The sequence below is a fragment of the Paracoccus seriniphilus genome (genome assembly GCF_028553745.1).
GTDB classification, from domain to species: Bacteria; Pseudomonadota; Alphaproteobacteria; order Rhodobacterales; family Rhodobacteraceae; genus Paracoccus; species Paracoccus seriniphilus.
Genome location: NZ_CP067129.1, coordinates 2,053,180 through 2,110,035, shown reverse-complemented (window position 1 = coordinate 2,110,035; position 56,856 = coordinate 2,053,180). Strand labels below are relative to the sequence as shown.

Here is a 56,856-nt window from a genome sequence, read left to right as displayed (position 1 = left end):
ACGAATCCGATGGCTCCCGCAACGGCGGTGGCGGGGCCGACGATCAGCGCGACCCCGATGACCAGCCGCAGGCGCAGCGCGGCGGGTGAGACTCCCATCGCCGCCGCCGCAGATTCCCCCAGTGTCAGCGCGTCCAGCGCGCGCCGGGTCGTCCAGATCAGCACAGCGCCCAGCATCATTGGCGGCAGCGCAAGCCAGACATGAACCATCGAGCGATCGGCAAGCGATCCCATCAGCCAGAACACGATTTCATTGGCGGCATAGGGATTGGGGGAAAGGTTCAGCACCAATGCCGTGCCAGAACCTGCCAGCGCGGAAATCGCCACCCCGGCCAGGATCAGCGTTACCGAGCCGCCCTGCGGACCTGCCAGCATGAACAGCAGCGCGATGCCGATGGCCGCGCCGATCAGCGCGGATACAGGCAGGGCAAGGGGCGAGGCCAGAGAAAGCCCGGATTGAATCGCCAGAACGGCCCCCAGCGCTGCCATGCCGGAAACGCCGATCAGCCCCGGCTCGGCCAACGGGTTGCGCAGATAGCCCTGCATTGCAGCACCGGTCAGACCAAGACCCGCGCCAATGGCGCAGCCCAGAACCGCGCGCGGCAGGCGGATCTCACGCATGACTATCGGAACCGGACCGTCACCGCCGTTGAACAGCGCGGCCAATCCCTGCCAGGCACCGATGCCTGCCGGGCCGGTCAGCAGCGACAGCGCAAAAAGAAGTGCGGCAATCGCGGTCAGGGACAGAACCAGCGCTTTCATTCAAGACTCTCGATGGCGCGCAGGATAAAGGGCGTGCCGCAGATCCAGTCCTGATCGGTGACCTTTTGTGCCGCGGGGGCAATGCGGGCCAGCGCCGGGTGGTCCAGAATGGCTTCGCTGCGCGATTGTCCGGGCCATTTCGCTCCGGTGATCAGCCGGTCGGGCCGCGACATGACCAGCATCTCCATCGGCAGGCTGCCGGTATGGCGGATCCCCATTTCCGCGGCGATATTGCGAAAGCCGGCCTGTGCCAGAATGGTGCCGGCCAGCGTATCCGGCCCCGAGGTCACGCCATTGGCATAATAGAGCGCCGCCCGGCCCCGATCCCTGCCGGATGCCAGCCGCGCCAGCCCCTGATCGAATTGCGCCAGCAGATCACGTGCCTGCGCATCCTGTCCCAACAATGCACCGACATGGGTGATCTCGTTGCGAATCGCGGCGATGCTTTCGGCAGGGGGCAGAACCTCGACCTGCAGGCCAAGCCGGCGCAGCATTGCGACCGTCGGCCCCGAGGCAAACTGACCCGCCAGCACCAGATCGGGGCGCATCAGATAGATTTCCTCGGCGCGGCCATAATTGATCGGATAGGCAGCAGCTTGGGCCGCCATGGGCGACATGCGCGGATCCTGCGCCAGATCACTGACCGAGATCAGTTGCCCCGGCGCCGCCAACATCATGGCGATCTGATCCGTGCACAGGTTCATCGACACCACACGCCGCGGGGCAGCATGGCCCGGCAGCGCTGCCGCCATCAGCCAGGCTGACACCAGCGCGACAAGGGTTCTAGAAAGACGCACGGATGCCCACATAGGCCGCTCGATCCGAGGTGCCATAGCCATCATTCAACTGGTATTGCTCGTCAAAGATATTCTCGAGCCGCAGATAGGCCTCGACATCGCGGGGCAGGGATTGGCGCAGGATCAGGTCCACGGTCGTGAAGTCATCCAGGTCATCGGGACGGTCCGCGACATGCTGCAGCTGGATCCCTGCCGTCGTGTCGGTCGAGAATGTGGTCTCGAAACCCAGATTCAGGACATGCCGGGGAACCTTGGCCCATTCCGAAGTCGGGCCGCTGTCGGTATAGGTATAGGCTGCCGTCAGCCTGTGGTTGCCAAAGCTGTGACGCGCATCAAGCTCCAGCCCCGAACGCCGCGCCTTGCCATCGACCTGGGCATAGCAGCCCGGCATGGCATAGGGACCGGATGCGGCAGCGCAGGAGATGCTGTCGGGATCCCAGCCGATCAGGTCATCCGCTTCCATCCAGAAGGCGGTGGCGCGCAGATGGCTGTCGTTGCCCCAAAGCTTTTCGACCCCGATTTCCGCCGTGCGGCTTTCCTCGCGCTGGAGGTCGTCGTCTCCATAGGCACTGTAGAGTTCATAGAGCGACGGTGCGCGGAACCCGTTGCCAAAGGCCGCGCGGAACAGCAGGTCGTCGCTGGCACGATAGACGGCTGCCACCCGCCCCGAAGTGAAACCGCCGAACTGGGCATGCTCATCGCGGCGCAGCGATGCGTTGAGATCGATGCTGTCACCCACGGGCATGGCGATTTCGCCAAAGACACCTGATAGCCGAGCGTCGCCATTGCCCTCGGCCTTTTCCTTTTCCGTGTCGGCACCAAAGATCACCCGCGTGCCATTGCTGCCCAGATCGGTCGCCCCATGCCAGGACAGTTTGGTGCGCGTGCCCTTGAAGGGAGATTCATAGCCGTTCGTCCAGCTGCTGCGGTCCAGTTGATAGCGCGTCAGGGCGATTTCGTGATCGATCGATCCGGTCGAGAACTCGGCGAAGGCGCGCAGGCCATAGGATTCCTTGTCGGTATAGTCGTCCCCCGGCGTGCCATAGGTGTCTCCGAAATAATAGTTTCCGGTGGCGAAATCGTAAAAGCCATCATCGAAATCGGCACGGCTCTCTTCCCAGAAACCGTTCACGCCGATGGTCACGCCTGACTGCAGGTGATGTGCGGCGTAGAATGTCAACCGCGTGGCTTCATAGCCGTCATTTTCGGTATTGCCGTCGTTCTCATCGCTGGCGGAGTAGCCGTCGGTAATGATCCGGCTGGCCTGGAATGCCAGATCGGTGTCGTCGCGGCGCAGGGTCACGCCATAGCTGGCCTGCAGGCTGCGATAGCTGCCGGCCTCGATGGCGAATTCCTGATGCAGCCCATCCTGGGTGGGACGCAGGGATTGCAGGCTGAGCACTCCGGCCATGGCCCGCGACCCATAGAGCGCGGATTGCGCGCCGCGCAGCAATTCCGCCCGGTCTATGCTGCTGCCGGTCAGGCCGCCAATGTCGAAATAGGGCTGCCCGGCAGCGGCGTCGGAAACGTCGATGCCATCGATCAGCACGGGCAGATACTGGCTGGGCGCACCGCGCAACTGGATCGAACCCGTGGTGCCCAGGGGGCCGGATTGACGCCAGTTGACCCCGGGCAGGCGCGACAATGTCTCTGCGATCGGCTGCCCGACCTGATCCTGCAGGTCCTCACGTTGAAGGATCGAAACCGAACTGCCCGAATGCGAAAGTTCGGTCGCTTCGCGGTTGGCGGTCAGAGTGATGGTCGGCAGGACCGTGTTGTCCTGCGCCAGTGCGGGAGAGGCAAATGCTGCGACCGAAGTCGCGAGAATGGAAAGGCGTTTCACGTCGTGGTCCCTTTCAGGCGCCCAAAGCGGGCGGTCTGCGGTCTGTCCGGCGGCGGTGCCGGACGGCGGTTACCACCACATCGGAACATCCGTTTCGTGCATGCCCCACGCATGCACTCAGGGTGATAGGGCTTCGGCAGGTCTCCTGACTTCACGGGTCACTGGTCGGCCGGGCCTTCCCATCCGTATCTGGCGGACAGTGGCATGTTCCGGCCTCGCTCACCGCTGACAGTTGCGGGGGCAGTCGCGGAATTTCACCGCATTCCCTTTTCACCGGGAAATCCCGGAACCGAGGCAGGGCGGAGCTAGACCAGCGTCCGGATTCGCGCAAGGACAATTGCCCCACCGCCAGAAGAAGGGCAGGGCATCTGTGTCATGAAAGCGACGCCACCCAGCCGGGCACCGTCTCCGAGGCCGGGCCGCGGATATGGTGGTCGAAATCGCGCGAGGTGGCACTGTTCTGCAGGTTCAGCTCGATGCAATTGGCCCCCATGCGCCCGGCATGCTGGGCAAATCCGGCCGCAGGATAGACATTGCCAGAGGTGCCGATGGCGGCGAAAAGATCGCAATCCTCCAGCGCCGCCCAGATCCGCTCCATATGATAGGGCATTTCTCCGAACCAGACGATATCCGGCCGTGCCGCAAGCGCCGCGCAGGACGGGCATGGCGTTTGCGGGGACATTTCCGCCGGGGCAGGCCAGCGATGCCCGCAACTGGCGCAAAGCGCGGTGCTCAGGGAACCATGCATATGGATGACATCCGGGCTTCCCGCGCGTTCATGCAGGTCATCGACATTCTGGGTGATCAGCGTCAGATCATGTCGTCCTGCCAGTTCCGCCAGCGCGCGATGGGCCGCGTTGGGCTGTGCCGCTGCCGCGCCCTTGCGGCGGTCGTTATAGAACCGGTGAACCAGATCGGGGTCGCGGACAAAGCCTTCGGGGCTGGCCACATCCTCGATGCGATGCTCTTCCCACAGCCCGTCGCTGGCGCGAAATGTCGCCAATCCGCTTTCGGCTGATATGCCGGCACCTGTCAGAACGGTAATGCGCAAGGGATCAACGGCAATAGGCTTCGGCCGACGAGGCAAAGCGCTTGTAGCGCGCCCAGAAGGCATTGTCCGCGTTCGATTTCGACATGCGCACGACCTGCGCCTGATGGGGGTCCCTGAAGAAGGCCGCGGCGCGGCGCTGATCCGAGCGCGACAGGGTCTTGTTCGCGACACGCTGAATGCAACTGCACAGATGTCTGTTTCCTTGTGCGCGGTCGGAACGCACGCAGGCGCTGTCGATGGGGCCGGCCATGGCCAGCGGTGCCGTCAGAACGATGGCGGCCGCCGCAATCACGATACGGTTCAGCATGGGGCTGTCTCCTCGGTTTCCTGGTCTTGTCCTCAGGTGAGGGTGCGCCGGTTGACCCGGTCTGGATTCCCTTCTTAGGAGGCAAAGGTAGCAAAATCGGCGATGCCGCTCAATCTTCCAGATGATTTCCCGGTCCGGACTGTGGCGGTCGCGCGGCGTGGAAGCGGCAAGAGAGAGGCGGCCCGGCGATGCGTGCAAAGGGCATTTCACCGCTGGCAGATGGCGCGTGGCGCGGAAAAACGTGCCATTTCAGGGGCCGGGCAGGCCTCTCCGGCGCGGTCGAGCACCGGGTTTGACAAAGCGGCAGAGCCGTGATTTCGCTGCCTGACTGCGACAACGCGCCGCGAGAGGTCATGATGTTCGACGCCATAGGTCTGGATGCAGATGATACCCTTTGGGAAAACGAGACCTTCTTCCGCAGCACGGAAGCGGCTTTCGCGGATATGCTGGCGGACCATGCGGAACGTGATGCGGTGACCGAACGGCTGGTCGAGACCGAAAAGCGCAACCTGTCGCGCTATGGTTTCGGCATCAAGGGCTTCATGTTGTCGATGGTCCAGACGGCGGTCGAACTGACCGAGGGGCGCGTGGATGGCCATACCATCGGCAGAATCCTGGAGATGGGGCGGGATATGCTGGCCCATCCCGTGCATCTGCTGGAGGGGGTCGAGGATGCCCTGGCCGCATTGGAGAATCGCCGTCTGTTCCTGATCACCAAGGGCGACCTGATGGATCAGGAGCGCAAGATCGCAGCCTCGGGTCTGGCGGAACGATTCGCCGCGATAGAGATTCTGGCCGACAAGACGCCGGGCCAATATGCGCGGGTTCTGAAACGGCACGGCGTTGCGCCCGAACGTTTCCTGATGGCGGGAAACTCGATGAAAAGCGATGTGCTTCCGCCGGTCGAGCTTGGCGGAATCGGGGTGTTCATTCCCCATGACATGACCTGGTCAGTGGAACATGCCGAGCCCGAAAGGCATCCCCGCCTGCACGAGTTGGCAAGGATCACGGAGCTTCCGGGGCTGATCGAGATGCTGGAGTGCAGGACATGACCCCCAATGCGCGGGCTGCCCTGCTGATGACATTGAGCATGGCCAGCTTCTCTTGCGAAGATACCCTGTTGAAATTGCTGTCACGCGACATTCCGACCGGGCAACTGCTGCTGCTGGTCGGCCTGGCGGGCATGTTGCTGTTTGGCCTGTGGCTGGCCTTCAGTCCCGAAGGGCTGGAATGGCGTTTTCTCTATGTGCCCAAGGTCCTGTTGCGCAATCTGGCCGAGGCGGTGGCCGGGATCGCATTTCTGACCGCGCTGTCGATCGGCGATCTCAGCATTGCCTCGGCGATTCTTCAGGCATCGCCACTGCTGATGACCCTGGGGGCGGCGCTGTTCCTGAAAGAACCGGTGGGCTGGCGGCGCTGGTCCTCGATCATTATCGGCTTTGTCGGGGTGCTGCTGATCGTCAGGCCGGGCTCGGATGCCTTTCAGCCGGCCTCGATCCTGGCGGTGATTGCGGTCATTGCGCTGGCCGCGCGCGATCTGCTGACGCGCCAGCTGCCGGCAAATATCGGTTCGGGCTTTCTGACAGCCTCGGCATTCGGGTCGATGGCGGTGGCCGGTCTGTTTCTGATGCTGGTTGCGCAACAGAGGCCGGTCATGCCTTCGGGAGGCGAGATTGCGACCATGACGGCCTCGCTGGCGTTCGGCTTGGGGGGCTATGTCACCATGGTCATCGCGATCCGGGTGGGGGAGATCGGTGCGATTGCTCCGTTTCGCTATTCACGGCTGGTTTTCGCGATAGCCTTGGCGATGATCGTCTTTCGCGAACGCCCGGATGCGCTGACCTTGACCGGAGCCGCGATCATCGCTGTCGCCGGTGGCTATGCCATGTGGCGCGAAACCCGGTTGCGCCAGACCGGCGCAAGCGAATCGGCGTCCGGCATGGCCCGGCCCGGCTAGAAGGGGGCGAAGGCAGGGTTTGCGCGCTTTGCCGGCCCGGGTCCGGGGGCAGCCGCGCCGCCCCAACGAAGGGCCGGCGCGGCTCCGAGGCAATGCCTCGGGCAAGAAGCGGCACCCGAGGCGCGAAAGCCTCTTTTCGTGGCGTCCCGGGCCTTGTATAGCCGCCCAATGACCGAGCTGTCCCATATACGCAATTTCTCGATCGTGGCGCATATCGACCACGGAAAATCCACGCTGGCTGATCGGCTGATTCAGCTGACGGGCACTGTCGCTGAACGCGACATGAAGGCCCAGATGCTGGACGCCATGGATATCGAGCGCGAGCGTGGCATCACCATCAAGGCCAACACCGTTCGCATCGTCTATCCGGCAAAGGATGGCGAGACCTATGTGCTCAATCTGATCGACACGCCGGGCCATGTCGATTTCGCCTATGAGGTCAGCCGCTCGATGCGCGCGGTCGAGGGATCATTGCTGGTGGTTGACGCCACGCAGGGGGTCGAAGCGCAGACCCTGGCGAATGTCTATCAGGCCATTGATGCCGATCACGAGATCGTCCCGGTCCTGAACAAGATCGACTTGCCGGCCGCCGAGCCCGACCGCGTCAAGGAACAGATCGAAGACGTGATCGGGATCGACGCTTCGGAGGCAGTTCCGATCAGCGCCAAGACCGGCATCGGCATTCCCGATGTGCTGGAGGCCATCGTTACGCGTCTGCCCGCTCCGACCGGGGATCGTGATGCGCCGTTGAAGGCGATGCTGGTCGACAGCTGGTATGATCCCTATCTTGGCGTCGTGGTCATGATCCGCGTCATGGATGGGATGATCCGCAAGGGCGATCAGGTCAAGATGATGCAGACCGGCGCGACCTACCGTCTGGACAAGCTGGCCGTGCTGACCCCGGCGATGAAGGATATTCCCGAACTTGGACCGGGCGAGATCGGCGTGTTCACCGCCTCGATCAAGCAGGTGCGCGATACGCGGGTCGGCGATACGATCACGCATGAGAAAAAGCCCTGTGCGACGCCACTTGCGGGCTTCAAGCCCGCGCAGCCGGTGGTGTTCTGCGGGTTGTTCCCGGTTGATGCCAATGATTTCGAGGCGCTGCGCGACGCGATTGAAAAGCTGGCGCTGAACGATGCCAGTTTCAGCTACGAGATGGAAACCTCGGCGGCGCTTGGCTTCGGTTTCCGCTGCGGCTTTCTCGGATTGCTGCACCTTGAGGTGATCCGCGACCGGCTGGAACGCGAATATGATCTGGATCTGATCACCACCGCCCCTTCGGTGGTGTTCAAGCTGCATATGCGTGATGGCGAGGTGCGCGAGTTGCACAATCCCGCAGATATGCCCGATCCGACGCTGATCGACCATATCACCGAGCCGCGCATCAAGGCCACGATCATGGTGCCCGACGAATATCTGGGCGATGTGCTGAAGCTGTGTCAGGACCGGCGCGGCATCCAGATGGATCTGACCTATGCGGGCAGCCGCGCGATGGCGGTCTATGACCTGCCGCTGGCCGAAGTCGTTTTCGATTTCTATGACCGGCTGAAATCGGTGACCAAGGGTTATGCCAGCTTTGACTATCAGATCAGCGAATACCGCGAGGATCATCTGGTCAAGATGTCGATCCTGGTGAACGACGAACCTGTGGATGCGCTGTCGATCATGGTGCATCGCGACCGCGCCGAGTCGCGTGGCCGCGTCATGGTCGAAAAGCTGAAAGAGCTGATCCCGCGGCATATGTTCAAGATTCCGATCCAGGCTGCCATCGGCAGCCGCGTCATCGCACGCGAGACGCTGTCGGCCATGCGCAAGGATGTGACCGCCAAATGCTATGGCGGCGACGCAACGCGCAAGAAGAAGCTGTTGGAAAAGCAGAAGGCCGGCAAGAAGAAGATGCGCCAGTTCGGCAAGGTCGAAATCCCTCAGGCGGCCTTCATTCAGGCGCTGAAGATGGACAACTGACCACGCTTTCCAAGCGCGCCGGACCTTTCGGGATTCGGCGCGACATGGTAAGCGATGAAGCCAGAGATCTGTCAGCGATCCGCGAATTTCGCGGCGGCACCCTGCCAAATCGGGGTGCAGGGTGGCGCTGCAGGCGTGAAATTTGGTTCAAATCAGTGCAGATCTTTGTAAAATGCAGGATCAAGATGGCCCAAGCGGCGTTGCCCAGCCTCGTGAATCGTGGCAATAAGCGCGCAAAGCAGGTCGAGCAGAGGTTTCCGACATGACCGATTTCGCCGCGCGCCGCACCATGATGGTGGATACTCAGGTTCGTCCGAACGATGTAACAAAGTTTCCGATTATCGAAGCTATGCTGACGATTCCGCGCGAGGATTTTGTCCCCGCATCCCGTCGTGCCGTCGCCTATTCCGGAGAAAATCTGCCCTTGAGCGACAAGCGTGTCATGCTCGAGGCGCGCACTCTGGCCAAGATGCTGGATGCGCTGGATATCGAGCCGGATCACCTAGTCCTGGATATCGCTTGTGGCCTTGGCTATTCGGCCGCGGTGATCGCGCGCATGGCGGAAGCCGTCGTCGCCATTGAGGATGACGAGGACATGGCCGCCGAGGCACAGACGCGACTGGCCGATGCCGGCGTCTATAATGTCGCAGTTCTTGCCGGAGCCCTTGCCGAAGGCAATGCCAAGCAGGGCCCCTATGATGCCATTCTCATCGAGGGCGGCGTCGAAGAGGTTCCCGCTGCGATCATTGACCAATTGAAAGAGGGTGGCAAGATCGCTGCCCTGTTCGTGGAGGGGTCACTGGGCGTTGTCCGTATCGGACACCGCCTGAACGGACGCGTCAACTGGCGCTACGCATTCCATGCGCATGCTCCCTTGCTGCAAGGTTTCGAGCGCGAAAGAGGATTCTGCCTGTGAGCAAATTATCCAAGATCCGCGCTGTCGTGATCGCGGCCGGGATATCGGTCGTGACGATCGGGCAGGCCAGTGCCGAGACGTTGGCCGATACTCTGGTCGCGGCCTATCGCAACTCTGCGCTGATCGAACAGAATCGTGCTGTCCTGCGCGCGGCGGATGAAGATGTCGCCAGCGCCGTGGCACAATTGCGGCCGGTGGTGCAGTGGATCGCCGGCCACACGGTCTCGCGTAAGGAAGGCGCAACCACTCTGCGCACCACGTCGCTGGGTCTCAGCGCGGAAATGGTCCTGTATGACTGGGGGCGTTCGCAACTGGCCATCGACGGTGCGAAAGAGCAGGTCCTGGCGACGCGGCAGGCACTTGTCGCCATCGAACAGGATGTGTTGCTGACCGCCGCGCAGGCCTTTTTCGGGGTCCGCGAAGCGACCGAGCAGGTCGCGCTGCAACAGAATTCGGTTAAACTGGTCAGCCAGGAGCGTCAGGCAGCGCTTGACCGTTTCGAGGTTGGCGAGATCACCGTGACCGATGTTGCGCTGGCCGATGCCCAGTTGGCCGAGGGGCAGGCCTCTCTGGCGGCTGCGCAGGGTGACCTGGAGGTTGCGCGCGAAACCTATCTGGCTGCAGTGGGCAAGAAGGCCGGTACGCTTTCGGCACCGCCGCCCTTGCCCAAACTGCCAAAGAATCTGGATGCAGCGCGCGCCATCGCTCAGAAGAATCATCCCTCGATCCTTCAGGCACAACGGACCGCGGCTGCGGCCGAACTGGCCGTGGCGGCAGCAGCGGCGGAACGCAATCCGTCATTGTCGGGGTCGCTGAGCGCGGAAATCGTCGGCATGAACAACCCCGAGAACGGCGGCTATGATCAGCCCATCGATGGTTCGGTCGGGTTGAGCCTGAGCCAGACGATTTACTCGGGCGGCAGTCTCTCTGCCGCGCATCGCAAGGCGATGGCACAGCGCGATCAGGCCCGTGCATCGCTGCTGAATGTTGCGCGTCAGGTCAGCCAGCAGGTGGGCACCGCATGGTCGAATATCTCGGTTGCACGCGCACAGATCGGCGCGATCGATCAGCAGATATCGGCTGCACAGCAGGCCTATGACGGTGTGCGTGAAGAGGCCTCACTGGGCGCACGCACGACTCTGGACGTGCTGGATGCCGAACAGTCGCTGCTGGAGGCCCGCGCCGACAAGATCACGGCGGAAGCCAATCTGCAGTTAGCACATTATCAACTATTGGCTGCTATGGGTTTGTTGACGGTAGAACACCTGAAACTGGGGATTCCGACCTATGACCCATCGCAATACTACAATGCCGTGCGCAACGCGCCGCGCACCAGCAAGCAGGGCGAGAGCCTTGACCGCGTTCTGCGTGCAATCGGCAAGGGCAACTGAAGCCTTCCAAAACCGGGGGGCGGCATGAAAGATTCACATGGATCGCAGGATGCCGCCCGCCTGACCGAAGATATCAGCGATGTGCTTGGCACGATACGAAAGCTGATAGCCGCAGATGAAGCCGCCGGTCGTTCTCCCCGCTGGGAGAGGCAGGCCGCAGCAGACAGTCATCAGGAAACGGAAACCGACCCTGCCGAAGATCTGGCGCAACGCTATGGCGGTGAGGCAGGTCTGGCACGTCGGCTGGCCGGGGCCCGCAATGCCTCTGACTGGACCATTTCACCACCACAGCCTCGGCGCCAAGGGAAACCGGCCGACGATATCGCCCCGTCAGATCCGGATTCGACTTCCCGGCAGGAAATGCGAAGGGAACCGCCCTGGTTGAGGCCGATCGACCAGTCGGTTGCCATGCGACACAGGGTCGAGCCCGTCTTGCGACACGGGGCAACGTCCGCACAGGCTGCGGCCGCCTCGGAAGCAGGATGCCGCGTGGAACCCATCATCAGGTCGCCGCAACACGATGCGCAGCGCGAGGTTGAGCGGCCTGAGAACCGTGCGCCGCAGGATCCGTCGGAACGCAAGCGTCCGCTGCAGTTGGACCAGACCCGCCGCGTGGTTCGCGATGTGCAGGACGTCTCGATCCGTTGGCGCGACTTTGCCCGCCCGGATGACGGGCCCGGCGAGGCAGAAGCGGCAGAGAATGTCGTTCACCTGACGCACCAGACCGTGCAGGTTGCACCTGAAGACGACGATGCAAGCTTTGCCGAGGCGTTTGAATGGAAAGCGAGTCTGACAGGGCAGATCAGCCCCCGGGAAGTTGACTGCCAGGACCTGCCTGAAAGTCGTGCAGATGTGCCGTCAGATCGCTCTCCCATGGGAGTTTCTGCGAAGGAGGACGAGCGGATTCGCGAGATCCTGCGTGAAATGATCCGCGAAGAGATGCATGGGGATCTGGGGCAGCGCTTTTCGCAAAATCTGCGCGCGGTGATCCGGCGCGAAGTCGCAGCGGCAATCGACGATCAGCTTGATCGGCTCTGAACTGCGAAACATCCGGCGGGCCTGGTCCGGTTGCAGGGGGAACTCGGCAGCTTCGAGATCTCCGCTCCGGTCCTCCCGGTTGCCCCAGAAGACAGACAACCGGGAGGACCGGCGGATCAGTTCAGATAGTCTTCGGGATCAACACTTTCAAAGCCGCGGCGCACTTCGAAATGAACGACGCCCGTCTTGCCGGCTTCTCCGATGTCCTGTCCCGAGGAAACAGATTCTCCCTTGGCCACGTCAAGCGTTTCAAGTCCCGTATAAACGGTCATCAAGCCGCCATCGTGGCGCACGACAACAATGGGAACGCCCGCCGTGTCGCGGGTGATTGCCGCAACGGTGCCGCTGCCGGCAGCCTTGACCGGTGCGCCCGCCGCTGCCGCGATATCGATCCCGTCATTCTTGCCTTTCTCATAGACGCGAATGATGGACCCGCTGACCGGCATCTTGAAACGTCCGTCCGATGATGCGGCCGTGCGGGTCGAGCCCAGATCGGTTGCAGGAGGCTTGGGGCCGGGGGCTGCAGCCGGGGCGGTCTCTTCCTTGGGCAGCGGTTCGGCAGCCGAAGGGGGGCGTGGCGTGGGGCTGCCACTGCCCGGTGCGGTGGTGATTGCGGTGGGATCCTTGGGTTCCTGCCCGGCAACGGGGATCATCAGGCGCTGGCCGATTCGCACATCCATGGAATCCGGCAGGCCGTTCCAACTGGCCAGATCCTGCACGCTGACGCCGTATTTGCGCGAGATCGACCATGCCGTTTCCCCGGCGACGACGACGTGCTGTTTGGGCTGAACCGTGGTCGGCTTGCTTTGCGGTGCCGCGGATTTCTCGGCCTCGGTCTGCTTTGCGGGTTCGCCCGCAAAGGGGTCGCTGACAAGCCCGGTGGTGCTCGTTGTTCCTGCCGAGACGGCGGTCCCGGCCGCCACGGTTCTTGGCAGGACCAGTGTTGCCCCGGCCTCCAGCGGCGTGTCGGGGCTCAGGGCGTTATATTTGGCCAATTCGGATGCGCCGAGTCCCAGTCGGGCGGCGATCATCGCGGGGGTGTCCCCCTTGCGTGCGACCACCACCTGATAGTTCGGGAAGGTGATGATGCCGCGGGAATCCGCGGCGGGCCGCGGCACGGCCTTCGCGGCGGCCTCGGAAGTGTTCAGATTACCGGTCACCCAGCCGCGCAGATCCGGATCAAAGCCGGTCGTTGGTCCGCATGACGCCAGCGCGGCAAGGGTCACGCCTGCCGCCATGATCTGCAAGGAAGTCCTGCTCATTTACCTGTCCTCAACCTGCAATACTCTGGAAGGGGGTCATGTCTGTCCCAACCCCTCGACCAGCGGGACGAAACGCACCTGGCGCAATTCGTCATAGTCGAATCCCGTTTCGGTTCGGGTAACGCGGATCAGCGTCTGCACGGCGTCCGACTGCCCGACCGGCACCACCATGATACCGCCGATCTTCAGTTGTGCCAACAGCGAGCCGGGCGGATCCTCGGCCGCGGCTGTCACCAGAATCCGATCGAATGGCGCCTGATCGGGCAACCCGCGCGAGCCATCGGCGACCTGTGCGGTGATATTGGACAGGCCCAATTCGCGAAAGATCACCTCGGCTTCCTGGACCAGACGCCTGTGGCGGTCCACGGTATAGACGCGCCGGCACAAGCCCGACAGGACCGTGGCCTGATAGCCAGAGCCGGTGCCGACCTCCAGAACCGTGTCGCGTGGTCCGACATTCAGGGCCTGTGTCATCAACCCGACCACCGAGGGCTGGCTGATGGTTTGCCCGCAGGGGATGGGAAGCGGCGTATCCTCATAGGCGCGGTCGGAAAACTGGCCACGCACGAACAATCCGCGATCTATGCGCTCCATGGCATCCAGAACACGTGGATCGGTCACGCCACGAGAGCGAAGCTGAAACAGAAAACGCATCTTGCGCTCGGCTGCACTATCCTCGTTGTCGTCCTGTTCGCTCATCCGGCGTCGCTATTCGTTGGCTGGCTGCAAGCAAGCATATCGCCATTCAGCGCTTTGGCCAATCCGTCGAGCGAGTTGTGGCAGGTCAGATCTGCGCGCATCGGCGTCACGGATACGAAACCGGCCAGATTGGCAGAGACATCACTGCCCTCTGCGGCCGGCGTCTGCTGCGATCCGCCAGACACCCACATGAAGCGACGCCCGTTCGGTGCGGTATAGGGCACGACGCCAAAGCTGGTTTCGCGCCGCCGTCCCTGGGGGGTGACGCGGATGCCCTGAACGCCCGACGCCGGAACCGGCGGGAAATTCACATTGTAGAACAGCCGGAAATCCGCATCGGATTCCCAGTCGCCATAATCCAGAAGCCGCCGGACGACCCCGGCGCCATGTTGGCGGGCGGTTTCAAACGGATCCTGAAGATCCGCGGTGCGTGGGCCAAGATATTGCGACAGGGCAATTGCGGGCAGGCCCTGCAAGGCGGCCTCCATCGCGCCGCCCACCGTGCCGGAATACATGACGTTTTCACCGGCGTTGTTGCCACGGTTCACGCCAGAGAGCACCAGGTCGGGGCGGGCATCAACCATGATGTCCGAGATCGCGGCGAGAACGCAATCGGCCGGGCTGCCCTCGGCGGCAAAGCGGCGCTCGGCAAGCCGTGCCACCATGGTGGGATGCGAATAGCTGATGCAATGGGCAACGCCCGATTGTTCAAAGGCGGGTGCGACGGTCCAGACCTCGCCGCCCGGGCCGGCCAGTTCGGCGGCGATCTCTTCCAGAACCTGAAGGCCCGGCGCGTTGATTCCGTCGTCATTGGTAATGAGTATGCGCATGTCAGCCCCGCAGCACGATCTGCAGCATGACAGGTGGTCTGCCTGCTATCATCCTGTCTTGCTTAGCGATCTGCAGGACGCGCTTCAACCCGTTGCCGGCCTCCGGGAAACCGGTTTGACGCGACAGCCCGTGCGTTGCATTGTTTCGCAAACAAAAAGTGGCACGCGCGATGCAGATCTACCTTCCCATTGCCGAGGTATCGGTCAATGCGCTTACCCTGACCGGTCTTGGCGGCCTGGTCGGGCTGATGAGTGGTCTTTTCGGGGTTGGCGGCGGATTTCTGATTACGCCGCTGCTGTTCTTTATCGGTATCCCGCCGGCGATTGCGGTCGCGACCGGGGCCAATCAGGTGGTGGCCTCATCGGTGTCGGGCGTGCTGGCCCATGTCAAACGAAAGACCGTCGATTTCCGGATGGGCGGGGTGCTGCTGGCTGGCGGTCTGGTTGGCTCGTGGCTGGGCGTCTATGTCTTTACCATCCTGCAAGAACTGGGCCAGGTCGATCTGGTCGTGCAGCTTTGCTATGTCGTCTTCCTTGGGCTGATCGGCCTGATGATGCTGCAGGAAAGCCTGCGTGCGCTGCGCCGGTCCAAGAATCCCACCTATCGCAAGCGTCTGCACCAGCACATGTGGGTGCATCGCTGGCCGGCCAAGATGAAATTCAGGGCCTCGGGTCTGTATATCAGCGTTTTCCCACCTTTGCTGGTCGGGGTGGCGGTCGGCATTCTGGCAGCGATCATGGGGGTCGGCGGGGGCTTCATCATGGTTCCGGCGATGATCTACCTTCTGGGCATGCCCACGAAGGTCGTCGTGGGCACCTCGCTGTTCCAGATCACCTTCGTGACCGCTTTCACCACCCTGATGCATGCCATCAGCTATAACACCGTGGATATCATGCTGGCGGTGCTGCTGATTGTCGGCGGGGTCATCGGTGCGCAGATCGGCACCACGCTGGGGGCGAAACTGCGGGCCGAACAGTTGCGTATTCTGCTGGCGCTGCTGGTGCTGCTGGTCTGCGGCAAGCTGGCGCTGGATCTGTTCCTGCAGCCCGACGAACTGTATTCCATCAGTGCAGGAGAACATTGATGCGTGCTCTGTTCGCCCTGATGATGTCGCTCTGCCTGTTCAGTGGTGCCGCACTGGCGCAGCAGGGGGGCGGATCGACCGTGCCGCTGCACCCTGACGATCAGGGCCATTCGCTGTATCCCCATCCCGGTCTTGCCCGGGTCGAGGTCGAACCCGAACCCCACGTTCCGCCCGAGCAGGTCGTGGCGGGGCTGTCGCGGGATTCGGTCGCGATCACCGCCAGTTTCGATGGGTCGGAGATTCTGATCTATGGTGCGGTCAAGCGCGAAACGCCGATCCCCGAAGGCGATCCCCTGCAGGTCATCGTGACCATAGAGGCTCCGGCCGAGCCGCTGACCATCTGGCGCAAGGACCGCAAGCTGGGGATCTGGATCAATTCGGAAAGCGTCAATGTCGGCGCGGCACCCGGCTTCTATGCCGTTGCCACCAGCGGGCCGCTGGATGAAATTCTGGATCCCGCCTTTGACAATCGCTACCGCATTTCATTGCCGCTGGCACTGCGCGCCTTTGGCGGAGAGATCGATGTCGATGATGTCGTGCCCTACACCGAGGCGTTGATCCGACTGCGCAAGGCGGATGGATTGTATCGTCTGGACGAAGGCAGCGTGAAGGTCGTGGATCAGACGCTGTTTCGCGCCGATATCAGCCTGCCGGCCAATCTGATCGAAGGCAACTACAAGACGCGGATCTTCCTGCTGCGCGGGGGGGAGGTCGTGGATATGTATCTGGCGCCGATCGAGGTGCGCAAGGTCGGGCTGGAGCGCTGGCTCTATCGTCTCGCTTTCGATGACCCGCTGATGTATGGGCTGATGTCGCTTTTCGTCGCGGTCGCGGCAGGATGGGGCGCATCCGAGGCCTTCAGGAAACTGCGCCGGGCCTGATTGGCCCGGGCTGCGCGGGCCATGGATTTCTGATCGATCGGCTCCGGTACGGTTGCCTGCGAAGAAAGCTGATCCACCCTGCCCTAACGCGACAGGCCTCGCGACATGCGCGAGGCCTGTGCCCTCCACGGCGCGGCTTCCATCCCTCCACAGACGGCCGCCGCTTGTGTATTCCTATTTGTTCTGGATCATTTCTGCCTGTCTTACAATCACTTCGGCCTGTTTGATCGAAGCGATGTCAACCAGGCGGCCCTTGTAGACAGTGGCGCCTGCGCCGGAACGTTTGGCCTCTTCCATGGCGGCCAGAATTTCGCGGGCTTCGGTGACGGCGGCCTCGGAAGGCGAGAACACCTCATTGGCCAGCGCGATCTGGCTGGGGTGAATGGCCCATTTCCCGACCATGCCCAATGTGGCCGAGCGGCGGGCCTGGGCGCGGAAGCCCTCGTCATCCTTGAAGTCGCCAAAGGGGCCGTCAACCGGCAGCAATCCATGCGTCCGGCAGGCGGCAACGATATTCGCCTGCGCCCAATGCCAGGGATCTGACCAATACTTCTGGCCCTCGTGATGCATGTAGTAGTTTTCCTGAGTCCCGCCGATGCCGGTGGTCGCCATGCCCATCGAGGCGGCGAAATCGGCGGCACCAAGACTGATCGCCTGCAGGCGCGGGGAAGAGGCGGCGATCTCCTCGACGTGGCAGATGCCGGCCGAGGTTTCGATGATGGCTTCGAAATTGATCCGCTTGCTGCGGCCCTTGGCGGCCTCGATCGCGGTGACAAGCGCATCGACGGCATAAATGTCGCTGGCATTGCCGGCCTTGGGGATCATGATCTGGTCCAGACGCTCGCCCGCCTGTTCCAGCAGATCGACCACATCGCGATACCAGAAGGGCGTATCCAGACCGTTGATGCGCACCGACAGGGTCTTGTCGCCCCAGTCGACATCATTGATCGCCGCGATGGTATTGCGGCGCGCCTTGTCCTTGTCATCGGGGGCGACCGAATCTTCCAGATCGATATTGATGACATCGGCGGCAGAGCTGGCCATCTTCTCGAACAAACCATCGCGAGAGCCGGGGCCGAACAGCTGACAGCGGTTCAGGCGGGCGGGCGGCAGAGGTTGAGTGCGGAAGCTCATTGCTGATCCTTGCGTCTGGACGAAATGATGTTGCGCAAGCATTAGCGCAGCATCGATGGGGCTTCAAGCACGGATTGCGTACCATGGCATGCCGCCCCGATGCTTGACGAAGCCCGTCTTTCGGCGCAGGACCATCGCAAATTGTCGGAAAAAAGGAATGACGACGGTGCGGACAGTCTATGTGAATGGCGAATTTCTTCCGGAAGATCAGGCCCATGTTTCGATTTTCGACCGCGGTTTCCTGATGGCCGACGGCGTCTATGAAGTGGTCAGCGTGCTGGATGGCAAATTGCTGGATTTTGCCGGCCACATGGCGCGGCTTGAACGTTCGCTTGCGGAACTGCAGATTCCCAACCCGCTGAGCGCAGAGGAATATCTGGCGATCCATCGTGATCTGGTCGCGCGGAACGAGATCACCGACGGGCTGGTCTATCTGCAGGTGACGCGTGGCAATCCCGGTGACCGCGACTTTGCCTATCCTTCGGCGGATACGCCGCAGACGGTGGTGATGTTCACCCAGTCCAAACCGGGTCTGGCCGATGCTCCGGCTGCCCGCACCGGCTGGAAGGTGATCAGTGTCGAGGATCTGCGCTGGCATCGGCGCGACATCAAGACCGTGCAACTGCTGTATCCCTCGATGGCCAAGATGGAGGCCAAGGCCAGGGGTGTCGACGATGCCTGGCTGGTCGAGGATGGCAAGGTGACCGAGGGCACCTCGAACAACGCCTATATCGTCAAGGACGGCAAGATCATCACCCGCCAGCTCAGCCAGGACATCCTGCATGGCATCACCCGCGCCGCGGTCCTGCGCTTTGCGCGCGAGGCGCAGATGCAGGTCGAAGAGCGCAGCTTTACCATCGAAGAGGCGCAATCGGCTGACGAAGCCTTTGTCACTTCGGCCTCGGCATTCGTGATGCCGGTCGTGGAAGTTGACGGCCAGCCGGTCGGAACCGGGCAGGTCGGACAGGTCGCGACGCGTCTGCGCGAGATCTATCTGGAAGAAAGCCGCAAGGCGGTCGTCTGATCCCGCGCGCCCTCGGCCCCGGCAGCCCCCTTGCCGCGATCACAGATTGGTCGCGGCAAGCACCTGTGTCAGCACGGGGGCAAGGCGGGCGGCCCAGTCGGCCTGACCTTCGGGTGTTGCGATCAGGTCGTTCCTGACCTCGATCAGGACATTGGGTCTGCCCTGTCGCAACGCGTGTCGGTCAATCGAATCGCCATCCAGATGGCCGCTGTAGGGCTGGTTTTCACCCGTCACCCAGCCCTGATCCCGGCATGCCTGCACCAGAACAGGCCCCAGCCTTGCGTCACGATGTGAATAGAGGATGCCGACCTGCCAGGGGCGGGGAGGGCGGCCACGCAATTGTGGGGTGAAGCTGTGCACCGCGCAGATGCAGCGTGCGGGATGGCGGCCCGCCAGCTGTTCAAGCGCATTGTGATAGGGGCGGTGCAGCCGCTGCAGCCGTTCTTCGCGTTCGGCGATGCCGGCATGTTTGTTGGCCGGAATGACCGTGCCGTCATACAGGCGCATCAGCAGGGTCGGATCGTCCTCGCCGCGATTCGGGTCGATGACCAGTCGCGAGAATTGCGACAGGATGGCCGGAGCGTCCAGCCGGTCGGCAAGCTGTTCGGCAAGGCCTGCAGCGCCGACGTCAAAGGCGATGTGACGCGCCATATCCTCTGCCGCAATGCCCAGGTCGCCGCCATTGATCCAGTCGGGCACATGATTGCTGGCGTGATCACATGTGATCAGCCAACGGGACTGACGGTTTTCACCATGGGTGCGAAAGGCTTGCTGTGTCATCTGCGCGTCATCCTTCATATCGCAGGCTGTCTATGCCACACAGGTCACAGACGCCAGTTGCCGTTGAGGCATGATTGTGGCATTGGTAGCGCTAAAATTAGGGACGGCACCGATGAGACGACATCGCAATGTGAAAATCGTGGCAACCTTGGGGCCCGCCTCAAGCAGCAAGGAGATGATCCGCGCCTTGTTCGAGGCCGGGGCCGATGTGTTCCGCCTGAACATGAGCCATGGCAGCCATGACGATCACCGCGAACGTCATGCCACGATCCGCGAAATCGAGGCCGAGACCGGGCGCCCCATCGCCATCCTGGCCGATTTGCAAGGCCCGAAACTGCGTGTCGGGCAATTCGCGGATGGTCCCTATGATCTGGAAGTCGGTGCCGATTTCCGCTTTGATCTGGAAGCGACCCCCGGCGATGCCAGCCGTGTGCAGTTGCCCCATCCAGAGATCTTTGCGGCTTTGGAAAAGGGTAGCGAGCTTCTGGTCAATGACGGCAAGATTCGTCTGACCGTGAATGAATGCGGTGCCGATTTCGCCAATTGCACGGTGACCGTGGGGGGCGCGATTTCCGACCGCAAGGGTGTGAATGTGCCCGATGTGGTGCTGCCGCTGGCGGCCCTGTCTGACAAGGACCGCGCGGATCTGGAGTTCGCCTGTGAACTGGGCGTGGACTGGTTGGCGCTGTCCTTCGTGCAGCGTCCCGAGGATGTCGAAGAGGCCAAGCAACTGGCCAAGGGGCGTGCTGCGGTTCTTTCGAAAATCGAAAAGCCCGCCGCAGTGCGTGCCTTTGCCGAAATTCTGAAGGCGTCTGACGGCATCATGGTCGCGCGTGGCGATCTGGGCGTCGAACTGCCGGTGCATTCGGTGCCGCCGATCCAGAAACGCCTGGTGCGGGCCTGCCGCGCGGCTGCCAAGCCGGTGATCGTCGCGACGCAGATGCTGGAATCGATGATCGACAGCCCGATGCCGACCCGCGCCGAGGTCAGCGATGTGGCGAATGCGATCTATGAAGGCACCGATGCGGTGATGCTGTCAGCCGAAAGCGCCGCCGGCTCCTTTCCGGTCGAGGCGGTCACGACGATGGACAATGTTGCCCGCTCGGTCGAGGCAGATGCCAACTACCGTGCCATTCTGGAGGCTTCGCGCAGCGCCAATCTGCACAGCGTTGCCGATGCGATCGTGACCGCGGCCCGTGAAATCGCGGAAACCACCGATATTGCCGCAATCTGCGCCTTTACCCAATCCGGCACGACGGTCAGCCTGGTCGCGCGCGAACGCCCACGGGTGCCGATCCTGGCCATGAGCCCGGTCGTCACGGTGCTGCGCCGGATGTGCCTGACATGGGGCACCCATTGCGTGCTGACCCCGCGGCTCAGCCGCTTCAAGGAAGCCGTGGTCCTTTCTGCCCGTGCGGCGCGCGATTTTGGCTTTGCCGACGAGACGCGGCAGGTCGTTCTGACCGCGGGTGTGCCCTTCAATGTACCCGGAACCACCAACATCCTGCGCATCACCCCCTGTGACGAGCGGTTGATTTACGCCTCGGATCCGGAATAGACCCATACATCGAAACGAAAACGGGTGGGTTCCATGTCCGATTATCTTCTGCTGGGCGGGGTGGCGCTTTGCGCGGTCTCGATCGTGCTGGCAGTGATTCAGCTGCTGCGTACCGAGCCTCCGCGCGCGGCAGTGATCACGCTGATCGTGGGGATCGTGCTGATCTTCGCAGGTGCCTATTGCAACCCTGATCCCTTTCAGCCGCAGGACATTCTGTCGGCTTGGGCGCGCATCACGGCCGAGGCGACCGGAACCGCACCCTGAGCACTTGCCAATCCATCGGCGCGCCTGTATATGGCGCGCTTCGTAATCCGTGCGGCCGGCCAATATGGCATTGCCGAGTCGCGCGTTCACTCTGACGAAGGAGACGAAAATGCCGAAGATGAAGACCAAAGCGGCCGCCAAGAAGCGGTTCTCGTTCACGGCTTCGGGTAAGGTGAAATCGGGTCAGGCTGGCAAACGCCACGGCATGATCAAACGCACCACCAAGTTCATTCGCGACGCGCGCGGCACCACCGTCCTGACGGATGCGGATGCCAAGATCGTCAAGAAATACATGCCCTACAACCGCTGATCGAAGGAACTGACACATGGCACGAGTGAAATCCGGCAAGGTCACCCACGCCCGCCACAAGAAGGTTCTGAAGGCGGCGAAGGGCTATTATGGCGCCCGTTCGCGCAACTTCCGCACCGCCACGCAGGCCGTGGACAAGGCCAACCAATACGCCACCCGCGACCGCAAGAACCGCAAGCGCAATTTCCGCGCCCTGTGGATCCAGCGGATCAACGCGGCTGTTCGTGCGGTTGACGCCGAAATGACCTATTCGCGCTTTATCAACCTGCTGTCGAAAGCCGGCATCGAGGTTGACCGCAAAGTTCTGGCCGATCTGGCCGTGAACGAGCCCGAAGCTTTCGGTGCGATCGTCGAGAAGGCCAAAGCTGCAGCCTGATCTGACGGTCATATTGCAGAGCAATTTGAAAACCCGCGCCGCCGCGCGGGTTTTTTCATGTCCGCATGCCATGGCCGTTACGCGAAGAGGATTGAGATGGCCTGTTGCTGTCACTATCGTCGTGGCATGTATCAGCCGCTGCACAGCCTTTCGTGCCGTCGCTCCGGCTCCGGTCCGGGTGAAGGGGCATGAGTGGTCGCCTTCCGGCACGGGTTGCGCTGGCGACACGCCCGGCGGGTGTCTGGGAGACGGTTGCACTGGCGCGGCGCAACGTGCTGGGCATCATCCCCGAACTGGCCCTGCGACAACCCATCGTTTCGGGCAAGACCGGCATTCGCTGGCATATGGTCATGGACCCGGACAGCCTGCGCAGGATCCTCAAGGATCGCGTCGAGGATTACCCCAAGTCCGTCACGACCAAGCTGATCCTGAAACCTGCCGTCGGAGAAAGCCTGTTCGTGGCCGAGGGTGCCCATTGGCGCTGGCAGCGTCGCGCCATGGCTCCGGCCTTTTCCTTTCGCCATGTCACCGCATTGGGTCCGGTGATGACAGCCGCGGCCGAGGCGTCATCGCGCCGGCTGGCGCAGGCCAACGGACCGGTGGATCTGTTCGAGGAAACCGTGGCGGCGACCTTCGAGGTGATTTCCGATGTAACCCTGTCGGGCAATGCACCCTTTGACCGCGCGGCGGTGCATCACGCGATCAACCGGTATATTTCGCAGACCGCCAAGGTCTCGCTGCTGGATGTTCTGGGCCTGCCGGCATGGTTGCCGCGCCCGGGCAGGATCTTTGCCGGGGGCGATCTGCGCCGCATGAAACGGATCGCCGATCAGGCCATCGATGCGCGGGCATCGCAACCACGCGGAACGGGTCAGGATTTGCTGGACCTTCTGCTGGAGGCACAGGACCCCCAGACGGGCCGCAGCATGACGCATGAGGAATTGCGCGACAATCTGCTGACCTTCATCGTCGCCGGACATGAAACCACAGCGCTGACATTGGCATGGGCGCTGTATCTCTGTGCGTTCGATCCCGAGGTGCAGGAACGTGCCGCCGCCGAGGCGCATTCGGTCCTGGGCGGGCGTGCGGCGCGGGCGGATGATCTGCCCGCCTTGCCCTACGTCCAGCAGATCGTGAATGAGGCGTTGCGGCTCTATCCGCCGGCGGCCTTTCTGTCGCGCACGGCCATGGCCCCCGACAGCCTGTGCGGGCGCGAGGTGCGCCCCGGTGACACGATCATCCTGCCCATCTATGCGCTGCACCGTCATCATCTGCTGTGGGAAGATCCCGATGCCTTTGATCCCGAGCGCTTTCTGACGCCGCCCGACCGCTTTGCCTTTCTGCCTTTTGGCGCCGGTCCGCGGATCTGCATTGGCGCAAGCTTTGCCATGCAGGAAGCCGTCATCATCCTGTCGACGCTGCTGGCACGGTTCCGATTCACCTCGGTCGCGGGCCATGCGCCACAGCCGCGCATGATTTTGACGTTGCGTCCCCATGGCGGGGTGGTCTTGCGGGTTTCGGCGCGCTAGGTCAGCCGCCGCGACGGGGCGAAGGTTGCTCGAAACAGGTATCCGTTCCACTGTCGCTGAGCATGGGCGCAATCAGAGGATGGGCGGATGAACGCGATCATAGATTTTCTCAATACGATATTCTGGGGATATATCCTCATCTACGGTTTGCTGGCGATCGGGATCTATTTCACGATCCGGCTGGGTTTCATCCAGTTCCGCTATTTCGCGGAAATGTGGAGATGTGTCCTGGGGTCGGGCGAGGTGGATCGCGACGGGATCACGCCGTTTCAGGCGCTGACCGTATCCCTGGCCAGCCGGGTCGGTACAGGCAATATCGCCGGTGTTGCTGTGGCGCTGACCCTTGGCGGGCCGGGCGCGATCTTCTGGATGTGGATCGTGGCGCTGGTCGGCATGGCGACGGCCTATGCCGAATCGACGCTGGCGCAGTTGTACAAGATCCACGGACCTGACGGCATGTATCGCGGCGGTCCGGCCTATTACATTTCGCGCGGTCTGAAACAGCCCTGGCTGGCGGCTGTCTTCTCGGTCGCGCTGATCCTGTCCTTCGGCCTGATCTTCAACGCGGTGCAGGCCAATTCCATCGCCGAGGCCGTCGAAGGCGCATTCGGCATCAACAAGGCCCTGGTCGGGCTGGTGGTTGCCGGGCTGTCCGGGGTGATCATCTTCGGGGGCATTCCGCAGATTGCGCGCGTTGCCGAAAAGGTCGTGCCGCTGATGGCGGGGCTGTATCTGCTGGCCGCGATCATCGTCATGATCATGAACATCACCGAAGTGCCCGGCATCCTGATCGGCATCGTCAAATCCGCCTTTGGCCTGCAAGAGGCTGTCGGCGGCGTGGCTGGTGGCGTGATCGCCGCAGCGATGAACGGCATCAAGCGCGGGCTGTTCTCGAACGAGGCAGGGATGGGCTCGGCGCCCAATATTGCCGCCGTGGCCGTGCCCAATCCGCATCACCCTTCCAGCCAGGGCTTCGTGCAGGCACTGGGGGTCTTCATCGACACGCTGCTGGTCTGCACTGCCACCGCGGTTCTGATCCTGCTGGCCGATGTCATGCCATCCCAGGAACTGACCGGTGTGGCGCTGACCCAGGCTGCTCTGGCCGATCATTTCGGCAGCTTCGGCTTTATATTCGTGGCAGTGGCGATCTTCTTCTTTGCCTTCACTTCGATCATCGGCAACTATTCTTACGCCGAAAACGCGGTGATCTATCTGGGCGGAGGCAAGAGCGGCGTGATGGTGCTGCGTGTTGCGGCACTGGCCATGGTGATCTGGGGCGCAATCCAGTCGGTTGCGACCGTGTTCAATTTCGCCGATGCCAGCATGGGGCTGATGGCAACGATCAACCTGATCGCGATCGTCCTGTTGTCGGGCACCGTGAGCTATGTCACGCGCGACTATCTGCGCCAGCGCAGGGCGGGACAGCGGCCGATGTTCCATATCGACGCGCATCCCGAAATTGCGCCCGGTGTGAACCACGACATCTGGAAATAACCATTTGCCTCGGCCGTGTTGCGCGGCCGAGGCTTTCCCCCTGCGCCGACAAGTGCTAACGCAGGCGCCGACCGGGACGCTAAGGCATGACAATGGATGATCTGACCCCACTTCGCCAGCAATGGCTTGACCGTATCAAGGACGCCGCGGACCCAGCGGCTATCGAAAATGTGCGCCTTGCCGCGCTTGGCAAGAAAGGCGAAATCAGCCTGAAGATGCGCGAGCTGGGCAAGATGACGCCGGAAGAGCGCCAGACCAAGGGCCGCGCCCTGAACGAGCTGCGCAATGAAATCGACAGCGCCCTGCGCGCACGCAAGGCGGCGCTGGATGATGCCGCGCTCGAGGCGCGGCTGGCCGGTGAATGGCTGGATGTGACCCTGCCGGGACGCCCGCGTCCCAAGGGAACGATCCATCCTGTCAGCCAGGTCATCGAGGAAGTGACGGCGATCTTTGCCGATATGGGCTTCGCCGTGGCCGAAGGACCGCAGGTCGAAACCGACTGGTACAACTTCGATGCGCTGAACATTGCCCCCGAACATCCGGCGCGGCAGGAACATGACACCTTCTTCATGCATCGCGCCGAAGGGGATGATCGTCCCCCGCATGTGCTGCGCACGCATACCTCGCCGGTGCAGATCCGGGCAATGCAGGAACAGGGTGCACCGATCCGCATCATCTGTCCCGGCCGCGTCTATCGCATGGACATGGATCAGACCCATACGCCGATGTTCCACCAGATCGAAGGTCTGGCCATCGGTCGCGACATTTCCATGGCGCAGCTGAAATGGACGCTGGAAGAATTCTTCTCGGCCTACTTCGGAAAGCCGGTCAAGACCCGTTTCCGGGCCAGCCATTTCCCCTTCACCGAGCCATCGGCCGAGGTCGATATCCAATGCTCATGGGAAGGCGGCACGCTGAAAGTGGGCGAGGGCGATGGCTGGCTTGAGGTGCTTGGGTCGGGCATGGTCCATCCCAATGTCCTGCGCGCCGGCGGCATCGACCCGAATGAATGGCAGGGTTTTGCCTTTGGCATGGGAATCGACCGGATCGCGATGCTGAAATACGGCATTCCGGATCTGCGCGCATTCTTTGAAAGCGATCTGCGCTGGCTGCGTCATTTCGGCTTTGCGCCCGGTGACGTGCCTTCGGTCGCGGGCGGTCTGAACCGTTGAGCTTCTGGCGGGGAATATTCCGCCATGAGAACCGTGAGGCGACGCCGGAATCGCGTCGTCTCTATGCGCGGTTCGAAATTGCCCATACCATTGTCGATTTTCTGGCCGCGCTGTGTTTCATCGTCGGCTCCATCATGTTCTTTTCCGATGCATGGCAGATTCCGGCGACATGGTTCTTTACCATCGGCTCGATCTTTTTCGCGATGAAGCCCAGTCTGAAGCTGTGGCGCGAAATCAAGTTGTATCGCATGGGCAAGGTGTCCGAGCTGGCCGACAGGCTGCAGTAGCCGCGGCCAACACGTCTGCCGGGCGGGCCATGCGCGCGTCAGGGGGCATCAGCTCACGGCGCGCAGCCCGTCGGTCATCTCGACTATTGCCTGCATGACTTCGGTGGAATGGCCTTCATCCAGCGCTGCGGGATGAGGGTCGTCAAAGCGCCCCTCGTCATTGTCGAAATAGCGGCCCGAGGCATTGGCATATTCGGGAGCGGTGGCAAGATCGCTGAGGATATCGGCACCGATCTGAAGGTCGTTGCCAGCCACGCCAAATCCCTGTTTGACCATTTTCGATGCCAGCAGAGATCCGGGATTGACCGCGATCACCACCGGGCCTTCGGGAAGCTGGCGTGCAAGAACGCGTGACCAGATCGTCAGGGCCAGCTTGCTTTGCGCATAGGCGGGAAAGTCGTCAATCGGGTGCTGGCCCTTCATTGCGGCGATATCGACAGGCGCTTGAGCGGCCGAGGAAAGATTCACGATCCGTCCGTCCTTGGGGATGGCAGGCATCAGCAGATTGGTCAGCACATAGGGGGCGAATGTGTTGACCACAAAGCGCGCGTCCAGCCCGTCGGCAGTCACCGGATCGGGCAGCTTGTAGACACCGGCATTGTTGATCACGGCGTCCAGCCTGTCATGCTTGCCAAGAACTTCGGCCGCCAGCGCCTCGATCTGCGGCATTTGACCGAGATCGGCCATATAGGTTTCGCACCCTCTGCCGATTTGCGCGGCTGCGGCCTCCAGCTTGGCCTTGCTGCGACCGTGCAAAAGGATCTTGTGCCCGCGCCCGGCCAGAGTTTTCGCCGTTTGCAGGCCGATACCATCGGTCGCTCCGGTAATCAGAATTGTCTTGGCCATGTCGTACGTTCCTTTCGAGGAGGGCAGCATCAGCACAAACCCCTATTTATTCCTTGCTATCTATAAATAAATGTCAGAAATCATAATTCATATTTCTGATTCGGGATATAATCATGGACACGGACGGGCTGCGGTTATTCGTGCTGGCTGCCGAGAAGCTGAACATCAGCGCCGCGGGACGAGAGCTGGGGCTTGCCCCGGCGGTGGCTGGGGCGCGTCTGGCCAAGCTGGAAAACGCCGTCGGGGCGGATCTTCTGCACCGTTCGACACGCAAGGTCTCCCTTTCGCTGGAGGGGGCAGAGTTCCTGCCCTATGCGCGGGAAATTCTGGCGCAGGAGGACGCCGGACGCGCCGCGCTGGGAATGGGTCAGGCCACGCCACGCGGCACATTGCGCTTCACGGCACCCAGCACATTCGCGCAACTGTATATCGCACCGATCCTGCCGGATTTTCTGGCAAGATATCCCGAATTGACGCTGGACATGCGCTTGTCGGATACGGTGTTCGACCTGATCGAGGGCAGCTTCGATCTGGCCATCCGCAATTCCGCGCTGGCCGATACCAGCCTGAAGGGCCGCAAGCTGGCGGATGACAACAGGGTTCTTTGTGCTTCCCCCGCCTATCTCGAGAAACATGGTGTCCCGCGCCATCCCGACGATCTGGGGCAGCATCAGCTGATCGCCTTCAAGAATCAGGTGGCGCGCCCCCTGATCGGACCGCATGGGCAGAATATGGTCTTTGATCCGGCCCAGTCGGGATGTCGCCTGATCGTGGATGACGGGCTGACTCATAAGCGGGTGACCATGGCCGGGGCGGGTATTTCCATGAATTCGCTGTGGAGCGTCGCCGCCGAACTGGCCTCGGGAGAACTGGTTCAGGTGTTGCCCGATTACAAGCTGGCCGACCGTTCGGTGATCTGGCTGGTCTATCCGAAATCGAATGTGCTGTCCTTGAAGGTGCGGGTCTTCATGGACTTCCTGATCGAACGTATCGGCAAGACTCCCGGATGGCAGCGCGGCTAGCAGCTTTTGCTGCGCCCCCTTGCCGAAGGGTTTTGACAGGGCCCCCAAGAGATTGCCGGATTTCAGGGCCATGGCCTCAGTCGGGTCCGGCCGTGGTGGCAGGCCATCAATCACCTCTCATTGGCCTGTTCAGGAAAACGCGAACCGAGAGCCGGTGCCAAGAGTGGCTTGGGTTCAGGCCAGATCCTTTCCATCTGATTGGGGGGATGACGGTGCAGGCTGCTGTGGCGACGTGGGGCGGCACGGGGAGGCCGCAGAGGGGCGGGTCATGCAGGCTGTCAGGAATGCCCAGACCGAAGATTATGGGGCCTGAGAGCGTCTGTGCGGCGCTGTAGGCGCACGGGCCCGCCCCGACATCCGTTCGGCATAGGCCATGCGGTCCGCCCAGGGGAGGGCGTCTCCGCCGCTCTGCATCTCCTCGCAGATGATCGCGCGGCCGGATTCGGGGACCTTATGCAAGCCGCGACGGGCGAGCTCGGTGATCAGGCTGGTCTTGCCCGCACCGGGACCGCCCGTCACGACGAAGAAATGGTCACTCATGGGCCATCCTCGGACTTGACAGGGGAAAGCGCTGCGAAGCGATCGACACGCCACGGGCGCGGATCAAAGCAGCATGGATTTTCGTAGGGAAAACAGTACCCGTCTGCGCGGCAGAGGCAAATCCCCTGACGAGAAAGGCAGAACTATCTGGTGCTTTTCAGGAATTGGGAAGGGGCACATAGTTTTGCCTCTGAGCGTCAAAATTTCCTTTTAAATTCAGTGCTCGGAAGTCTCGATGCCGAACTGTAGTTGCCTTTTTCGTTAGATAAGGTTGCCTCTCGGAAGATATGAAAAAAGCCGACACAGTGGTCGGCCTTCTTAATCTGGTAAAACAGTCAGCGCGCGCTGGCTTTCGATCTAGAGCGTTTGCGCTGCAGTCTCCCCAATAATAGCGCAAATATCATTCCGAGCGGGATCAATAATACGGTCACCAAGCGCCCCTGTGGTGACAGCACAAAGTTTATAAGCACTTGGAAGCCCGGCCAGAAGATTAGGAACGGGCCGGCAGCCATCAGGATAACAATAGTATACGCTACGCCCACTCTTATCTCATCTTTCAGCAATCCATCCTTGTTCTTGTCGTTACCCACTTCCTTTACGAGCACGTGGTAGTTCCAGAGAGGGACCAAACAGGAGAGTAATACTATGAAACCCAATATTCTCAACATGACTTGAGAGTCCCCCATTATGTCGGCACCTTCTCGTTGTCCAATCGCAAAAAGCGCGGAAATTACGGAAAGCGTCCCAACTCTTGTCGCCCAGCTATCAACCAAGGCACTGGGAGGGCTCAAGTCTGACCACCTTAGAGTGGACACCCGCGTGCTTTCTTCCTCAGACTTGATCGGCCACGCTAGAGGGGGATTGCGGGTTTCGTATTTTGTTTTGAATTCTGAGATCTTAACGTCAAGATCATCGATTGGGCTTCCAGGGTGCACTTAGATAACTCAGCTTTTAAGGGGTGGATGAATTTCATGTATTGTCGCAAACATGACCTGCTTTCACTGGTATCAGATCTTAGTTGTTTCCAACAACATCGCGGCGGCGAAAGATGATCCGGTTCTCGCCGTTGAAGATGAGTGGTTCGACGCCGTTTTTGTAAAGCTCGCGGCAGAGATTGGCGGTATCGCGTCGCAGCTCGTGAGCAAGATCGGCAGCCGAGATGTAGTGTTCGCCGAACGCTGCGACGGAGGCCTCATCGACCACCCGCCAGCGTTCGGAGGACCTTTTGGCCTTCGGAGCAGCACTCAAGTAGCCTGCGTTCACCAGGTTGCGGATTGTTGCGGTATCGACCCCTAGCTTACCGGCAGCTTCCGACATGCTGATCGCACCAGCTGAGCTCTGGCCTATGGCCGTTTTTGCCCGCTCGACAGATATCAGGAAATCGTTGAACCTTAGGTCTGCGCCCGCAGCACTGCGTAGCGGAATGTCATGTTCGAAAATCAGGTTCAGGAGTTCGAGGGTCGAGCATTGGCACGCGGGCGTGGCCGCAATGAGGGAAACCTCATCACTGGCCGATTCCAAATCGGGGCGTGTTTGGCGATACAAGCGACCAAGAAACGCGTCGAGATCTTCCCTTCGGAAATACGGCGCGTTTCGGGCCATCTTTCCTGCTTTCTTGATGAGCCCTTCCACGACGAACGTGCGCAGCAAGTGGATGTCCAGCCCGAGATAGTTTGCCGCATCGAACCCGCTTAGCACGCCGTTGGTTTCATTGGCGAGCTTTTGCAGCGTCGCCCGTGACGGGTAGCGATGATAGGTGATGGCACCAGATTTTCCCGATTTCGAGATGTCGCCACGCTCCAAGAGCTTATGGCGCAGCATCCGTTCGTCGATGCCGTAGGCCTTCGCGCCTTTACGAAGGGAATACACCTGTTGCCTGTCGCAACGTATCCGCAGGACTGTGCTACCGACGAGCACGGGATAGCCGCAGCAGCGACGTGGGGCGGCACGGGGAGGCCGCAGAGGGTCAGGTAGCCCATGATGTCGGGAGTACCTCGGTCGAAGATCACGGGGCCTGAGTGCGCGTGTGCAGACCTGTAGGCGTGGAGATCGCGCTCAAGCATCCGCTCGGCATAGGCCATGCGATCCACCCACGGGAGGGCGTCCCCACAGCTGTCCATCTCCTCGCGAATGATCGCGCGGCCGGATTCGGGGATCGTGTGGAAGCCACGACGGGCAAGCTCGGTGATGAGGCTGGTCTTGCCCGCACCGGGGCCGCCCGTCACGACAAAGAAATGGTCACTCATGGGCCATCCTCGGATTTGACAGGGGAAAGCGCTGCGAAGCGATCGACACGCCACGGGCGCGGATCAAAGCAGCATGGATTTTCGTATGGAAATCAGCAACCGTCTGCGCGGCAGAGGCAAATCCTCTGACGAGAAAGGCAGAACTATCTGGTGCTTTTCACAGGGTGGGAAGCGTCACAAAGTTCTGCCTCTGGGGTTCAAAATTTCCGTTTTATTTCAGCACCCGAAAATCTCGATGGTGAACTGAACCTGCCTTTTGGGTCGGATAAGTTTGCCTCTGACCGCACATGAAAAAGCCGGCGCAGTGGCCGGCTTCATTTGACTGATCTTTCAGAGAACGTCGCTTCTCCTGAAAATCATGTTGGCGCGCGGCCCAAGTGGTAGGGGCTGCGCCCCGCGGTCAAGCTGGATCACGGCTTCGACGCCTGGCAGGCGTCCGCTCGCCGTTGCTAGTTCAACCACCGAGATATGGCTTTTGGAAAACCGCTCCATCGACTTGGCGCAGACGTAGCGTCGCATTCGCCCGCTCTTCAGCTCCTCTATGTCGCAAGTTTCCAGAATGCCCGTGTCCATCAGACTGCGGATCGTCCGGATATTGATACCGAGGATCTTCGCAGCCCGGGTCGGCCGAACGGTTCCATGGTGATCGGTAGCGATGACCTCCCGCAGCACGGCGAGCGATACGCGGAAATCCGAGAAACGCGTGGTGGCAGGGTCGGCTGCATGCAACGGAAGGCGGTTTCTCAGAATGATATCGACCACGCGCTCGGTCGGTATGCGGACACGATGCGATGCCGTGGCAATGTCGAGTAGGTCCTCCGCCTTGGGACGCTCGACGCGCGCCCGCAGCTTCCCAAGGAACCCATCGAGGTCGCGCGGGTGATACATCGGCGAGGCATTCTTTTCGTCGAAATACTTCTCGACCAGTCCGGGCTTCGTCAGCTTGGTCATCATGAAACGCTCGACGCCAAGGTGTTTTCCTGCATCGGCGGCGTTCAGAAGAGCATCGAAATCGGTCGCGATGTCATTGATGATTTCCGTGGGAACATAGCCAGTCAGCACGAAACCCTGACCAGATGTCTTTCTCTCCGCAAGACCCATCGAGGCCAGGCGACGCGCCAGCTTCCAGCCAGACATGCCATAACGCGAGCGTGCTGTCGAAAGCGAATGAACGTATTGTTCCGGGCAAGGCTGGCCCAGAACGATGGAGCCTTCGGAGATTGGAAAGTTGCGGAAGATGAACTCTCGCACCAGATCACGGATCACATCGAACTGAGGGTCGTCGTCGCGGTGGCGCAGCCACTCGAAGAAGACGCGATAGCGGGTCCGGTAGAGGGTGTTGTCGACCGGGTGAGCCTTTTGGATATCCTTGAGCTTTTCCCTGAAAGCATCTGGCCCATGACGCAGGACATCATAACCAGCAGTGCCTGCAGCCGCCCATTCCGCTGGCGTTACCGTTTCCCTGCGCGCCTTCGGGTCGAGGGTCAGCAGGAGCCCGAAGCCCTCGCAGGTCTGCGCCGCAACATGGAAGGGCAAACGGTCGAGCCACGTTTTCCCGGGCCCTTTCTCGATCCTGTTTCTTAGGTAGTACTCGAACAAAAGGTCCTGATCGCTCGCAATCTGAGGTTCTGGTGGTGAAAAGCCAGAGGTAAGTCTGGTGACGTCGAACCGCTCTCGCGTCCCAGACGACGTGGGCAACGGAGTGAGGTAACAGCCGTGCAAGCAGCAGGTGCGGATTGAGGTCAACTGCCATAGGCCGAAATGCGCAGCATCGTTTTGGTTTGAGGCGTCTTGCAGGCATTGCGGGCAGCCTTTGAGAGCGGTTCGGCTGAAGGCCGTGAACTTGATCTCCTCCATGCCCAGCCGGAACCAGCCAGAAGAGACTAGCGCAGGTGTGTGGCGATGCAGTTCCGCCTGATCGACACCGGCAAGTGAAGCCAATCGCGCGCAATCCTCTTGATCGCCATTGGATAGTTTCAAATAGTCGATCCCGAAGTCCGACAGTAACATGGCCATGCCTGACACGCCGTTGCGACGTGCCAAGCGGGATGCGAGAGAGGTTGCGGATTCTCCGTTCTGGTATTTTACATTTAAGGGCAACGGCTTGACTGTCGAGAACATCATGTGCGGTTCTCCCGAGAAAACACCTGACGGGCGTCGACGCGCATGAAATCCGGCACGACAAACGGATTGAACTCGGCATCGCAGGAGGTCCGCCGATGGTACGCCCTGATGAAATTGCGTTGGTTCAGTGGTAATCCCCCCGTTTTTACGGGGGCTTGGTCGTAGAATTTACGCGGCCATTCTCAGTTTCTGTGCGGGTGTCATCCCGCCGTTGCCCATGTTCGGGCGTTCATTGTTGTAGGACCAGAGCCATTCGGTGGCAATCTGCTGCACCTCGTCGATGCTTTCGAAGATGTGGAGGTCCAGCCATTCGTGCCGGACCGTCCGGTTGTAGCGCTCGACATAAGCGTTCTGCTGCGGTTTCCCCGGCTGTATGTGGGCCAAGGAGATGCCCTTGTTTTCGGCCCATTCCATGAGGGTGCCGCTGATGTATTCTGGGCCGTAGCACGTCGGGAAGAAGCGCTGTTTTAAGGTTATGGCCACGCGCGTAGCCCCCAAATAGCGCAGCGTGTGGCCATAACCGGTCTCAGGTCTCAACAGTGGTTTTGCAGAACCACACCGCTGAGGAGACCGGCTATGCCCGCCAACCATTCTACTGCTGCGACTGTGCTTGTCGCCATCGACATTTCCAAGCACCGCCACGAGGTCTTGATCGAGGTACCGGGCAAGAAGCGCCGTCGTCGCATGACGATCATGAACACGTTGGAAGACTTCCAGCGCTTGTCCGCGAGCCTGGCCAGCTACGGCCTGCCTGTGCGGGTCGGGTTCGAGGCGACCGGCAACTATCACAGGCCACTGGCACATCATCTCGGGCAGGCCGGGTTTGACTTGAAGCTCATCCCTTCTGTCGGGCTCGCCCGGACGCGCGAGGCCCTGCACAACAGTTGGGACAAGAACGACCCGAAGGATGCCCAGGTCATCCTGCACATGCTGGAGATTGGCGCCGTGCAGTTCTTTCATGATCCGCTGGTCGTCGGGACCGCCGACATCCAGGAATTGTCAAAGACGCACGAGATCGTTTCACGCTCGAAGACCGAGCTCTGGCACCGCATCCTGACCCATTACCTGCCGCTCTATTTCCCAGAGGCCGAACGGTTTCACCGAAGCTCACGAACCGATTGGTTCCTGGCCTTCCTCGAGAAGTATCCGACACCGACGATGATCACGGCCATGAGCCAGGAAACCTTCATCGCAGACGCTTGGCAGGTGGTGGGCAGGAAGGTCGCCAAGGAGCGCCTGCTTTCAGATATTTACGCTACGGCGGTCAACTCTGTTGGATTGCCCGTGGAACCGGATTCCGACGCCGTTCGCATGTTCCGCCTGGTCCTTTCCGAAGGTAGAAGCCTCGTCCGCCAGCGCAACGAGATCGAGGCCCGGGCGGTCGCGCTGCTCTCCGATCTGCCGGATTATCAGCTACTGACAACCATCCCCGGCATTGGTCCGATCAATGCCATGACCATCTTGGCCGAGGCCGGTGACCTACGCCGATTTCGGCATCATCGGCAGTTCCTGAAGTTCTGCGGCATGGATCTTGCCACCGTGCAGTCCGGCATGTTTCGCGGGCAGAGCCGGATCTCGAAGTACGGCAATGCCCGGCTGCGCCGCACGCTATGGATGGCCGGCCAGACGGCGGTCCAGACAAAGACCAACAGCTTTCGGGACAAGTTCGAACGCTACATCTCGAAAGACCGACACAACGCTCATCTGCGCCGCAAGGCCTACACCGCGATCGCGGCCAAGATGGCGCGCACCGTACACGCTGTGGTCAATCACGGCGAACCCTATCGCCCCTTCTTCGAGGGGGTGAGCCCAGGCGGAAGGACCTCTCTCTGACTGAGCCGTGGAGGCAGTCAATCTGACCTCGTAGATAATGTTCGGGCCTTCTGCTTGGGATTTGGGATCTCGTATTAAGGACGGTGAGGGCCGCCAGCGCGCGTACCCTGTGTTTGCTATGGATGAGATCATTTCTTGACGGCAGAGCCCGTCTGGGCAACCTTATCAGGGTATCCGGACAGCCGGATGCCACACGACCTGCTGACCTAAGCAGCCAGATTTTCCTGACATAGGACGTTGTCGACTCGTATGGTTCGAGGCGCACCACGCCATTCGATGATCTGGTTCAGCGCCCTGACGACGCGTTCCGCGGGTAGCGAGAAGTCGACCTCGATACCCAGCCCTTCACGGTTGAAGTCGTCCAGGACATTCAGCAGCCGGAACTGGCGTCCGTCCCCGAGGCGATCTGCCATGAAGGCCATGGACCAGACTTCGTTCGGCTGTTCTGGCACGGCCAACTCGTCGGGCTTCTCCCGTTTCAGCCGTTTGCGCGGCTTGATCCTGAGGTTCAGCTCCAGCTCGCGGTAGATCCGGTAGACCCGCTTGTGGTTCCAGCCATGGCCCTGGACATTGCGCAGGTAGAGAAAGCACAGGCCAAAGCCCCAGGTCTTCTTCGCCTTCGTCAGCCCAAGCAGCAGGTCGGCGATCTGCTCGTTCTCATCGTCCAGCTTCGGGCTGTATCGGTAGCAGGTCTCGCTGACATCAAATGCCCGGCACGCCAGTGCGATGCTGACGCCCTTCATCGCCACCGCTTTCACGGCCAACTCTCGGCGTTGAGCTGGCCGCTTCATTTTTTTCCGAGCGCCTCCTTCAGCAGGTCGTTTTGCATGCTGACATCAGCGAACATACGCTTCAGGCGGCGGTTCTCCTCGGCCATCGCCTTCATCTCGCTGATCAGGCTCGCATCCATACCGCCATATTTGGCCCGCCATTTGTAAAGCGTGGCACTGCTCATGCCATGTTCACGGCACAACTCGGCAGCAGGAACGCCGCCTTCCATCTGGCGCAGCACGCCCATGATCTGGGCTTCTGTGAAACGTGTCTTCTTCATCGGTATCTCCTCGTTCATCCTGCCGAGAAAATTCTACTTCCGCAGCCCCCTAAGATCGGGGGGGATTACCGCCGCATCGGTTGCGAAGGTCCGGTAAGGGCCGTCGGCTTCAGGTAGTAGGAGGCAGGAGGGAGCTGCGCGGTTTGTCCGCTCCAGTAGATCCTCCGTCCATCTGGAGAATCCGGTCAGAGCGCTAGTTGCGCAGAGACAAAATCAGCGCGTGATACGATGTCGGTGCACGGGAGCTCCGTGATCTTGTATCCGAGAGCGATGTAGGTTTCCCGCATGACGGCGCAGGTCGCTTCGGCCTCGGTGCGGGTCTGCGTGCGTTCGGTGTCTTGTGTGAAGATCTCGTCCCAGTAGGGTGTCAGGAAGACGCGGGCGTTGTAACGGGCTGCCGTGGCCGTAGCGGCGACGTGGGGCGGCACGGGGATGCCGCAGAGGGTCAGGTAGCCCATTATGTCGGGAATGCCCCGGTCGAAGATCACGGGGTCTGAGAGCGCCTGTGCGGCACTGTAGGCGCTCAGGTCCCGTTCCAGCATTCGTTCGGCATAGGCCATGCGATCCGCCCACGGAAGGGCGGCTCCGCAGCTGGCCATCTCCTCGCGGATGATCGTGCGGCCAGATTCGGGTACAGTGTGGAAGCCGCGGCGGGCGAGTTCGGTGATCAGGCTGGTTTTGCCCGCACCTGGGCCGCCCGTCACGACGAAGAAATGGTTGTTCATGGGCCATTCTCGGGTGTGACAGGGAAGGCGCCGCGACGGAATCAACACGCACGGGCGCGTGATCGAGGCAGCATGGATTTTTGTAGGGAAAACAGCACCCGTCTGCGCGGCAGAGGCAAACCCTCTGACGATAAAGGCAGAACTATCTGGTGCTTTTCAGGAATATTTGGTGGAGCCAAGGGGAGTCGAACCCCTGACCTCTTGAATGCCATTCAAGCGCTCTACCAACTGAGCTATGGCCCCACCTGAGGTCTGCAGGACTGTGTCTGTCGCTGCGTGTGCAGTCCTATAGAAGGGACTTTGGGGGGCTGCAAGCAAAAAAATGCAGAGTTGAGGAAGATATTCGTTTTTTATGTCAGAGAGGTCTCGCCGAATGGATGATCTGCTCTGAAACGGATGACATCCGGCAGCCGGACATGCAAAAACGCGACCCGTGGGCCGCGTTTGAACATGGCGTCTCAGACTGACGCGACCGGGAATCGGTCGGCTGTCTTATTCGTCGTCGTCGCTGGCGACATCGGCGATCTCGTCCAGCGAAACATCGGCGTCATCATCGTCGTCTTCCAGCAGATCATCATCGAGATCTCCGGCGTCGGTATCCAGATCATCGTCGGTGCTGGCCAGGTTGTCGTCCTTGGTCGAGGTCTTTTCGGCAACCAGCGTCTTGCCGCGGCCGTCGTTCAGACTTTCCAGAGTGAACTGATTTCCGCAGGCCGGGCAGGCCATGGGATTGTTGTTCAGATCATAGAAACGGGTCGAACAATGCGGGCACAGACGTTTCGTGCCCCATTCCTCTTTGGGCATGGTATTCTCCTTCCGCCGTGTTTAGGAAATTGGCGACCCCCTGCCACAGCACCGGCGGGCTGTCAAAGGGTTTTGTGAATTGGTGGGGCAGGGCAGGCGTGTCCAACAGCATCATATTGGGTAATGGCATAGAGGTGCAACTGCGTCGTTCGGCACGGGCGCGCCGGATGACCCTGCGTGTTCCGCGCGACGGGGGCGATGTGGTTCTGACTCTGCCGGCATCAATGCCCGTGTCGCAGGGACGCAGATTCGCCGAGGAAAAGCAGGACTGGCTGAACCGGGCCCTGCAGCGCCGCCCCGCGGTTCAGAAGGTGGCTGTGGGTGTCGCCATTCCGATCGCGGGGAGGGCGCGCCAGGTGGTTTCCGGTGCCGTCGCAGCGCCGAAGCTGGAGGATGACCGCCTGCTTGTCCCCCAAGGAAAAACCGCAGGGCCGGTCGTGCAGGCTTTTCTGCGTCATCACGCCCACCAGCGTCTCTGCGTGGCCTGTGACCATCATACGCATGCGCTGGGGCGCGACTATCGGATGATCACCCTGCGGGACACACGGTCGCGCTGGGGCAGCTGTTCCGCGGACGGGCGGCTGATGTTTTCCTGGCGGTTGGCGATGGCGCCGCCCGATGTGCTGGATTATGTCGCCGCGCATGAGGTGGCGCATCTGGTCCATATGGATCATTCCCGCCGCTTCTGGGCGCAGGTCGAAGCCCTGCTGCCCGACTATCGGACAAGCCGTGCATGGCTGCGCTTGCATGGCGGCGATCTGATGAGATGGAAATTCCGCGATTGACTGTCGCCGGATTTGTGATCACGAAGGACCCATGACTGCAAGCCGATCATCAGACCCCGCGGCGCATGAGCGTCTGTATCGCAGTTTGCGCAGCCGGATCATGCTGGGCGAACTGGACCCGGGAATCGCGCTGACCCTTCGCGGACTGGCTGCTGACTATCACATGTCGATGACGCCCGCGCGCGAAGCCGTGCGGCGGCTGGTTGCCGAGGGGGCACTGACCCTTTCCACCTCGGGGCGGGTGTCCACGCCGGAACTCTCGGATGAGCGGATCGAGGAACTGGCGGCCTTGCGTGCCCTGATCGAACCGGAACTGGCCGCGCGGGCTTTGCCAAGGGCGCATTTTGCGCTGATCGACCGTCTGGCGCAGATGAATGCGCGGATCGCCGATGCGGTCGAGCGCCATGACGCGGTGGGTTATATCCGCTGCAATCTTGAGTTTCACCGCATGCTGTATCTGCGTGCGCAGGCCCCGGCGATGCTGGCCATGCTGGAAACGATCTGGCTGCAACTGGGGCCGACGATGCGGGCGCTGTACGGTCGGGTCAAGCGCAACGAGCCGCCGCGCCATCACCGGATGATCCTGGCGGCCCTGCGTGCGGGCGATGAGCCCGCCTTGCGGCTGGCCGTGCGGGCCGATGTGACGCATGGATTGCGGCATCTGACCTCGACCTGATCACGGTCTGTTCGCGCGGTTCCGCCCGGCAGGGCCGGACGGAGGAGCTGATCTTCTAGAGCGTCAGATTCGACGGGATGACACGGCTGTATTTCGTGCCCTCGATCGAGGCGCCCGCCATCAGGCCCGATTGTCCGAAGATCATCGCCACAACCGGATATTGCGCGGTGATGGAATCGGCGCCGATATTGGTGCCGCCATTGGGGATGGCGTAATAGGCATCTGCCCCTGCAACCCAGCCCGAAGCTGCCCGGAACGAGGCCAGCGCCTGATCGGTCTGGAAGACAAGGATATGGGAGTATTGCTGCGCGCCCAGCTGAAAGCCGAAGGTAGCCTGTGTGGCGGAATAGTAATCGACGGTCGCGCCATTGATGCGCAGGGCACCCTGTCCATAGGCCCCGCCGACACCCAGAGCAGCCTCGGTCATCAGGGGCATATAGAGAACACCCTTGGCGTTCTGGATCAGGGGGGCGGCATTGGGATAGTTCTGCAGCAGGAACTGATGGGTCTGATCGACCCGAGCATCCAGACGTGCTGCCGCGTTATTGCCGACACCGTTGCTGCACCCGGCCAACGCCAGTGCCGCGCCCCCCGTTGCCAGCAAGCATCTGCGGTTCATCATGCTGTATCTGCTCATTTTGTTGCCTCATCATCAGGGGCGCGCTTTGACAGCCCATTGCCGCGCAAGATACGTCAGCTTGCCCGGTCATGCCAGCATTTCGGCCACGACCGGCGCGAAATAGCTGAGCACCCCGTCACATCCCGCCCTGCGGAAAGCCAGCAGGCTTTCCAGCATCGCGTCGCGCGACAGCCAGCCATTGCGGATCGCGCCTTCCAGCATCGCGTATTCGCCGCTGACCTGATAGGCGAATGTCGGGGCGCCGAATTCGTCTTTGACCGCCCGACAGATGTCCAGATAGGGCATGCCCGGCTTGACCATGACCATATCCGCACCTTCGGACAGGTCGCGTGCCACGCAGCGCAGGGCCTCGCCGCGATTGGCGGGATTGATCTGATAGGTCTTCTTGTCGCCGACCAGCCGCCCCGATGCGCCGACGGCATCGCGGAAGGGACCATAGAAGGCGCTGGCGAATTTCGCCGCATAGGACAGGATCGCCACATCCTTGTGCCCCTCGGTCTCCAAAGCCGTCCGCAGTGCGCCGATCCGTCCGTCCATCATGTCCGACGGCCCAAGGATGTCCGCGCCCGCATCGGCCTGCGCCAGGGCCATGCGCACCAGCGCCTCGACGGTTTCGTCATTGAGGATCTCGCCATCGCGAACAATGCCGTCATGGCCATTGGCATTATAGGGATCCAGCGCGATATCGGTCATCACCGCCAGTTCCGGCACGGCGTCCTTGATGGCGCGGATGGCGCGGTTACCGATATTGTCGGGGTCCCATGCGCGCTCGCAGGCCTCGGTCTTCAGATCCTGATCGGAATGAGGAAAGACGCAGACCGCCGGAATGCCAAGCCGCGCGGCACGTTCCGCCGCACGCTGGACACCATCCAGGGTCAGCCGCCGGACACCGGGCATCGAGGCGATCTCGCCCTCTCCGCCGGGCACCTCGGTCACGAAAACCGGCCAGATCAGATTGGCGGGCGTCAGGTTCACTTCGCTGACCATGGCGCGCAGGTTTTCGGTGCGACGCAGGCGACGCAGGCGGGTGGCGGGGAAGGGGGCGATGATGGGAGTGGCCATGATGGCATCCTTTCGGGACTTGGGCGGGAAGGCAGCGGGTGCTTTCCCTTGGCGTGCTGCCGTTCTAAGGTCGCGCGCGACCAAGAACAAGGAACTGCCTCGTGCCTGAATTTGACGGTTTGATCAGACTGCTGGACAGTCGTTCTTTCGGGACGATCTGGTTCTGGCTTGCCCTGCTGGGCATGTGGTCCGCGACGGGGCGCAATATTCTGGGCGTGCCAAGCGAGGTTCTGCTGCAGGCCCGCCGCGCCCAGGCAGCCGGAGAACCCGAAAGCCCTGCGGTCATCACCCTGCTGGACTGGCTGTCGCTGACCCTTCCGCGCTGGCTGCTGGGGCCACAGGAGGGAGCGATCTTTCTGGCGGTGACATCCTTCCTGATGTCCTCGATCGCGATTCTTGGCTTTGGTTACGGGCTGGAGATGGCACAGGCGCTGACCCTGCTGCTGGTGCCTTTCCTGATCCTGTTCTGGATGCGGGTGCTGCTGGCGCGGCAGCTGGCACCGCTGCTGGCGGCCGGTCAGGCCGGTGAACGGCCGTTGGACGGCGTGGCCATTGATGCGGGGCGATACATGATCCGCCATCGCCGTCTTGTCTCGCTGCTGTCGGTATTCTCTGTTGCGGTGACGGCAGGCTGGGGAACTTTATGGGCTTTGACCCATCCCAACGGGCTGTAACGCTTGACTCCGGCGCATGGCGCTTTACCTCAACCGACATGGCAGACCAACTGATCCTTTCCGGCGCCCCCGAGGGCTATGATGCGGCCCTGGTTGCGCGAGAGGCCAGCCGCGGCCAGCCCGTCATTCATATTGCCCGTGACGACCGGCGCATGGCCGCGATGCGCGCCGCGCTTGCCTTTCTGGCGCCCGGACTGGCGGTGCTGGATTTCCCGGCATGGGACACCACCCCCTATGACCGCGTCTCGCCCGCGCCCGAGGTGCAGGCCGCGCGGATGGCGACGCTGGCCGGTCTGGCGCAGGGGGTGATCAAGGGGCCTTTCGTGCTGCTGACGACGCTGAACGGCGCCCTGCAGCGGGTTCCGGCGCGCGAGCTGGTGTCACAGGCCAGCTTTGCCGCGCAGGTCGGCAACCGCATTGACGAGGCCGGCTTGCGCGCCTTTCTGGTGCGCATGGGCTTTGTGCAATCGCCCACGGTGACCGAGCCGGGCGATTATGCCGTGCGCGGCGGGATCATCGATATCTACCCGCCCGGCGAATCCGGTCCGGTCCGTCTGGATCTGTTCGGCGATGTTCTGGACGGGGCGCGCCGTTTCGATCCGGTGACCCAGCGGACCACCGAGAAACTGTCGCGTGTCGAGATTGCCCCGATGTCCGAGGTGATTCTGGACGAACCCGCGATCACCCGTTTTCGGCAGAACTATCGGGCCGAATATGGCGGCGGCACCAATGATCCGTTGTACGAGGGTGTCAGCGCGGGCCGCAAGATGGCCGGAGTCGAGCATTGGCTGCCCTGGTTTCACGACCATATGGAGAACCTGTTCGATTACCTGCCCGGTGCCTCGGTCATGCTGGATGATCACATCAATCAGGTCATCACCGCCCGGCGCGAGATGATCGAAGAGCAATTCGACGCACGTCGCGCCGCGATGGCGGCCAAGGGGCGCAGCGATTCCGCCTATAAGCCCGTTCCGCCCGACCTGATGTTTCCGACCGAAAGTGAATGGCAGTCCTGGCTTGCCAATCACCGCACGCTGCGGCTGTCGGTTCTGGCGCAGCCACCGGGACCGGGCGTGCTGGATGCCGGTGGACGGGCAGGGCGGAATTTCGCGCCCGAGCGGCAGGCGGAATCGATCAATCTGTTCAAGGAACTGGCCGATCATATCAAGGCGCGTGCGAAAACCGGTCGGGTGGTCGTGGCCAGCTTCTCGGAAGGGGCGCGCGACCGTCTGCGCGGGCTGCTGGCCGATGAGGGGCTCAGCGGTCTGAAGCAGATTTCGGATATTCGCGACCTGCCGGATGCGTCGGGCAGTATCGGCCTGTCGATCTGGCCTCTGGAGGAGGGTTTCACCGCCTCGGGCCGTGCATTGGGATCGATCACGGTGATCTCGGAACAGGACGTGCTGGGCGACCGCCTGATTCGCGGGGCCAGAAAACGCCGCCGGGCCGAGAATTTCCTGCAGGACACGACCAGCCTGACGCCCGGCGACCTGGTGGTTCATGTCGAACATGGAATCGGCCGCTACAACGGGCTGGAAACCATCACTGCCGCTGGCGTGCCCCATGACTGCGTGGCGCTGGAATATGCCGGTGGTGACAGGCTGTTCCTGCCGGTCGAGAATATCGAACTGCTCAGCCGCTATGGCCATGAAGCGGGCCTGCTGGATCGTCTGGGGGGCGGTGCATGGCAGGCGCGCAAGGCCAAGTTGAAGGAGCGGATCAGGCTGATCGCGGACAAGCTGATGCGTGTTGCCGCCGAACGCCTGCTGCGTCCCGCACCGGTGCTGGAACCCGAAGATCACGAGTGGCAGGCCTTCTCTGCCCGTTTTCCCTATAGCGAAACCGAGGATCAGGCCGCCGCCATCGAGGATGTTCTGGAAGATCTGTCCGCAGGCCGTCCGATGGACCGGCTGGTTGTCGGAGATGTCGGCTTCGGCAAGACCGAGGTCGCCATGCGCGCGGCCTTTGTCGCGGCCTCGCAAGGCAAACAGGTGGCGGTCGTGGCGCCGACGACCCTGCTGGCGCGACAGCACTTCAGATCATTTGCCGAACGTTTTCGTGGCACCGCCATCAATGTGCGCGCGCTGTCACGCTTTGTTCCCGCGAAAGAGGCCGCGCAGACGCGGGCGGGGCTGGCCGATGGTTCGGTCGATATCGTCGTGGGCACCCATGCCGTGCTGGCCAAACAGGTGCGGTTCAAGGACCTTGGGTTGCTGGTCATCGACGAGGAACAGCATTTCGGGGTCGCCCATAAGGAACGACTGAAGGAACTGCGCAGCGATATTCATGTGCTGACCCTGACGGCGACGCCGATTCCGCGCACCCTGCAGCTGTCCCTGACCGGTGTGCGCGATCTGTCGGTCATCGGCACGCCCCCCGTGGACCGGCTGGCCATCCGCACCTATTCCAGCGAGTTCGATTCGGTTACCGTCCGCGAGGCCCTGCTGCGCGAGAAATACCGTGGCGGACAAAGCTTCTTCGTGGTGCCGCGGCTGTCGGATCTGCCCGAGGTCGAGGACTGGCTGAAGGAGAACATGCCCGAGGTCAGCTATATCGTTGCCCATGGTCAGCTTGCTGCGGGCGATCTGGATCAGCGGATGAACGCCTTTTACGACGGCAGCCATGATGTCCTGCTGGCCACGACCATCGTGGAATCCGGACTGGATATCCCGACCGCGAATACCATGATCGTCTGGCGTGCCGATATGTTCGGCCTGTCACAGCTCTATCAGATCAGGGGACGGGTCGGGCGGTCCAAGACGCGGGCTTATTGCTATCTGACGACCCGCCCGCGCAGCCCGCTGACGCCACAGGCGATGCGGCGGCTGAAATTCCTTGGCTCGATGGACGGTCTGGGCGCGGGCTTCAACCTGGCCTCACAGGACCTTGATCTGCGCGGAGCGGGCAATCTGCTGGGCGAGGAGCAATCCGGCCATATCAAGGAGGTCGGCTTCGAACTCTATCAGGCGATGCTGGAAGAAACGATCGCCAAGCTGAAATCGGGCGAGATCGAGGGCACGCCCGAGGATGAATGGGCGCCGCAGCTGAATCTTGGCGTGCCGGTCACCATTCCCGAAAGCTTCGTGCCGGATCTGGATGTCAGGCTGGGCCTCTATCGCCGTCTGGCCGAGCTGACCACCAAGGTCGAGTTGGAAGGTTTCGCCGCCGAACTGATCGACCGTTTCGGTCCGCTGCCCAAAGAGGTCAATACGCTGCTGCTGGTCATCCGCATCAAGGCGATGGCGAAACGTGCCTGTATCTCGCGGCTGGATGCCGGACCCAAGGGCGCGACCATCCAGTTCCATGACGACAAATTCCCCAACCCCGCCGGTCTGGTCGAATTCCTGACGGATCAGCGCGGCCTGGCCAAGGTGACCGACAACAAGATCGTCGTCCGCCGCGACTGGAAGAGCGACGCGGACCGCATCAAGGGGGCCTTCTCGATCGCCCGCGACCTGGCGGCCAAGGCCAAGGGGCAGTCCAGGGCAAAGGCCAAGACGTGAGCGGACTGATTCGCTTTGATCGGGGGCCCTTGCCCGGCGGCAGCGAGTTCCGCGCCCCCCAGACGATTATCCGTGCCGATACGGTGGCGGGGGTTGGCCCCGCGCTTGCGGCGATGGAATCGGCCCGGGCGCGCGGTCTGTGGCTGGCGGGATACATGTCCTATGAGCTGGGTTTTGCGCTGAGCGCGAAGCTGACGCCCTTGATGCCGCGCGATCGTGACATGCCACTGATCCTGATGGGGGTGTTCAGCGGGCCGGTGCCGGCTGCGCCCCTGCCGGATCCCGCTGGCGTGCATATCGGCCCCGCAGTGCCGCAATGGGATCGCGAGGCTTATGACTGCGCGATTGTAGCCGTGCATCGCTATATCGAGGCCGGAGACTGCTATCAGATCAATCTGACCTTCCCGATGATCGCCGAGGCTTACGGAGAGCCCCTGTCGCTTTATGCCGCGCTGGCCCGCCGCCAGCCGGTGGGCGAGGGCGCCTTTGTCGATCTGGGCGGGCCGGTGGTTCTGTCGCGCAGCCCCGAATTGTTCTTTGCCGTGGATGAACAACGCAGGATCCTTACCCGCCCGATGAAGGGCACCGCCGCGCGTGGTGCCACGCCCGAAGAGGACAGGGCGGCAGCACAGGCACTGGCGGCATCCGAAAAGGACCGCGCCGAAAACCTGATGATCGTCGATCTGCTGCGCAATGACATCAGCCGGGTCTGCGAGCCGGGCAGCGTCACCGTGCCGGCCCTGTTCGACATCGAGCCCTATGCGACCGTGCATCAGATGACCTCGACGGTGCAGGGCCAGTTGTCGCCCGATGCGCGGCTGGTCGATATTCTGAAGGCGCTGTTCCCCTGCGGTTCGATCACCGGGGCGCCCAAGATCCGGTCGATGGAAATCATTGCCGAACTGGAAACCGCGCCGCGCGGGGTCTATTGCGGTGCGATCGGCTGGCTGGATCCGTCCGGTCCGATGCGATTCAGCGTCGCGATCCGGACCCCGGTGCTGGAGGCAGGCGGGCGCTTGCGGTTGAATGTCGGCGGCGGGATTACCCATGACAGTCGCGCGGGGTCCGAATGGAGAGAAGCGCTGTGCAAATCCGAATTTCTGAACCTGTCCCCGAGGGGCTGAAGATCATCGAGACCATGCGCGGCGAAGCGGACGGCACGATCCGCTTCTGGCAGCTGCATCTGGCGCGACTGCGCCGTGATTGCGCGGCCGTCGGGTTCCCGCTGGATCTGCAGGCTGTCAAGGACGCCATTTCGTCCGTTCAATACCAGGGGGGGGCGCGCCTTCGCCTGACGGTTGATGCGAATGGTCGGGTCGAACTTGTCGCCCATCCATTGCCCGAGAATCCGCCCTTCTGGACGGTTGCCCTCTCGACCCACCGGCTGGACAGCGCAGATCCGTGGCTGAGGATCAAATCGACACGACGGCCGCGCTATGACGCGGCGCGATCCGATATGCTGCCGGGACAGGATGAAGTCTTGTTGCTGAACGAACGCGGCGAACTGTGTGAAGGCAGCATCACCAATCTGTTCGTGCGCGACGGAGACAAATATCTGACGCCGCCCCTTGGTTGCGGCCTGCTGCCAGGAATCCTGCGGCAATCCATGCTGGAGCAGGGAATTGCTCGCGAGGCGGTTGTGAAACCCGCTGATCTGACGCGTGGCTTTTTCATGGGCAATGCGCTGCGCGGGCTGATTCCGGCCAGATTGCAGCAGCTTTCCAAATGAAATCGCCCCGCAGCGTGACTGCGGGGCGATTGAGACCTTATTCGGCCGTCAGCAGCGGCGTGTCCGATTTGCCGATCCGTGGGGCACCCGGCCCCGAGATATCGAAGGCGGGCTTGTCGTCCTTGATCATGACCCGCACGACACCGCCCTTGGTCAGGCGTCCGAACAACAGCTCTTCGGCCAGCGGCTTCTTGATGTTTTCCTGGATCACCCGACCCAGCGGACGTGCGCCCATCCGGTCGTCATAGCCTTTTTCGGCCAGCCATTCGGCAGCTTCCGGGGTCAGCTCGATATGGACATTGCGGTCCATAAGTTGAGCCTCCAACTGCAGGACGAATTTCTCGACCACATGCACGACCACCTCACGCGACAAGGGCGCAAAGCTGATGATCGCGTCCAGACGGTTGCGGAACTCTGGCGTGAAGGTCCGTTCGATGGCCGCCGTGTCTTCGCCCTCGCGCTTGTCACGACCGAAGCCGATGGCCGCCTTCTGCATGTCTGATGCACCGGCGTTCGACGTCATGATCAGAATGACATTGCGGAAATCGACCTGCCGACCGTTGTGATCAGTCAGCTTGCCGTGATCCATCACCTGCAACAGGATGTTGAACACGTCGGGATGGGCCTTTTCGATCTCATCCAGCAACAGCACGCAGTGCGGGTGCTGGTCGACCCCATCGGTCAGCAAGCCACCCTGATCAAAGCCGACATAGCCCGGAGGCGCGCCGATCAGGCGACTGACCGCATGCTTTTCCATATATTCCGACATGTCAAAGCGCAGCAATTCGACGCCAAGGGTAGAGGCAAGCTGTTTTGCCACCTCGGTCTTGCCGACGCCGGTCGGCCCGGCGAACAGATAGTTGCCGATCGGCTTTTCGGGTTCGCGCAGACCTGCCCGCGACAGCTTGATGGCCGAGGCAAGCGCGGTGATGGCCGTGTCCTGACCGAAGACGACGCGCTGGAGTGTCTTTTCCAGATCGCGCAGAACTTCGGCATCGCTCTTGCTGACATTCTTGGGGGGAATGCGCGCGATCTTGGCGACGACGGATTCGATCTCCTTCGGGCTGATGGTCTTGCGACGTTTGCTCTCGGATACCAGGTGCTGGGCCGCACCGGCCTCGTCGATCACATCGATCGCGCTGTCGGGCAATTTGCGATCATTGATATAGCGGCTGGCCAGTTCGACCGCCGATTTGATCGCGTCATTGGTATAGCGCAGTTCGTGATGCTTTTCGAAATGCGGTTTCAGCCCCATCAGGATCTTGACGGCATCGGGCACCGAAGGTTCGTTGACGTCAATCTTCTGGAACCGGCGCGACAGGGCGCGGTCCTTTTCGAAGTGCTGGCGGTATTCCTTGTAGGTGGTCGAACCCATGCAGCGCAGCTTGCCCCCGGCCAAGGCCGGCTTCAGCAGGTTCGAGGCATCCATCGCCCCGCCCGAGGTTGCCCCGGCACCGATCACCGTGTGGATCTCGTCGATGAAGAGAATGGCATCGGGATGTTGTTCCAACTCCTTGACGACCGCCTTCAGGCGTTCCTCGAAGTCGCCGCGATAGCGGGTGCCGGCAAGCAGGGCGCCCATATCCAGCGAAAAGATCGTGGCCCTGGACAGGACGTCGGGGGTTTCTCCCTCGACGATTTTCTTGGCCAGCCCTTCGGCAATCGCGGTCTTGCCGACGCCGGGGTCGCCGACCAGCAGCGGGTTGTTCTTGCGGCGACGGCACAGAACCTGAATCGCGCGTTCGACCTCGCTTTCGCGGCCGATCAGCGGGTCCACATCACCCTTCTTGGATTTCGCATTCAGATCGACGCAATATTTGCCGAGCGCGGTTTCCTCCTTGGCCTCATGCACCGCTTCGGCCTGCGAGTTTTCCTCGGCCTGTTCGTCCGACCCCATCACCTTGCGGTTTTCATTGAAGGCCGGATTCTTGGCGACGCCATGGGCAATGAAATTTACCGCGTCATAGCGGGTCATGTCCATTTCCTGCAGGAAGAATGCTGCATTGGATTCGCGTTCGGCGAAAATCGCGACCAGCACATTGGCGCCGGTCACCTCTTGTCGGCCAGAACTCTGGACGTGAATGGCGGCGCGTTGAATGACGCGCTGGAAGGCGGCGGTGGGAACAGCCTCGGACCCGTCGATATCGGTTTCCAATGTCGACAGATCGTCTTCGATGAAATCGACCAGCAGCTTGCGCAATTCGTCCAGATCGACATTGCAGGCACGCATGACCTGAACCGCATCCGGTTCCTCGGTCAGAGCCAGCAACAGGTGTTCCAGCGTCGCAAGCTCATGTCGTTGTTCGTTCGCCAGCGCAAGCGCCTGGTGAATGGCCTGTTCCAGGGTGTTCGAGAAACTTGGCACGGTCTTCTCCTGTCAGTCGGCTGGCGGTATGGGCAGATTTAGGGGCCCACCTGCCCAGACTGTCACGATACAGTTAAGATTTGGTGGAATTCATCCGGCATCAAGTGCTTTTTCGTTCATGATGCCGTTTTTTTCCAAATTCAGGGGCAGATGTGATGACAGGTGAGGCATATTTCAACCCGCCGGAGGTCAAATCACCGGAAGCGGGGCCGCCATCTGCGGGACTGACTCGGCTCGCGTGCTAGAAATTGTCCTTCATCCTGCGCAGGCGTGCAAAGACCTCGGCATCTCTGGCGTAATGCATGCCCAGGGCGGGTCGCAGCGCCTCGACGCGCAGGAAGGGGTTGGTCGCACGTTCCAGCGCGAGGCTGGCCGGGGCGCAGGGTTGCGATGATGCCGCGACCGCCTTGATGCGTGCTTTCAGATCGGCGTTGTCAGGATCGACGGACAGGGCAAAGGCGCCATTGGCGGCGCAGTAATCGTGCCCCGAACAGATCAGCGTGTCGCCAGGCAGGGCGTTGAGCCGTGACAGGCTTTGCCACATCATCTCGGGGCTGCCTTCGAACAGACGGCCACATCCCAGCGCCATCAGGCTGTCGGCGGTAAAGGCAAACGCAGATTGCGTGAAGTGAAAGGCGATATGGCCGATCGTGTGGCCCGCCGCATCGATCACCGAGACGGACTCGCCCAGAATCTCGATGGTCTCGCCCGGTTCGACCTGCTGATCCAGCGGCGGAAGACGATGCGCGTCGCGGGCGGCACCGATGACCCGGGCGCCGGTTCTGGCGACCAGTTCGCCCACTGCCTGGATGTGATCGTCATGGTGATGGGTCAGCAAGATCATGTCGAGGCTCAGGCCACGGGCCTCAAGCTCGGTCAGTATGGGCAGGGCTTCCGGGGCATCAACCAGCACGGTTCCCCCATCGCCATGCAGCAGATAGGCATAATTGTCCTGCAAGCAGCGCAGCGTGATGAGTTCCAGCGGCATTGGCAAATCCCTTCCTCTGTGGTGATGTCGAACCTGACAAAAGGCGGTGCGGGGCGCAATGCATCACGATATCGACGATCTCCGGCGGTTTTACTATCAACGCTCTCTGGGGCGGGTGGTTCAGCGGATCCTGCGCGACCGGCTTGCGGCAAGATGGCAGCCCTCGGCCTGCACGGGGATGACGGTGGTGGGGTTCGGTTTCGCCGTGCCGATGTTGCGCCCCTATCTGGCCGGATCCCGCCGAGTCACGGCATTGATGCCCGGGCCTCAGGGGGTGATGGCCTGGCCGGCGGGGATGGCGAACCACAGCGTGCTTTGTGACGAGACCGCATGGCCAATTGAAACGGGCAGCGTCGACCGGCTGGTGATGCTGCACGGTCTGGAAACCAGCGACCATCCGGCTGCATTGCTGGGCGAGGCATGGCGTGTGCTGGGGCCGGGGGGGCGCATGATCGTGATGGTGCCCAATCGCGCCGGATTGTGGGCGGCATCTGATCGCACGCCCTTCGGTTATGGTCGCAGCTACACCACCGGACAGATCGAGGCGCAGACCCGCGCGGCCGGTTTCGTCACCGAATGGCATGGATCGGCGGTCTATATCCCGCCCTCGGACCGGCGTTTCTGGTTGCGCAGCGCCCAGATGTGGGAACGGACCGGAGCAAGGATCAGCCGCGTGCTGATCGCCGGGGTGGCCCTGGTCGAACTGTCCAAGCAGGCGCGCGCGCCCGTGGGACCGGCGTTGAAGGTGCATGTGCCCAATCCGCTGGAGATTCTGGATGGCGTCGGGCTGGGACGTCCCCTGGGCGAGCCGACACGGCGTGAAACCTCTGCCAAAAGCCGGGGTGACAGGGAACTGGGCGGCGATGGTGCCTGATTCGCAACATCTGCATACCTGTCCATAAGGTGATGTAGGAGATAAGCGGAAAATCGCCTATACTGACCGAGTGGTAAGTTTTTAAACGGTGTAGTGTCATGTGTGCATTTTGCGTGTCGACGGTATCGGAAGGCTGGCCGATTTTCATTCTCTGCGACGCTGGGGTGCAGCGCCGTGAAGGTCAACTGACCGAAACCCTGCGATCCCATCGAATTCCGTTTCGTGTATTGGAGACGGTGCGGGGGACTTCTCCGGCCGGAGGTCGGGCCCGTCTTCATCGACGGGCCTGGCAGGCGATCAGGAACGAGGATTTGCCTGGAGCGACGATCATCGAGGACGGATCGCGGATTGCGTCAGGCTTCATCGATTTCCTGTCCTGCGGCGGTTATCTTCATGCGAATCTGACCCAGTTGTGCCACGGCAAGGGACGGGTCTGGCGCTGGGGCACCCGCGGTGCCGGTGAAGGCGTGCGTCTGCGCCCGCTGGCTGCCAGCACCGGACTTGCCTCTGCCTATGCCCTGTCATCCCGGGGGGCTGCACATCTGTTGCGCAGCCATCGCGCCAAGATGAGCGCCGCGGATCACGACGACAGCGCCCGCGCCGCGGCAAGGGCCGACTGGCCCTGCGATGTGGCGCGTATGGGGGCGCTGGTTTCGGTGCCGGCGCTGGTCGAACCACCGCAATGGCTGAGCGTTGTCCAGTCTGACGCGCTGCCGCGAAAAGTCGCTGTGCGCGATGTCTGGAGCGAGCAGGCCGCAGACAGCCCGGCCATGGTCGCCGCACATCAGGCGGGCGGTCTGCGCAGCTTTGCCCGCGCAGCCTTCAGTCAGGAACTCCGGCGGGGTTTCTAGGCCGTTCCCCGGCGCGAATCCTGCTTCGTGAAGCCGTTGCCGCATCGCCGGGAACGGCTTTTCATGTTGCGGGGCTGCGACAGGCTGCCGCACCCTCGATTGGCTATCAGGACGCAATCGGTTACAATCCCGTGAATTTTCCATGTCACAGATTGCCATGCTGCTCGCATTTCCGTGTGCTTGACTGTTGCCCGACATGAAATCACCTGCTAGAGACGCCGCAGAATTCAGGACGGCCCTCCAAAAGCCGTGCGACCGCGACCCGCTCCCCGCGACTGACCGGACATTTGGCCGGCCCGCCAGCGGGGATTGCGCTAACCGTAAAGGATGACCGTGGCCAACTCCATTTCCATGTCCCAGAGCATCGCCGGGCGTTATGCGCAGGCCGTCTTTGACATCGTGAATGACGAAGGAGGGCTGGACGCGCTGGCCCGACAGCTTGATGATCTGGAAGCCGCGCTGCATGACAGCGCGGATCTGCGCAATCTGATCACATCGCCGCTCTACAGCCGCGATCAGCAAGGCAATGCGATTTCTGCAGTTGTCGAGAAGATGAAGCTCTCCCCGACCCTGTCGAACACGCTGAAGCTGATGGCCCAGAACCGCCGTCTGTTCGTGCTGCCCCAGCTGGTGCAGCGGCTTCAGGCCCTGCTGGCTGAACATCGCGGCGAGATCGTCGCCGATGTGACCAGCGCAGTCGCGCTGACAGAAGACCAGCAGGGACGCCTGCGCGACACGCTTGCCAAGAAGACCGGCAAGACCGTGAAACTGAATACCCGCGTCGATGAAGCTCTCATCGGCGGGATGATTGTCAAGATGGGCTCGCAGATGATCGACAGTTCGATCAGCTCGAAGCTCGCCTCCCTCCAGAACGCTATGAAAGAGGTCGGATAATGGGAATCCAGGCAGCCGAAATTTCGGCGATCCTCAAGGATCAGATCAAGAATTTCGGTCAGGAGGCCGAGGTGGCCGAAGTTGGCCAGGTTCTTTCCGTAGGTGACGGTATCGCCCGCGTCTATGGTCTGGACAAGGTTCAGGCCGGTGAGATGGTCGAATTCCCCGGTGGTATCCGGGGCATGGTGCTGAACCTCGAAACCGACAACGTCGGTATCGTGATCTTCGGCGACGACCGTTCCATCAAGGAAGGCGACACGGTCAAGCGCACGCGTTCGATCGTGGACGTTCCGGTCGGCAAGGGCCTGCTGGGCCGTGTTGTCGACGGTCTGGGCAACCCGATCGACGGCAAGGGTCCGATCGAGGCCACCGAGCGTCGCATCGCCGACGTGAAGGCTCCGGGCATCATGCCGCGGAAATCGGTTCACGAACCGATGGCCACGGGCCTGAAAGCCATCGACGCCATGATCCCCGTTGGCCGTGGTCAGCGCGAACTGATCATCGGTGACCGTCAGACCGGCAAGACCGCAATCGCGCTGGACACCATTCTGAACCAGTTGAACTACAACGGTCGTGAAGAAGACGGCATGAAGACGCTGCATTGCGTCTATGTCGCCATCGGCCAGAAGCGTTCGACCGTGGCCCAGCTGGTCAAGAAGCTGGAAGAAACCGGTGCGATGGCCTATACGACCGTCGTTGCCGCGACCGCTTCGGACCCGGCTCCGATGCAGTTCCTGGCCCCCTATGCGGCCACCGCGATCGGCGAATACTTCCGTGACAATGGCATGGACGCGCTGATCATCTATGACGATCTGTCCAAACAGGCCGTTGCCTATCGCCAGATGTCGCTGCTGCTGCGTCGTCCGCCCGGACGTGAAGCCTATCCGGGTGACGTTTTCTATCTGCACTCGCGCCTGCTGGAACGTTCGGCCAAGCTGAACGAGGATTACGGTTCGGGCTCTCTGACGGCTCTGCCGATCATCGAAACCCAGGGCGGCGACGTGTCGGCCTTTATTCCGACCAACGTGATCTCGATCACCGACGGCCAGATCTTCCTGGAAACCGAACTGTTCTTCCAGGGTATCCGCCCTGCCGTGAACACCGGTCTGTCGGTCAGCCGCGTGGGTTCCGCAGCCCAGACCAAGGCGATGAAATCGGTCGCAGGTCCGGTCAAGCTGGAACTGGCCCAGTATCGCGAGATGGCGGCCTTTGCGCAGTTCGGTTCGGATCTTGACGCCGCAACCCAGCGTCTGCTGAACCGTGGTGCACGCCTGACCGAGCTGATGAAGCAGCCGCAATACCGGCCGCTGACCAATGCCGAAATCGTCATCGTCATCTATGCCGGCACCAAGGGCTATATCGACAACGTTCCGGTGAATGAGGTCGTGGCCTGGGAAGATGGACTGTTGCAGTTCCTGCGCAACCAGAAAGCCGATCTTCTGGACGACATGACCAAGAATGACCGCAAGGTCTCCGGTGATCTGGAAGTTGCAATCAAGGCGGCGTTGGACGAATACAACAGCGCCCGCGCTTGAGAGGGGGAATAGATGCCCAGCCTCAAGGATCTTAAAAACCGGATCGGAAGCGTCAAGAACACGCGGAAGATCACCAAGGCGATGCAAATGGTCGCCGCGGCAAAACTGCGCCGTGCGCAGGAAGCCGCGGAAGCCGCGCGTCCCTATGCGGACCGTATGGCCGCGGTGATGGCCGGGCTGACCGCGAATGCGGCCGGCTCGGAAAGCGCACCGCGTCTGCTGGCCGGCACCGGTTCGGATCAGAAACATCTGCTCATCGTCATGACCGCCGAACGCGGTCTTGCCGGTGGCTTCAACAGCTCGATCGTCAAGCTGGCGCGCCAGCATGCCGAGACGCTGCGGGGGCAGGGCAAGGATGTGACGATGCTGACCGTCGGCAAGAAGGGCCGCGAACAGCTGAAGCGCGATTTTGGCGATGTTTTCGTCAATCACGTCGATCTGTCCGAAGTGAAGCGTGTCGGATATGAAAACGCACGCGGTATCGCGGATGAGGTTCTGGACCGGTTCGAAGCGGGCGAATTCGATGTCGCCACGATCTTCTACAACCGGTTCGAGTCGGTGATCAGCCAGATCCCGACGGCCCGTCAGGTCATTCCTGCCGAAGCCCCTCAGGCGGATGCGGCAGATGCTTCGGCGCTGTATGATTACGAGCCCGGCGAAGAGGCCATTCTGGCCGATTTGCTGCCGCGCTCGGTCGCGACGCAGATCTTTGCGGCGCTTCTGGAAAATGCGGCGTCCGAGCAGGGCGCGCGGATGAGTGCAATGGATAACGCAACGCGCAACGCGGGCGAGATGATCGACAAGCTGACCACCGAATACAACCGGACGCGTCAGGCAGCGATCACCAAGGAACTCATCGAAATCATTTCGGGCGCCGAGGCGCTCTGACCGTAACGCAGAGGTGACAACATGGCTGAGGCCACTGGTAAAATCACGCAGGTGATCGGCGCCGTCGTAGACGTGCAGTTCGAGAACGACCTGCCGGCGATTCTGAACGCGCTGGAAACCAACAACAACGGCAAGAAGCTGGTGCTGGAAGTGGCGCAGCATCTGGGCGAAAATACCGTCCGCACCATCGCCATGGACTCGACCGAAGGTCTGGTTCGCGGCGAATCCGTGACCGACACGGGCGGCCCGATCATGGTGCCGGTGGGTGATGCGACCCTGGGTCGTATCATCAACGTCGTCGGCGAGCCGGTCGATGAAGGCGCTGCCATCGAAAGCAGCGAAAGCCGCGCCATCCACCAGCCCGCGCCCGATTTCGCGGCGCAGGCGACCAGCTCGGAAATCCTGGTCACGGGCATCAAGGTCATCGACCTTCTCGCGCCTTACTCGAAGGGTGGCAAGATTGGTCTGTTCGGTGGTGCCGGCGTCGGCAAGACCGTTCTGATCATGGAACTGATCAACAACATCGCAAAGGTGCACTCGGGTTACTCGGTGTTCGCCGGTGTTGGTGAGCGGACCCGTGAAGGCAACGACCTGTATCACGAAATGGTCGAATCCGGCGTTATCAAACCCGACAATCTGCCCGAATCGCAGGTTGCTCTGGTTTACGGCCAGATGAACGAGCCTCCGGGAGCACGGATGCGTGTTGCTCTGACCGGTCTGACTCTGGCCGAGCAGTTCCGCGACACGACCGGGACCGACGTTCTGTTCTTTGTCGACAACATCTTCCGCTTCACGCAGGCAGGTTCCGAGGTTTCGGCTCTGCTGGGCCGTATTCCTTCGGCCGTGGGCTACCAGCCGACGCTGGCAACCGACATGGGCGCGATGCAGGAACGCATCACCTCGACGAAGAACGGCTCGATCACCTCGATCCAGGCCGTTTACGTTCCGGCCGATGACTTGACCGACCCTGCACCGGCAACGACCTTTGCCCACCTTGACGCCACGACCGTTCTGTCGCGTGCGATTTCGGAACTGGGCATCTACCCGGCCGTTGACCCGCTGGATTCCAACAGCCGGATCCTTGACCCGGCCGTTGTCGGCGACGAGCATTACCAGGTTGCCCGTGACGTTCAGGGTATCCTGCAGAAATACAAGTCGCTGCAGGACATCATCGCCATTCTGGGCATGGACGAACTGTCGGAAGAGGACAAGCTGACCGTGGCGCGGGCCCGCAAGATCCAGCGCTTCCTGTCGCAGCCCTTCGACGTTGCAAAGGTCTTTACCGGTTCGGACGGTGTTCAGGTTCCGCTGGAAAAAACCATCGCGTCGTTCAAGGCAGTCGTGGCCGGTGAATATGACCACCTGCCGGAAGCCGCCTTCTACATGGTCGGCGACATCGATGACGTGAAAGCCAAGGCAGAGCGTCTGGCGGCAGAAGCCGCGTAAGGGGGCAAAATGGCCGATACCATGCAGTTCGACCTCGTGTC

Annotated in this window: 52 protein-coding genes, 1 tRNA gene, 3 pseudogenes and 1 riboswitch (2 of these 57 cut by a window edge); of the genes and pseudogenes, 32 read left to right on the top strand and 24 right to left on the bottom strand. The window is 61.7% G+C overall.

Annotation, left to right across the window (positions count from 1 at the left end):
* From JHW44_RS10330 to JHW44_RS10310, 5 genes are all read right to left on the bottom strand, one after another.
* Positions 1-761, bottom strand: the 5' portion of a protein-coding gene (locus JHW44_RS10330; protein WP_089344560.1) for a FecCD family ABC transporter permease. It extends 226 nt beyond the left edge of the window; the window shows 761 of its 987 coding nt (coding positions 1-761); it begins with the start codon at positions 759-761; its stop codon lies off the left edge, out of view.
* Entirely contained in the window at positions 758-1,558 is an 801-nt protein-coding gene (locus JHW44_RS10325; RefSeq protein ID WP_245847131.1) for an ABC transporter substrate-binding protein, read from the bottom strand. The genes JHW44_RS10330 and JHW44_RS10325 overlap by 4 nt, the downstream gene beginning before the upstream one ends.
* Positions 1,545-3,401 (bottom strand): TonB-dependent receptor plug domain-containing protein, encoded by a 1,857-nt coding sequence (locus tag JHW44_RS10320; protein WP_089344562.1) that lies wholly within the window; start codon positions 3,399-3,401, stop codon positions 1,545-1,547. The genes JHW44_RS10325 and JHW44_RS10320 overlap by 14 nt, the downstream gene beginning before the upstream one ends.
* Positions 3,402-3,519: 118 nt before the next feature.
* A riboswitch (cobalamin riboswitch) is annotated at positions 3,520-3,710 on the bottom strand.
* Positions 3,711-3,774: 64 nt separating this feature from the next.
* On the bottom strand, positions 3,775-4,452 hold the full coding sequence (locus JHW44_RS10315; protein WP_245847134.1) for an NAD-dependent deacylase: 678 nt from the start codon (positions 4,450-4,452) through the stop codon (positions 3,775-3,777).
* Positions 4,453-4,456: 4 nt separating this feature from the next.
* Entirely contained in the window at positions 4,457-4,759 is a 303-nt protein-coding gene (locus JHW44_RS10310; protein ID WP_089344564.1) for a hypothetical protein, read from the bottom strand.
* A 353-nt stretch (positions 4,760-5,112) separates the two neighbouring features.
* Here JHW44_RS10310 and JHW44_RS10305 point away from each other — a divergent pair, with 353 nt between their 5' ends.
* The 6 genes from JHW44_RS10305 to JHW44_RS10280 all read left to right on the top strand — a co-directional run bounded on the left by JHW44_RS10305 (position 5,113) and on the right by JHW44_RS10280 (position 12,029).
* Entirely contained in the window at positions 5,113-5,811 is a 699-nt protein-coding gene (locus tag JHW44_RS10305) for an HAD family hydrolase (RefSeq protein ID WP_218822577.1), read from the top strand.
* Positions 5,808-6,716 carry a DMT family transporter gene (locus tag JHW44_RS10300; RefSeq protein ID WP_089344565.1) on the top strand — a complete coding sequence of 303 codons (909 nt, stop codon included), beginning with the start codon at positions 5,808-5,810 and terminating at the stop codon, positions 6,714-6,716. Before JHW44_RS10305 ends, JHW44_RS10300 begins: the two co-directional genes overlap by 4 nt.
* A gap of 168 nt (positions 6,717-6,884) precedes the next feature.
* Positions 6,885-8,684 (top strand): translation elongation factor 4, encoded by a 1,800-nt coding sequence (gene lepA / locus JHW44_RS10295; RefSeq protein WP_089344566.1) that lies wholly within the window; start codon positions 6,885-6,887, stop codon positions 8,682-8,684.
* A gap of 262 nt (positions 8,685-8,946) precedes the next feature.
* A complete protein-coding gene (locus JHW44_RS10290) occupies positions 8,947-9,600 on the top strand; it encodes a protein-L-isoaspartate O-methyltransferase family protein (protein WP_089344567.1) in 654 nt (217 codons plus the stop codon).
* Entirely contained in the window at positions 9,597-10,991 is a 1,395-nt protein-coding gene (locus JHW44_RS10285; protein ID WP_179217727.1) for a TolC family outer membrane protein, read from the top strand. Before JHW44_RS10290 ends, JHW44_RS10285 begins: the two co-directional genes overlap by 4 nt.
* 24 nt (positions 10,992-11,015) lie before the next feature.
* On the top strand, positions 11,016-12,029 hold the full coding sequence (locus JHW44_RS10280; RefSeq protein WP_089344569.1) for a hypothetical protein: 1,014 nt from the start codon (positions 11,016-11,018) through the stop codon (positions 12,027-12,029).
* A gap of 116 nt (positions 12,030-12,145) precedes the next feature.
* Here the strand turns inward: JHW44_RS10280 and JHW44_RS10275 are convergent, their stop codons facing one another.
* The 3 genes from JHW44_RS10275 to surE are packed head-to-tail and all read right to left on the bottom strand — an operon-like array spanning position 12,146 to position 14,820.
* Complete coding sequence (locus JHW44_RS10275; protein ID WP_089344570.1) at positions 12,146-13,291, bottom strand: LysM peptidoglycan-binding domain-containing protein; 1,146 nt, start codon at positions 13,289-13,291, stop codon at positions 12,146-12,148.
* A 36-nt stretch (positions 13,292-13,327) separates the two neighbouring features.
* Positions 13,328-13,990: a protein-L-isoaspartate(D-aspartate) O-methyltransferase gene (locus JHW44_RS10270; protein WP_089344571.1), complete on the bottom strand. Its 663-nt coding sequence runs from the start codon at positions 13,988-13,990 to the stop codon at positions 13,328-13,330.
* Positions 13,987-14,820, bottom strand: a complete 834-nt coding sequence (gene surE, locus JHW44_RS10265; RefSeq protein WP_089344572.1) for a 5'/3'-nucleotidase SurE — start codon at positions 14,818-14,820, stop codon at positions 13,987-13,989. The genes JHW44_RS10270 and surE overlap by 4 nt, the downstream gene beginning before the upstream one ends.
* 170 nt (positions 14,821-14,990) lie before the next feature.
* Between surE and JHW44_RS10260 the strand changes: the two genes are divergently transcribed.
* Together JHW44_RS10260 and JHW44_RS10255 are read left to right on the top strand one after the other, a co-directional pair.
* Positions 14,991-15,905, top strand: a complete 915-nt coding sequence (locus JHW44_RS10260; protein WP_089344573.1) for a sulfite exporter TauE/SafE family protein — start codon at positions 14,991-14,993, stop codon at positions 15,903-15,905.
* Positions 15,905-16,786: a TIGR02186 family protein gene (locus JHW44_RS10255; protein WP_245847136.1), complete on the top strand. Its 882-nt coding sequence runs from the start codon at positions 15,905-15,907 to the stop codon at positions 16,784-16,786. The genes JHW44_RS10260 and JHW44_RS10255 overlap by 1 nt, the downstream gene beginning before the upstream one ends.
* A 174-nt stretch (positions 16,787-16,960) precedes the next feature.
* Here JHW44_RS10255 and JHW44_RS10250 read toward each other — a convergent pair whose 3' ends face one another.
* On the bottom strand, positions 16,961-17,920 hold the full coding sequence (locus JHW44_RS10250; RefSeq protein ID WP_089344574.1) for an L-malyl-CoA/beta-methylmalyl-CoA lyase: 960 nt from the start codon (positions 17,918-17,920) through the stop codon (positions 16,961-16,963).
* A gap of 157 nt (positions 17,921-18,077) precedes the next feature.
* On the opposite strand from JHW44_RS10250, the gene JHW44_RS10245 reads away from it, so the two are divergent.
* Positions 18,078-18,944: a D-amino-acid transaminase gene (locus JHW44_RS10245; protein ID WP_089344575.1), complete on the top strand. Its 867-nt coding sequence runs from the start codon at positions 18,078-18,080 to the stop codon at positions 18,942-18,944.
* Positions 18,945-18,983: 39 nt separating this feature from the next.
* Here the strand turns inward: JHW44_RS10245 and JHW44_RS10240 are convergent, their stop codons facing one another.
* The gene (locus JHW44_RS10240; RefSeq protein WP_089344576.1) at positions 18,984-19,724 is read right to left on the bottom strand and encodes an N-formylglutamate amidohydrolase; all 741 of its coding nucleotides are present in this window, start codon (positions 19,722-19,724) and stop codon (positions 18,984-18,986) included.
* A 112-nt stretch (positions 19,725-19,836) separates the two neighbouring features.
* Between JHW44_RS10240 and pyk the strand changes: the two genes are divergently transcribed.
* From pyk to JHW44_RS10200, 8 genes are all read left to right on the top strand, one after another.
* Positions 19,837-21,282 carry a pyruvate kinase gene (pyk, locus tag JHW44_RS10235; protein ID WP_089344577.1) on the top strand — a complete coding sequence of 482 codons (1,446 nt, stop codon included), beginning with the start codon at positions 19,837-19,839 and terminating at the stop codon, positions 21,280-21,282.
* A 33-nt stretch (positions 21,283-21,315) separates the two neighbouring features.
* On the top strand, positions 21,316-21,546 hold the full coding sequence (locus JHW44_RS10230; RefSeq protein WP_089344578.1) for a hypothetical protein: 231 nt from the start codon (positions 21,316-21,318) through the stop codon (positions 21,544-21,546).
* Between the two features lie 109 nt (positions 21,547-21,655).
* A complete protein-coding gene (rpmI, locus tag JHW44_RS10225) occupies positions 21,656-21,856 on the top strand; it encodes a 50S ribosomal protein L35 (RefSeq protein ID WP_089344579.1) in 201 nt (66 codons plus the stop codon).
* Positions 21,857-21,872: 16 nt separating this feature from the next.
* Positions 21,873-22,232, top strand: coding sequence for a 50S ribosomal protein L20 (rplT, locus tag JHW44_RS10220; RefSeq protein WP_089344580.1), 360 nt, complete (start codon positions 21,873-21,875; stop codon positions 22,230-22,232).
* Positions 22,233-22,420: 188 nt separating this feature from the next.
* Positions 22,421-23,761 carry a cytochrome P450 gene (locus JHW44_RS10215; RefSeq protein WP_089344581.1) on the top strand — a complete coding sequence of 447 codons (1,341 nt, stop codon included), beginning with the start codon at positions 22,421-22,423 and terminating at the stop codon, positions 23,759-23,761.
* 87 nt (positions 23,762-23,848) lie between these two features.
* Positions 23,849-25,255 carry an alanine/glycine:cation symporter family protein gene (locus JHW44_RS10210; protein ID WP_089344582.1) on the top strand — a complete coding sequence of 469 codons (1,407 nt, stop codon included), beginning with the start codon at positions 23,849-23,851 and terminating at the stop codon, positions 25,253-25,255.
* A gap of 92 nt (positions 25,256-25,347) precedes the next feature.
* A complete protein-coding gene (pheS, locus tag JHW44_RS10205; RefSeq protein WP_089344583.1) occupies positions 25,348-26,427 on the top strand; it encodes a phenylalanine--tRNA ligase subunit alpha in 1,080 nt (359 codons plus the stop codon).
* Positions 26,424-26,714: a YrhK family protein gene (locus tag JHW44_RS10200; protein ID WP_089344584.1), complete on the top strand. Its 291-nt coding sequence runs from the start codon at positions 26,424-26,426 to the stop codon at positions 26,712-26,714. The genes pheS and JHW44_RS10200 overlap by 4 nt, the downstream gene beginning before the upstream one ends.
* Positions 26,715-26,762: 48 nt before the next feature.
* Here the strand turns inward: JHW44_RS10200 and JHW44_RS10195 are convergent, their stop codons facing one another.
* Positions 26,763-27,560 carry an SDR family NAD(P)-dependent oxidoreductase gene (locus JHW44_RS10195; protein WP_089344585.1) on the bottom strand — a complete coding sequence of 266 codons (798 nt, stop codon included), beginning with the start codon at positions 27,558-27,560 and terminating at the stop codon, positions 26,763-26,765.
* A gap of 113 nt (positions 27,561-27,673) precedes the next feature.
* On the opposite strand from JHW44_RS10195, the gene JHW44_RS10190 reads away from it, so the two are divergent.
* Positions 27,674-28,582 carry a LysR family transcriptional regulator gene (locus JHW44_RS10190; RefSeq protein WP_089344586.1) on the top strand — a complete coding sequence of 303 codons (909 nt, stop codon included), beginning with the start codon at positions 27,674-27,676 and terminating at the stop codon, positions 28,580-28,582.
* A gap of 300 nt (positions 28,583-28,882) precedes the next feature.
* Here JHW44_RS10190 and JHW44_RS10185 read toward each other — a convergent pair whose 3' ends face one another.
* From JHW44_RS10185 to JHW44_RS10165, 5 genes and pseudogenes are all read right to left on the bottom strand, one after another.
* Positions 28,883-29,122: an AAA family ATPase gene (locus JHW44_RS10185; RefSeq protein ID WP_245847139.1), complete on the bottom strand. Its 240-nt coding sequence runs from the start codon at positions 29,120-29,122 to the stop codon at positions 28,883-28,885.
* 1,014 nt (positions 29,123-30,136) lie between these two features.
* Positions 30,137-30,991: a hypothetical protein gene (locus JHW44_RS10180; RefSeq protein ID WP_179217722.1), complete on the bottom strand. Its 855-nt coding sequence runs from the start codon at positions 30,989-30,991 to the stop codon at positions 30,137-30,139.
* 65 nt (positions 30,992-31,056) lie between these two features.
* Positions 31,057-31,368, bottom strand: a pseudogene (locus tag JHW44_RS10175) (AAA family ATPase); the annotation flags it as partial.
* Positions 31,369-31,698: 330 nt separating this feature from the next.
* Positions 31,699-33,492 carry a TniQ family protein gene (locus JHW44_RS10170; protein ID WP_089344589.1) on the bottom strand — a complete coding sequence of 598 codons (1,794 nt, stop codon included), beginning with the start codon at positions 33,490-33,492 and terminating at the stop codon, positions 31,699-31,701.
* A gap of 168 nt (positions 33,493-33,660) precedes the next feature.
* Positions 33,661-33,933: pseudogene (locus tag JHW44_RS10165) on the bottom strand (transposase); the annotation flags it as partial.
* 135 nt (positions 33,934-34,068) lie between these two features.
* On the opposite strand from JHW44_RS10165, the gene JHW44_RS10160 reads away from it, so the two are divergent.
* Positions 34,069-35,325: an IS110 family RNA-guided transposase gene (locus tag JHW44_RS10160; RefSeq protein WP_089346217.1), complete on the top strand. Its 1,257-nt coding sequence runs from the start codon at positions 34,069-34,071 to the stop codon at positions 35,323-35,325.
* Positions 35,326-35,561: 236 nt separating this feature from the next.
* Here the strand turns inward: JHW44_RS10160 and JHW44_RS10155 are convergent.
* The 4 genes and pseudogenes from JHW44_RS10155 to JHW44_RS10140 all read right to left on the bottom strand — a co-directional run.
* Positions 35,562-36,376 (bottom strand): annotated as a pseudogene (locus JHW44_RS10155) (IS3 family transposase); the annotation flags it as partial.
* Positions 36,377-36,561: 185 nt separating this feature from the next.
* Positions 36,562-37,101 (bottom strand): AAA family ATPase, encoded by a 540-nt coding sequence (locus JHW44_RS10150; protein WP_089345806.1) that lies wholly within the window; start codon positions 37,099-37,101, stop codon positions 36,562-36,564.
* A gap of 167 nt (positions 37,102-37,268) precedes the next feature.
* Positions 37,269-37,344 (bottom strand) — tRNA-Ala (locus tag JHW44_RS10145).
* Positions 37,345-37,593: 249 nt separating this feature from the next.
* Complete coding sequence (locus tag JHW44_RS10140; RefSeq protein WP_089345805.1) at positions 37,594-37,905, bottom strand: TIGR02300 family protein; 312 nt, start codon at positions 37,903-37,905, stop codon at positions 37,594-37,596.
* 98 nt (positions 37,906-38,003) lie between these two features.
* Here JHW44_RS10140 and JHW44_RS10135 point away from each other — a divergent pair, with 98 nt between their 5' ends.
* Both JHW44_RS10135 and JHW44_RS10130 read left to right on the top strand, forming a co-directional pair.
* A complete protein-coding gene (locus JHW44_RS10135) occupies positions 38,004-38,690 on the top strand; it encodes a M48 family metallopeptidase (protein ID WP_245847417.1) in 687 nt (228 codons plus the stop codon).
* 31 nt (positions 38,691-38,721) lie between these two features.
* Positions 38,722-39,366, top strand: a complete 645-nt coding sequence (locus JHW44_RS10130) for a GntR family transcriptional regulator (protein ID WP_089345804.1) — start codon at positions 38,722-38,724, stop codon at positions 39,364-39,366.
* Positions 39,367-39,421: 55 nt separating this feature from the next.
* On the opposite strand, the gene JHW44_RS10125 is transcribed toward JHW44_RS10130, so the two are convergent.
* Both JHW44_RS10125 and hemB read right to left on the bottom strand, forming a co-directional pair.
* On the bottom strand, positions 39,422-40,003 hold the full coding sequence (locus JHW44_RS10125) for a lipid-binding SYLF domain-containing protein (RefSeq protein WP_179217792.1): 582 nt from the start codon (positions 40,001-40,003) through the stop codon (positions 39,422-39,424).
* 69 nt (positions 40,004-40,072) lie between these two features.
* Positions 40,073-41,068: a porphobilinogen synthase gene (gene hemB / locus JHW44_RS10120; protein ID WP_179217791.1), complete on the bottom strand. Its 996-nt coding sequence runs from the start codon at positions 41,066-41,068 to the stop codon at positions 40,073-40,075.
* A 101-nt stretch (positions 41,069-41,169) separates the two neighbouring features.
* Here hemB and JHW44_RS10115 point away from each other — a divergent pair, with 101 nt between their 5' ends.
* From JHW44_RS10115 to JHW44_RS10100, 4 genes are read left to right on the top strand one after another with little or no spacing between them, the layout of a single operon-like run.
* Positions 41,170-41,742: a hypothetical protein gene (locus JHW44_RS10115; RefSeq protein ID WP_089345803.1), complete on the top strand. Its 573-nt coding sequence runs from the start codon at positions 41,170-41,172 to the stop codon at positions 41,740-41,742.
* Positions 41,743-41,780: 38 nt separating this feature from the next.
* Positions 41,781-45,245, top strand: a complete 3,465-nt coding sequence (mfd, locus tag JHW44_RS10110) for a transcription-repair coupling factor (RefSeq protein WP_089345802.1) — start codon at positions 41,781-41,783, stop codon at positions 45,243-45,245.
* Positions 45,242-46,369: an aminodeoxychorismate synthase component I gene (locus JHW44_RS10105; RefSeq protein ID WP_245847415.1), complete on the top strand. Its 1,128-nt coding sequence runs from the start codon at positions 45,242-45,244 to the stop codon at positions 46,367-46,369. Before mfd ends, JHW44_RS10105 begins: the two co-directional genes overlap by 4 nt.
* Positions 46,330-46,974, top strand: coding sequence for an aminotransferase class IV family protein (locus tag JHW44_RS10100; RefSeq protein ID WP_179217790.1), 645 nt, complete (start codon positions 46,330-46,332; stop codon positions 46,972-46,974). Before JHW44_RS10105 ends, JHW44_RS10100 begins: the two co-directional genes overlap by 40 nt.
* A 37-nt stretch (positions 46,975-47,011) precedes the next feature.
* Here the strand turns inward: JHW44_RS10100 and clpA are convergent, their stop codons facing one another.
* Together clpA and gloB are read right to left on the bottom strand one after the other, a co-directional pair.
* Entirely contained in the window at positions 47,012-49,339 is a 2,328-nt protein-coding gene (gene clpA / locus JHW44_RS10095) for an ATP-dependent Clp protease ATP-binding subunit ClpA (RefSeq protein ID WP_272850272.1), read from the bottom strand.
* Between the two features lie 241 nt (positions 49,340-49,580).
* On the bottom strand, positions 49,581-50,327 hold the full coding sequence (gloB, locus tag JHW44_RS10090; protein ID WP_089345799.1) for a hydroxyacylglutathione hydrolase: 747 nt from the start codon (positions 50,325-50,327) through the stop codon (positions 49,581-49,583).
* A gap of 58 nt (positions 50,328-50,385) precedes the next feature.
* On the opposite strand from gloB, the gene JHW44_RS10085 reads away from it, so the two are divergent.
* The 7 genes from JHW44_RS10085 to JHW44_RS10055 all read left to right on the top strand — a co-directional run.
* Positions 50,386-51,201 (top strand): class I SAM-dependent methyltransferase, encoded by an 816-nt coding sequence (locus tag JHW44_RS10085; protein ID WP_089345798.1) that lies wholly within the window; start codon positions 50,386-50,388, stop codon positions 51,199-51,201.
* 311 nt (positions 51,202-51,512) lie between these two features.
* Positions 51,513-52,052, top strand: a complete 540-nt coding sequence (locus tag JHW44_RS10080) for a hypothetical protein (RefSeq protein ID WP_089345797.1) — start codon at positions 51,513-51,515, stop codon at positions 52,050-52,052.
* 327 nt (positions 52,053-52,379) lie between these two features.
* Complete coding sequence (locus JHW44_RS10075) at positions 52,380-52,946, top strand: F0F1 ATP synthase subunit delta (protein ID WP_089345796.1); 567 nt, start codon at positions 52,380-52,382, stop codon at positions 52,944-52,946.
* Positions 52,946-54,481: a F0F1 ATP synthase subunit alpha gene (gene atpA, locus JHW44_RS10070; RefSeq protein ID WP_089345795.1), complete on the top strand. Its 1,536-nt coding sequence runs from the start codon at positions 52,946-52,948 to the stop codon at positions 54,479-54,481. Before JHW44_RS10075 ends, atpA begins: the two co-directional genes overlap by 1 nt.
* 12 nt (positions 54,482-54,493) lie before the next feature.
* Positions 54,494-55,369 carry a F0F1 ATP synthase subunit gamma gene (locus JHW44_RS10065; protein ID WP_089345794.1) on the top strand — a complete coding sequence of 292 codons (876 nt, stop codon included), beginning with the start codon at positions 54,494-54,496 and terminating at the stop codon, positions 55,367-55,369.
* A gap of 21 nt (positions 55,370-55,390) precedes the next feature.
* Positions 55,391-56,815, top strand: a complete 1,425-nt coding sequence (atpD, locus tag JHW44_RS10060; RefSeq protein ID WP_089345793.1) for a F0F1 ATP synthase subunit beta — start codon at positions 55,391-55,393, stop codon at positions 56,813-56,815.
* A gap of 9 nt (positions 56,816-56,824) precedes the next feature.
* A protein-coding gene (locus tag JHW44_RS10055; RefSeq protein WP_089345792.1) for a F0F1 ATP synthase subunit epsilon crosses the window boundary here: on the top strand, positions 56,825-56,856 show its start. Its footprint extends 418 nt past the window's final position; the window shows 32 of its 450 coding nt (coding positions 1-32); its start codon is at positions 56,825-56,827; its stop codon lies beyond the right edge, outside the window.

What these genes read in the sequence shown, in the direction of transcription:
- JHW44_RS10280 (WP_089344569.1), top strand. Translation starts at nt 11,016, where the DNA reads ATGAAAGATTCACATGGATCGCAGGATGCCGCCCGCCTGACCGAAGAT.
- hemB (WP_179217791.1), bottom strand. Translation starts at nt 41,068, where the DNA reads ATGGCCACTCCCATCATCGCCCCCTTCCCCGCCACCCGCCTGCGTCGC.
- JHW44_RS10310 (WP_089344564.1), bottom strand. Translation starts at nt 4,759, where the DNA reads ATGCTGAACCGTATCGTGATTGCGGCGGCCGCCATCGTTCTGACGGCA.
- JHW44_RS10245 (WP_089344575.1), top strand. Translation starts at nt 18,078, where the DNA reads ATGACGACGGTGCGGACAGTCTATGTGAATGGCGAATTTCTTCCGGAA.
- pheS (WP_089344583.1), top strand. Translation starts at nt 25,348, where the DNA reads ATGGATGATCTGACCCCACTTCGCCAGCAATGGCTTGACCGTATCAAG.
- JHW44_RS10170 (WP_089344589.1), bottom strand. Translation starts at nt 33,492, where the DNA reads ATGATGTTCTCGACAGTCAAGCCGTTGCCCTTAAATGTAAAATACCAG.
- JHW44_RS10185 (WP_245847139.1), bottom strand. Translation starts at nt 29,122, where the DNA reads ATGAGTGACCATTTCTTCGTCGTGACGGGCGGTCCCGGTGCGGGCAAG.
- surE (WP_089344572.1), bottom strand. Translation starts at nt 14,820, where the DNA reads ATGCGCATACTCATTACCAATGACGACGGAATCAACGCGCCGGGCCTT.
- JHW44_RS10305 (WP_218822577.1), top strand. Translation starts at nt 5,113, where the DNA reads ATGATGTTCGACGCCATAGGTCTGGATGCAGATGATACCCTTTGGGAA.
- JHW44_RS10275 (WP_089344570.1), bottom strand. Translation starts at nt 13,291, where the DNA reads ATGAGCAGGACTTCCTTGCAGATCATGGCGGCAGGCGTGACCCTTGCC.
- JHW44_RS10085 (WP_089345798.1), top strand. Translation starts at nt 50,386, where the DNA reads ATGCATCACGATATCGACGATCTCCGGCGGTTTTACTATCAACGCTCT.
- JHW44_RS10190 (WP_089344586.1), top strand. Translation starts at nt 27,674, where the DNA reads ATGGACACGGACGGGCTGCGGTTATTCGTGCTGGCTGCCGAGAAGCTG.
- pyk (WP_089344577.1), top strand. Translation starts at nt 19,837, where the DNA reads ATGAGACGACATCGCAATGTGAAAATCGTGGCAACCTTGGGGCCCGCC.
- JHW44_RS10210 (WP_089344582.1), top strand. Translation starts at nt 23,849, where the DNA reads ATGAACGCGATCATAGATTTTCTCAATACGATATTCTGGGGATATATC.
- JHW44_RS10300 (WP_089344565.1), top strand. Translation starts at nt 5,808, where the DNA reads ATGACCCCCAATGCGCGGGCTGCCCTGCTGATGACATTGAGCATGGCC.
- JHW44_RS10240 (WP_089344576.1), bottom strand. Translation starts at nt 19,724, where the DNA reads ATGACACAGCAAGCCTTTCGCACCCATGGTGAAAACCGTCAGTCCCGT.
- JHW44_RS10215 (WP_089344581.1), top strand. Translation starts at nt 22,421, where the DNA reads ATGAGTGGTCGCCTTCCGGCACGGGTTGCGCTGGCGACACGCCCGGCG.
- JHW44_RS10270 (WP_089344571.1), bottom strand. Translation starts at nt 13,990, where the DNA reads ATGAGCGAACAGGACGACAACGAGGATAGTGCAGCCGAGCGCAAGATG.
- JHW44_RS10255 (WP_245847136.1), top strand. Translation starts at nt 15,905, where the DNA reads ATGCGTGCTCTGTTCGCCCTGATGATGTCGCTCTGCCTGTTCAGTGGT.
- JHW44_RS10160 (WP_089346217.1), top strand. Translation starts at nt 34,069, where the DNA reads ATGCCCGCCAACCATTCTACTGCTGCGACTGTGCTTGTCGCCATCGAC.
- rpmI (WP_089344579.1), top strand. Translation starts at nt 21,656, where the DNA reads ATGCCGAAGATGAAGACCAAAGCGGCCGCCAAGAAGCGGTTCTCGTTC.
- atpA (WP_089345795.1), top strand. Translation starts at nt 52,946, where the DNA reads ATGGGAATCCAGGCAGCCGAAATTTCGGCGATCCTCAAGGATCAGATC.
- JHW44_RS10130 (WP_089345804.1), top strand. Translation starts at nt 38,722, where the DNA reads ATGACTGCAAGCCGATCATCAGACCCCGCGGCGCATGAGCGTCTGTAT.
- JHW44_RS10125 (WP_179217792.1), bottom strand. Translation starts at nt 40,003, where the DNA reads ATGAGCAGATACAGCATGATGAACCGCAGATGCTTGCTGGCAACGGGG.
- lepA (WP_089344566.1), top strand. Translation starts at nt 6,885, where the DNA reads ATGACCGAGCTGTCCCATATACGCAATTTCTCGATCGTGGCGCATATC.
- JHW44_RS10260 (WP_089344573.1), top strand. Translation starts at nt 14,991, where the DNA reads ATGCAGATCTACCTTCCCATTGCCGAGGTATCGGTCAATGCGCTTACC.
- JHW44_RS10290 (WP_089344567.1), top strand. Translation starts at nt 8,947, where the DNA reads ATGACCGATTTCGCCGCGCGCCGCACCATGATGGTGGATACTCAGGTT.
- JHW44_RS10075 (WP_089345796.1), top strand. Translation starts at nt 52,380, where the DNA reads ATGACCGTGGCCAACTCCATTTCCATGTCCCAGAGCATCGCCGGGCGT.
- JHW44_RS10065 (WP_089345794.1), top strand. Translation starts at nt 54,494, where the DNA reads ATGCCCAGCCTCAAGGATCTTAAAAACCGGATCGGAAGCGTCAAGAAC.
- rplT (WP_089344580.1), top strand. Translation starts at nt 21,873, where the DNA reads ATGGCACGAGTGAAATCCGGCAAGGTCACCCACGCCCGCCACAAGAAG.
- JHW44_RS10250 (WP_089344574.1), bottom strand. Translation starts at nt 17,920, where the DNA reads ATGAGCTTCCGCACTCAACCTCTGCCGCCCGCCCGCCTGAACCGCTGT.
- JHW44_RS10150 (WP_089345806.1), bottom strand. Translation starts at nt 37,101, where the DNA reads ATGAACAACCATTTCTTCGTCGTGACGGGCGGCCCAGGTGCGGGCAAA.
- gloB (WP_089345799.1), bottom strand. Translation starts at nt 50,327, where the DNA reads ATGCCGCTGGAACTCATCACGCTGCGCTGCTTGCAGGACAATTATGCC.
- mfd (WP_089345802.1), top strand. Translation starts at nt 41,781, where the DNA reads ATGGCAGACCAACTGATCCTTTCCGGCGCCCCCGAGGGCTATGATGCG.
- atpD (WP_089345793.1), top strand. Translation starts at nt 55,391, where the DNA reads ATGGCTGAGGCCACTGGTAAAATCACGCAGGTGATCGGCGCCGTCGTA.
- JHW44_RS10140 (WP_089345805.1), bottom strand. Translation starts at nt 37,905, where the DNA reads ATGCCCAAAGAGGAATGGGGCACGAAACGTCTGTGCCCGCATTGTTCG.
- JHW44_RS10195 (WP_089344585.1), bottom strand. Translation starts at nt 27,560, where the DNA reads ATGGCCAAGACAATTCTGATTACCGGAGCGACCGATGGTATCGGCCTG.
- JHW44_RS10230 (WP_089344578.1), top strand. Translation starts at nt 21,316, where the DNA reads ATGTCCGATTATCTTCTGCTGGGCGGGGTGGCGCTTTGCGCGGTCTCG.